Annotated in this window: 42 protein-coding genes and 1 pseudogene; 24 read left to right on the forward strand and 19 right to left on the reverse strand. The window is 72.7% G+C overall.

Annotated features, from left to right (window positions below; all coding sequences use genetic code 11):
• The 3 genes from moaC to MNZ39_RS12230 form a co-directional block, all read right to left on the reverse strand.
• The coding region (gene moaC / locus MNZ39_RS12220; RefSeq protein WP_242338797.1) for a cyclic pyranopterin monophosphate synthase MoaC at positions 1 to 480 on the reverse strand (480 nt) is incomplete at its 3' end.
• Positions 481 to 484: 4 nt separating this feature from the next.
• Positions 485 to 1,429 carry a thioredoxin-disulfide reductase gene (gene trxB, locus MNZ39_RS12225; protein WP_242338799.1) on the reverse strand — a complete coding sequence of 315 codons (945 nt, stop codon included), beginning with the start codon at positions 1,427 to 1,429 and terminating at the stop codon, positions 485 to 487.
• Positions 1,430 to 1,521: 92 nt separating this feature from the next.
• The gene (locus MNZ39_RS12230) at positions 1,522 to 2,334 is read right to left on the reverse strand and encodes a methyltransferase domain-containing protein (protein ID WP_242338801.1); all 813 of its coding nucleotides are present in this window, start codon (positions 2,332 to 2,334) and stop codon (positions 1,522 to 1,524) included.
• A 64-nt stretch (positions 2,335 to 2,398) separates the two neighbouring features.
• Here MNZ39_RS12230 and MNZ39_RS12235 point away from each other — a divergent pair, with 64 nt between their 5' ends.
• The 14 genes from MNZ39_RS12235 (at position 2,399) to MNZ39_RS12300 (ending at position 16,209) form a co-directional block, all read left to right on the forward strand.
• Positions 2,399 to 3,466, forward strand: a complete 1,068-nt coding sequence (locus MNZ39_RS12235; RefSeq protein WP_242338802.1) for a thioredoxin domain-containing protein — start codon at positions 2,399 to 2,401, stop codon at positions 3,464 to 3,466.
• Between the two features lie 104 nt (positions 3,467 to 3,570).
• Positions 3,571 to 4,680 carry a flavodoxin-dependent (E)-4-hydroxy-3-methylbut-2-enyl-diphosphate synthase gene (gene ispG, locus MNZ39_RS12240; RefSeq protein ID WP_242338804.1) on the forward strand — a complete coding sequence of 370 codons (1,110 nt, stop codon included), beginning with the start codon at positions 3,571 to 3,573 and terminating at the stop codon, positions 4,678 to 4,680.
• Between the two features lie 112 nt (positions 4,681 to 4,792).
• A complete protein-coding gene (locus MNZ39_RS12245) occupies positions 4,793 to 6,520 on the forward strand; it encodes a proline--tRNA ligase (protein WP_242338806.1) in 1,728 nt (575 codons plus the stop codon).
• 7 nt (positions 6,521 to 6,527) lie between these two features.
• Positions 6,528 to 7,643, forward strand: coding sequence for a DUF4388 domain-containing protein (locus MNZ39_RS12250; protein ID WP_242338808.1), 1,116 nt, complete (start codon positions 6,528 to 6,530; stop codon positions 7,641 to 7,643).
• A 137-nt stretch (positions 7,644 to 7,780) separates the two neighbouring features.
• Entirely contained in the window at positions 7,781 to 8,464 is a 684-nt protein-coding gene (pyrF, locus tag MNZ39_RS12255; RefSeq protein ID WP_242338810.1) for an orotidine-5'-phosphate decarboxylase, read from the forward strand.
• Between the two features lie 240 nt (positions 8,465 to 8,704).
• The gene (locus tag MNZ39_RS12260; protein ID WP_242338812.1) at positions 8,705 to 8,980 is read left to right on the forward strand and encodes a hypothetical protein; all 276 of its coding nucleotides are present in this window, start codon (positions 8,705 to 8,707) and stop codon (positions 8,978 to 8,980) included.
• Between the two features lie 140 nt (positions 8,981 to 9,120).
• Positions 9,121 to 9,297 (forward strand): hypothetical protein, encoded by a 177-nt coding sequence (locus tag MNZ39_RS12265; protein ID WP_242338814.1) that lies wholly within the window; start codon positions 9,121 to 9,123, stop codon positions 9,295 to 9,297.
• 229 nt (positions 9,298 to 9,526) lie between these two features.
• Positions 9,527 to 11,296: an amidohydrolase family protein gene (locus MNZ39_RS12270; protein WP_242338816.1), complete on the forward strand. Its 1,770-nt coding sequence runs from the start codon at positions 9,527 to 9,529 to the stop codon at positions 11,294 to 11,296.
• A gap of 201 nt (positions 11,297 to 11,497) precedes the next feature.
• Positions 11,498 to 12,037, forward strand: coding sequence for a DUF1697 domain-containing protein (locus MNZ39_RS12275; protein WP_242338818.1), 540 nt, complete (start codon positions 11,498 to 11,500; stop codon positions 12,035 to 12,037).
• A gap of 201 nt (positions 12,038 to 12,238) precedes the next feature.
• The gene (locus MNZ39_RS12280; RefSeq protein ID WP_242338820.1) at positions 12,239 to 12,751 is read left to right on the forward strand and encodes a GNAT family N-acetyltransferase; all 513 of its coding nucleotides are present in this window, start codon (positions 12,239 to 12,241) and stop codon (positions 12,749 to 12,751) included.
• A 105-nt stretch (positions 12,752 to 12,856) separates the two neighbouring features.
• Positions 12,857 to 13,354, forward strand: a complete 498-nt coding sequence (locus tag MNZ39_RS12285; protein WP_242338822.1) for a ferritin — start codon at positions 12,857 to 12,859, stop codon at positions 13,352 to 13,354.
• 208 nt (positions 13,355 to 13,562) lie between these two features.
• Positions 13,563 to 14,606, forward strand: a complete 1,044-nt coding sequence (locus tag MNZ39_RS12290) for a sigma-54-dependent Fis family transcriptional regulator (protein WP_277957283.1) — start codon at positions 13,563 to 13,565, stop codon at positions 14,604 to 14,606.
• Positions 14,607 to 14,869: 263 nt separating this feature from the next.
• Entirely contained in the window at positions 14,870 to 15,547 is a 678-nt protein-coding gene (locus MNZ39_RS12295; RefSeq protein WP_242338824.1) for an RNA polymerase sigma factor, read from the forward strand.
• The gene (locus MNZ39_RS12300; RefSeq protein ID WP_242338826.1) at positions 15,544 to 16,209 is read left to right on the forward strand and encodes an NrsF family protein; all 666 of its coding nucleotides are present in this window, start codon (positions 15,544 to 15,546) and stop codon (positions 16,207 to 16,209) included. The genes MNZ39_RS12295 and MNZ39_RS12300 overlap by 4 nt, the downstream gene beginning before the upstream one ends.
• A 58-nt stretch (positions 16,210 to 16,267) precedes the next feature.
• On the opposite strand, the gene MNZ39_RS12305 is transcribed toward MNZ39_RS12300, so the two are convergent.
• The 4 genes from MNZ39_RS12305 to MNZ39_RS12320 form a co-directional block, all read right to left on the reverse strand.
• Positions 16,268 to 16,672, reverse strand: a complete 405-nt coding sequence (locus MNZ39_RS12305) for an SRPBCC domain-containing protein (protein ID WP_242338828.1) — start codon at positions 16,670 to 16,672, stop codon at positions 16,268 to 16,270.
• Positions 16,669 to 16,986 (reverse strand): helix-turn-helix transcriptional regulator, encoded by a 318-nt coding sequence (locus MNZ39_RS12310; protein WP_242338830.1) that lies wholly within the window; start codon positions 16,984 to 16,986, stop codon positions 16,669 to 16,671. The genes MNZ39_RS12305 and MNZ39_RS12310 overlap by 4 nt, the downstream gene beginning before the upstream one ends.
• 82 nt (positions 16,987 to 17,068) lie before the next feature.
• Positions 17,069 to 17,266, reverse strand: a complete 198-nt coding sequence (locus tag MNZ39_RS12315) for a hypothetical protein (RefSeq protein ID WP_242338832.1) — start codon at positions 17,264 to 17,266, stop codon at positions 17,069 to 17,071.
• On the reverse strand, positions 17,224 to 17,517 hold the full coding sequence (locus tag MNZ39_RS12320) for a DUF6789 family protein (protein WP_242338834.1): 294 nt from the start codon (positions 17,515 to 17,517) through the stop codon (positions 17,224 to 17,226). Before MNZ39_RS12320 ends, MNZ39_RS12315 begins: the two co-directional genes overlap by 43 nt.
• Before the next feature lie 253 nt (positions 17,518 to 17,770).
• On the opposite strand from MNZ39_RS12320, the gene MNZ39_RS12325 reads away from it, so the two are divergent.
• Genes MNZ39_RS12325 through MNZ39_RS12335 form a run of 3 tightly spaced genes read left to right on the forward strand, consistent with a single transcriptional unit; the run spans position 17,771 to position 18,905 of the window.
• Complete coding sequence (locus tag MNZ39_RS12325; RefSeq protein ID WP_242338836.1) at positions 17,771 to 18,439, forward strand: RNA polymerase sigma factor; 669 nt, start codon at positions 17,771 to 17,773, stop codon at positions 18,437 to 18,439.
• Positions 18,433 to 18,675, forward strand: coding sequence for an anti-sigma factor (locus MNZ39_RS12330; protein WP_242338838.1), 243 nt, complete (start codon positions 18,433 to 18,435; stop codon positions 18,673 to 18,675). Before MNZ39_RS12325 ends, MNZ39_RS12330 begins: the two co-directional genes overlap by 7 nt.
• Positions 18,675 to 18,905 (forward strand): thioredoxin family protein, encoded by a 231-nt coding sequence (locus MNZ39_RS12335; RefSeq protein ID WP_242338840.1) that lies wholly within the window; start codon positions 18,675 to 18,677, stop codon positions 18,903 to 18,905. Before MNZ39_RS12330 ends, MNZ39_RS12335 begins: the two co-directional genes overlap by 1 nt.
• An 83-nt stretch (positions 18,906 to 18,988) precedes the next feature.
• Here the strand turns inward: MNZ39_RS12335 and MNZ39_RS12340 are convergent, their stop codons facing one another.
• From MNZ39_RS12340 to MNZ39_RS12365, 6 genes are all read right to left on the reverse strand, one after another.
• Positions 18,989 to 19,375, reverse strand: coding sequence for a hypothetical protein (locus MNZ39_RS12340; protein WP_242338842.1), 387 nt, complete (start codon positions 19,373 to 19,375; stop codon positions 18,989 to 18,991).
• 186 nt (positions 19,376 to 19,561) lie between these two features.
• Positions 19,562 to 21,793 carry a transglycosylase SLT domain-containing protein gene (locus MNZ39_RS12345; protein WP_242338844.1) on the reverse strand — a complete coding sequence of 744 codons (2,232 nt, stop codon included), beginning with the start codon at positions 21,791 to 21,793 and terminating at the stop codon, positions 19,562 to 19,564.
• A gap of 208 nt (positions 21,794 to 22,001) precedes the next feature.
• Positions 22,002 to 22,259, reverse strand: a complete 258-nt coding sequence (locus MNZ39_RS12350; protein WP_242338846.1) for a hypothetical protein — start codon at positions 22,257 to 22,259, stop codon at positions 22,002 to 22,004.
• A 190-nt stretch (positions 22,260 to 22,449) separates the two neighbouring features.
• The gene (locus tag MNZ39_RS12355) at positions 22,450 to 24,744 is read right to left on the reverse strand and encodes a hypothetical protein (protein WP_242338848.1); all 2,295 of its coding nucleotides are present in this window, start codon (positions 24,742 to 24,744) and stop codon (positions 22,450 to 22,452) included.
• Between the two features lie 288 nt (positions 24,745 to 25,032).
• Positions 25,033 to 25,467, reverse strand: a complete 435-nt coding sequence (locus MNZ39_RS12360) for a hypothetical protein (RefSeq protein WP_242338850.1) — start codon at positions 25,465 to 25,467, stop codon at positions 25,033 to 25,035.
• Positions 25,468 to 25,566: 99 nt separating this feature from the next.
• On the reverse strand, positions 25,567 to 26,226 hold the full coding sequence (locus tag MNZ39_RS12365) for a Smr/MutS family protein (RefSeq protein WP_242338852.1): 660 nt from the start codon (positions 26,224 to 26,226) through the stop codon (positions 25,567 to 25,569).
• A gap of 24 nt (positions 26,227 to 26,250) precedes the next feature.
• Here MNZ39_RS12365 and MNZ39_RS12370 point away from each other — a divergent pair, with 24 nt between their 5' ends.
• From MNZ39_RS12370 to MNZ39_RS12395, 6 genes are all read left to right on the forward strand, one after another.
• Entirely contained in the window at positions 26,251 to 26,433 is a 183-nt protein-coding gene (locus tag MNZ39_RS12370; protein ID WP_242338854.1) for a CPXCG motif-containing cysteine-rich protein, read from the forward strand.
• Between the two features lie 106 nt (positions 26,434 to 26,539).
• Positions 26,540 to 27,253, forward strand: a complete 714-nt coding sequence (locus MNZ39_RS12375) for an ABC transporter ATP-binding protein (protein ID WP_242338856.1) — start codon at positions 26,540 to 26,542, stop codon at positions 27,251 to 27,253.
• Positions 27,253 to 29,394 carry an ABC transporter permease gene (locus MNZ39_RS12380; protein WP_242338857.1) on the forward strand — a complete coding sequence of 714 codons (2,142 nt, stop codon included), beginning with the start codon at positions 27,253 to 27,255 and terminating at the stop codon, positions 29,392 to 29,394. Before MNZ39_RS12375 ends, MNZ39_RS12380 begins: the two co-directional genes overlap by 1 nt.
• Position 29,395: 1 nt before the next feature.
• Entirely contained in the window at positions 29,396 to 30,703 is a 1,308-nt protein-coding gene (locus tag MNZ39_RS12385) for an ABC transporter permease (RefSeq protein WP_242338859.1), read from the forward strand.
• A gap of 8 nt (positions 30,704 to 30,711) precedes the next feature.
• Positions 30,712 to 31,485 (forward strand): outer membrane lipoprotein-sorting protein, encoded by a 774-nt coding sequence (locus MNZ39_RS12390; protein ID WP_242338860.1) that lies wholly within the window; start codon positions 30,712 to 30,714, stop codon positions 31,483 to 31,485.
• Positions 31,486 to 31,594: 109 nt separating this feature from the next.
• Positions 31,595 to 33,181 carry a hypothetical protein gene (locus MNZ39_RS12395; protein ID WP_242338862.1) on the forward strand — a complete coding sequence of 529 codons (1,587 nt, stop codon included), beginning with the start codon at positions 31,595 to 31,597 and terminating at the stop codon, positions 33,179 to 33,181.
• A gap of 39 nt (positions 33,182 to 33,220) precedes the next feature.
• Here MNZ39_RS12395 and MNZ39_RS12400 read toward each other — a convergent pair whose 3' ends face one another.
• Positions 33,221 to 34,381: an NAD(P)/FAD-dependent oxidoreductase gene (locus MNZ39_RS12400; RefSeq protein ID WP_242338865.1), complete on the reverse strand. Its 1,161-nt coding sequence runs from the start codon at positions 34,379 to 34,381 to the stop codon at positions 33,221 to 33,223.
• A 126-nt stretch (positions 34,382 to 34,507) separates the two neighbouring features.
• Here MNZ39_RS12400 and MNZ39_RS12405 point away from each other — a divergent pair, with 126 nt between their 5' ends.
• Positions 34,508 to 34,897: a DUF302 domain-containing protein gene (locus tag MNZ39_RS12405; RefSeq protein WP_242338867.1), complete on the forward strand. Its 390-nt coding sequence runs from the start codon at positions 34,508 to 34,510 to the stop codon at positions 34,895 to 34,897.
• Between the two features lie 395 nt (positions 34,898 to 35,292).
• On the opposite strand, the gene MNZ39_RS25105 is transcribed toward MNZ39_RS12405, so the two are convergent.
• From MNZ39_RS25105 to MNZ39_RS12425, 5 genes and pseudogenes are all read right to left on the reverse strand, one after another.
• Entirely contained in the window at positions 35,293 to 36,297 is a 1,005-nt protein-coding gene (locus MNZ39_RS25105) for a phosphate acyltransferase (protein WP_374109407.1), read from the reverse strand.
• Positions 36,295 to 37,548 (reverse strand): annotated as a pseudogene (locus MNZ39_RS25110) (malic enzyme-like NAD(P)-binding protein); the annotation flags it as partial. The pseudogene MNZ39_RS25110 and the gene MNZ39_RS25105, both read right to left, overlap by 3 nt.
• Positions 37,549 to 37,846: 298 nt before the next feature.
• Complete coding sequence (locus tag MNZ39_RS12415; protein WP_242338872.1) at positions 37,847 to 39,679, reverse strand: DUF4091 domain-containing protein; 1,833 nt, start codon at positions 39,677 to 39,679, stop codon at positions 37,847 to 37,849.
• 498 nt (positions 39,680 to 40,177) lie between these two features.
• Entirely contained in the window at positions 40,178 to 41,125 is a 948-nt protein-coding gene (locus MNZ39_RS12420) for an Fpg/Nei family DNA glycosylase (protein WP_242338875.1), read from the reverse strand.
• A 31-nt stretch (positions 41,126 to 41,156) separates the two neighbouring features.
• Positions 41,157 to 42,542, reverse strand: coding sequence for a sigma-54-dependent Fis family transcriptional regulator (locus MNZ39_RS12425; protein WP_242338877.1), 1,386 nt, complete (start codon positions 42,540 to 42,542; stop codon positions 41,157 to 41,159).
• Positions 42,543 to 42,792: the final 250 nt, after the last annotated feature.

Below are 42,792 nucleotides of genomic sequence, written 5' to 3' on the forward strand. Positions count from 1 at the left end.
GCGGCCGCGGCTTGCCGGCGTGGGCGCAGGGGCAGCGGCGGCGCCGGCGTCGCGGCGCCAGTGGCCGCTCCGGCCGCCCTTCTTCTCGACGAGCTCCAGCCCCTCGATGCGCATGCCCTTCTCGTACCGCTTCAGCATGTCGTAGATGGTGAGGCACGCGGCGGCGACGGCCGCGAGCGCCTCCATCTCGACCCCGGTGCGGTCCACCGTGCGCACGGTCGCCGAGACGGCGACGCCGCGCGGCCCCGGCTCCGCCTCGACGTCCACGGCGGAGAGGGCGATCGGGTGGCAGAGCGGCACGAGCTCCGGCGTCTTCTTCGCGGCCATGACGCCGGCGAGCCGCGCCGCGGCGAGCACGTCGCCCTTCTCGACGTCGCCGCGCTCGACGCGCGCGACCGTCTCGGCGGACATCGCCACGAACCCGCGCGCGACCGCGACGCGCTCCGTCTTCGGCTTCGCGCCGACGTCGATCATCTTCATCGGTTCAGTCCCAGTTCTCCGTCGCGTGCTCGCCGAGGAACCGCTCCGCGTCGATGGCGGCCATGCAGCCCGACCCGGCCGCGCTGATCGCCTGGCGGTAGCTCGGATCGGCGACGTCGCCGGCCGCGAACACGCCCTTCACGCTCGTCGCCGTCGAGGGGCTCTTCACCTCGAGGTAGCCGACGTCGTTCATGGCGAGCTGGCCGCGGAAGATCTGGGTGTTCGGCTCGTGCCCGATCCCCATGAAGACGCCCTTCAGCGGCAGCTCGCGCGTCGAGCCGTCCTTCGTGGAGCGCAGGCGGACGCCCGTGACCGCCTTGGCGTCGCCCAGGATCTCGTCGATGACGGTGTCGAGCACGAGCTCGATCTTCGGGTTCTTCAGCGCGCGGTCCTGCATGATCTTGGAGGCGCGCAGCTCGCCGCGGCGGTGGATCACGTGGACCTTCGTCGCGTACTTCGTGAGGAAGATGGCCTCCTCCATGGCGGTGTCGCCGCCGCCGACGACCGCGACCTCCACGCCGCGGAAGAAGAAGCCGTCGCAGGTCGCGCACGCCGAGACGCCGCGGCCCTGGTACGCCTTCTCGGAGGGGATCTGCAGCCACTTCGCGGTCGCGCCGGTGGCGATCACCACCGCGTCCGCGGTGAAGAGCCGGTCGTCCTGCCAGAGCTGGAACGGGCGCCGCGAGAGGTCCACGCGCGTCACCTCGCCCATCTCGAAGCGCGTGCCGAAGCGCTCCGCCTGCTTCTTCAGGAGCTCCATGAGCTCGGGCCCGAGGATGCCCTCGGGGAACCCGGGGAAGTTCTCGACCTCGCTCGTGATGGTGAGCTGCCCGCCAGGCTGCATCCCCTCGAAGAGGAGCGGGTTCAGGTTGGCGCGCGCGGCGTAGAGGGCGGCCGTGTAGCCGGCCGGTCCGCTGCCGATGATGACGAGCCTCTCGTGCTGAGCCATGGGTTCCCTCGCTTGGGCGGACGGTTGTTTATCCCCTGAGAGCCCGGGTGTCATGGGGAAGGTTCTGTGCGCGGGGCGGCCCGCGCCACGCGTCAGGGCGCGGCCGAGCGCCGCGCCCAGAGGAAGACGCGCCGGTACGTGTAGAGGAAGGGCCGCGCGTCGCCGAGCGCCTCGAGGAGGCGCGCCCGGTAGCGCTCGAGGAAGCGCGCGTACGCCTCGGGTGGGAGGCGCCGCTCGTAGTCGGTGAGCAGCGTCCCGCGCACCCAGTCGACCACCGCGCCCGGCTCGGGCAGCGGGTGGCCGTAGATCTCCACCCGCACGCGCCGGGCCTCGAGCCCGAGCCGCCAGAGGAGCTGCGCGTAGGCCTCGGGCGCGAGCACCGGGCTCTCGCGCACGAAACCGCCGAGCGACGCGGCGAGGTCCGGCTCGCGCGCGACCGCGCGGGCGATCGCGTGCGACGGGTGCTCCTCGTTCGCGGGGATCTGCAGCGCGAGCTGCCCGCCGGGCGCGAGCAGCGCCGCGAGCCGGGGGAGGAGCGCCTCGTGGTCCGGGGTCCAGTGGAGCGCCGCGTTCGAGAGGACGAGGTCGTACGGCCCGTCGTCCACCGCAGCGAGATCTCCCTGCCGGAAGGCGAGGCCGCCGCCCGCGTGCGTCGCCGCGCGGGCGAGCATCGCGGCGGACGCGTCCACGCCCACCGTCTCGCGCGCGCGGAGCCGCTCGTGCGCGAGGCGCGTGAGCTCGCCCGTGCCGCAGCCGAGATCGACCACGCGCATGGCGGGGCGCGGCTCGACGAGCGCGAGCAGATCGAGGAACGGCGCGCGCCGCTCGTCGGCGAAGCGCGCGTAGCGATCGGGGTCCCAGACGTCGCGCTCGGCGGCGGGCAAATGCGTTGACCTCCTCGGCATTTTGACCGAATCTCCCCGGTTCAAGAGTACCCCCGAAAGCCTATCTCCTCCGGAGCTCCGCCCCATGAAGAGCCGTCACCTCGTCGTCGCCGCGCTCGCGCTCGCGCTCGCGGCGTGCCAGTCACCCCGCCCGGCGCAGCAGGCGTCGAACGGTCAGGCGCAGAAGCAGGACCCGAGCGCGCCCGTCGCCAAGATCGGCAGCCAGACGATCACCGCCGGCGAGCTCGACGAGCTCGTGAAGCGTGACCTCTCCCAGCTCGAGCAGCAGTACCAGGAGCAGAAGTACCAGCTCCGCCGCCAGGCGCTCGAGGCGATGATCCGCAAGCGCATCGTCGAGGAGAAGGCGAAGGCCCAGAACGTCACGCCGGAGGAGATGGTCCAGAAGGAGATCGGCGCGAAGGTGGCCGAGCCCTCCGACGAGGAGGCCCGCGCGCTGTACGACCGCGCCAAGGCCGGCGGCCAGCAGCTCCCGCCGTTCGACCAGGTGAAGCCGGAGATCGTGCGCTTCATCAAGAACCAGAAGGCGCAGGGGCTCCTCGCCGACTACTACGAGCAGCTCAAGAAGGACGCGAAGGTGGAGGTGCTCCTGCCGGCCTACGAGCCGCCGAAGGTCCAGGTGGCGGCGACCGGCCCGGCGAAGGGGCCGCAGGCGGCGCCGGTCACGATCGTGGAGTTCTCCGACTTCGAGTGCCCGTTCTGCGTGCGCGCCGAGGGCACCGTGAAGCAGGTGCTCGACGCCTACCCGGACAAGATCCGGCTCGTGTACCGCGACTTCCCGCTCCCGATGCACGCGCGCGCGCCCAAGGCGGCCGAGGCGGCCCACTGCGCCGAGGACCAGGGGAAGTACTGGGACATGCACGAGAAGCTGTTCGGCTCGGGCAACAAGATCGACGTCCCCGATCTGAAGCGCTACGCGGGCGAGCTGAAGCTCGACCAGGCCAAGTTCGACAAGTGCCTCGACTCCGGCGAGAAGGCGAGCATCGTCGAGGGTCACAAGAAGGCGGGCGAGGAGGCGGGCGTCTCCGGCACGCCGGCGTTCTTCATCAACGGCCGCATGCTGAGCGGCGCCCAGCCGATGGACGCGTTCAAGAAGATCATCGACGAGGAGCTGGCGAGCGCGGGCAAGAAGTAGCCCCCCGTCGAGCCGACGGCTCGGTTTGCACCGCAGGCGGCCGTGCCCTAGATAGAGGGCCGGCCGCCTCGCCTTTTCGGGGCGGAGAGAGAGGACCTCCAGGCATGGGCGGATACGGGCAGGGTGCGGCGGCGACGCTCGGCGAGCGGCGGAGGACGCGGGGCATCCGGGTGGGCAACGTGGCCATCGGCGGCGGCGCCCCCATCGCCGTCCAGTCGATGACGACCACCCAGACCGCCGACGCCGCGGCGACGCTCGCCCAGATCCGCGCGCTCGCCGAGGCGGGCGCGGACGTGGTCCGCCTCGCCGTGCCGGACAAGGACGCGGCGGGGTCGCTCGCCGCGATCGTGCGCGCCTCGCCGGTGCCGCTCGTCGCCGACATCCACTTCGACTACCGCCTCGCCCTCGCCGCGATCGAGGCGGGCATGCACGGCATCCGCCTCAACCCCGGCAACATCGGCGCGCGCGAGCGCGTGCGCGAGGTGGTGAAGGCTGCGCGCGAGCGGCTCGTGCCCATCCGCATCGGCGTGAACGCGGGCTCGCTCGAGAAGGACATCGTCGAGAAGCACGGCTGGCCCACCGCGGAGGGCATGGTCGAGAGCGCCGAGCGGCACATCCGCTTCCTCGAGGACGAGGGCTACCGGGAGATCAAGGTCTCGCTGAAGGCGCACGACGTCGCCATGACGGTGCAGGCGAACCGGCTCTTCTCGCAGCGCTTCGAGTACCCGCTCCACCTCGGCGTGACCGAGGCGGGGACGCTCCTCGCCGGCACGGTGAAGAGCGCCGCCGGGCTCGGCATCCTGCTCGGCGAGGGGATCGGCGACACCATCCGCGTCTCGCTCACCGCCGATCCGGTCGAGGAGGTGCGCGTCGCGCGCATGCTGCTCAAGTCGCTCGGCCTCAAGTTCGGCGGCGCGACGATGACCTCCTGCCCGACCTGCGGCCGCTGCTCGGTCGACATGATCCCCATCGCCGAGCGCGTCGAGAAGCGGCTCGGCACCTTGAAGGGCGAGGTGGCGGTCGCGGTGATGGGCTGCGAGGTGAACGGGCCGGGCGAGGCGGCCGCCGCCGACGTCGGCGTCGCCTACGGCCACAACGGCGTCGGGCTCCTCTTCCGCGAGGGCAAGATCGTGAAGCGGATGAAGGCGGAGGAGCTGGAGGACGCGGTGGTCGCCGAGGCGATCGCGATCGCCTCGAGCCGGACTCAGGGCTGACGGGGGCTGCGCCCCACGCCAAGCCGGCCGCGCGCGCCCCGTGATCATGCCGCCCGGTGATGGCCGCGAGGCGCTGCGAGGCCAGCGCCGAGCGGTGTATAACCCCCGGACCATGCCCGTCGTCAGACTCAGCCAGGCGTTCGTCCCCACCCTGAAGGAAGCGCCCGCCGACGCCCAGGTGGCGAGCCACAAGCTCCTCGTCCGCGCCGGCTTCATCCGCCAGCTCGGGGCCGGCATCTACGACTACCTCCCGCTCGCGAAGCGCACGCTCACCAAGATCGAGGCCATCGTCCGCGAGGAGATGGACGCGATCGGCGGCCAGGAGTTCTTCCTGCCGGCGCTCCACCCCGCCGAGATCTGGAAGGAGTCGGGCCGCTGGGAGGTCATGGGCGACAACATGTTCCGGCTCAAGGACCGGAAGGGCGGCGACTACTGCCTCGGCATGACGCACGAGGAGATCTTCACCGCCATCGCCCGCGACGAGCTGCGCTCGTACCGCCAGCTCCCGCAGGTCTGGTACCAGATCCAGACCAAGTTCCGTGACGAGCCGCGCCCGAAGTCCGGGCTGCTCCGCGTCCGCCAGTTCACCATGAAGGATGCCTACTCGTTCGACGTGGACCGCGCCGGGCTCGACAAGAGCTACGAGGACCAGCGGCGCGCGTACGAGCGGATCTTCACCCGCTGCGGCCTCGACTTCGTGGCGGTGCAGGCGCACTCCGGCGCGATGGGCGGCAGCGAGTCCTCCGAGTTCATGGTCCGCACCGAGGCCGGCGAGGACCTCGTCGCCGCCTGCCCCAAGTGCCGCTACGCGGCCAACACCGAGACCGCCACCTCGCGCCTCCCGGCCGAGCAGGACGGCGCCGGGCTCCCGAAGCCGGAGAAGTTCGCGACGCCGGGCGTGGTGACGATCGAGTCGCTCGCGGCGCCGCCGTACGGCGTGGCGGCGACCCGCCAGCTCAAGACGCTCGTGTACGTCGGCGACGAGAAGCTCGTCGTGGCGGTGGTGCGCGGCGACCAGGAGCTCAACGAGGCGAAGCTCCAGACCGCCACCGGCGCGCAGGTGCTCCGCCCGGCGCACGCCGAGGAGATCCCGCCGCTCATGGGCGCCCGCGCCGGCTCGCTCGGCGCGGTCGGCTTCTCGAAGGTCCACGTGTTCGTGGATCCCTCGCTCGCCGACCGCAGGGACATGGTCACCGGCGCGAACGAGGACGGCTTCCACCTGCGCGGCGTGGACGTGCGCCGCGACGTGCTGACCGGCCCGCACGCGAAGCTCGCGGAGCTCCGCACGGTGCGCGCGGGCGAGGGCTGTCCCCGCTGCGACGGCACGCTCGACGTGTTCAAGGCGCTCGAGATCGGCCACATCTTCAAGCTCGGCACCAAGTACTCCGAGTCGATGAAGGCGACCGTGCTCGACGCGGACGGCAAGGCGGTGCCCATCGTGATGGGCAGCTACGGCATCGGCGTGGAGCGGATCATGGCCGCGGCGATCGAGCTGCACCACGACGAGAACGGCATCCGCTGGCCGCTCTCCATCGCGCCCTTCCAGGCGACGGTGCTCACCCTCGGGCCGGAGCCGGAGCTGAAGCAGGCCGCGGACGAGATCGTGAAGGCGCTCTCGGACGCGGGCCTCGAGGTGCTCCACGACGACCGCGAGGAGCGCGCCGGCGTGAAGTTCAAGGACGCCGACCTCGTCGGCATCCCGCTCCGGATCGCGGTGGGCAAGAAGGGCCTCGCCGAGGGCAAGGTCGAGTGGAAGCTCCGCGGCGACAAGGCCGTGGAGCTCGTGCCCGTGGGCGAGGTGGCGCGCCGCGCCGTGGAGCGCGTGCGGGCCGGGGGCTAGGCCGGTCATGCGCGCGCGGCTCACGGTCGGGCGCGAAGGCGAGGTCCTCGTGCCTCCGCGCGAGGCGGAGGCGCTCGGGCTCGGCGGCGGCGGGGAGGTGGACCTCGTCTCCGCGCGCGGGGCGTTCGCGCTGCTCGTGCCGGCCCGCGCGGACGCGCCGCGCGCCTGGTTCGCGGGCTCGCTCGGCGCGCTCACCGTGCCCGAGGTGATCCAGTTCGTGTTCACCTCGCTCAAGACGGGCGTGCTCCTCCTCGCGTTCGGCGAGGACGCGTCGCGCGCCGCCCCCGACGCCCCCGACCGGCTGCGCCGCAAGAGCATCTACTTCCGCGACGGGCAGGTGGTGTTCGCGTCGTCGAGCGATCCCGCCGATCGCCTCGGCGCGGTGCTCAGGCGCGAAGGGCTCGTCCCGGACGAGGAGCTCGAGCGCTGCGCGCGGCTCGCGCGCGGCGGGCGCCCGCTCGGGCAGGTGCTCGTGGACGAGGGCGCGCTCGGCGCGGGGCAGCTCTACGAGGGCGTGACGCGCCAGGTCCGCGAGATCGTCCTCGGCGCGTTCGTGGAGACGACCGGCGAGTTCGCCTTCCTGGAGGGCCCGGTGGACGACGCCACCGCGGTGAAGCTCCCGGAGCGCACGCGCGAGCTCCTCCTCGCCGGCATGAAGCGGCTCGAGGAGGTCGAGGCGGCGCGCGCGGCCACGACGCCCGGGCCGGGCGAGCCGGAGGTCACGATCGAGATCGCGCCTCCCGAGCCCGCCGCGCCCGCGCGCGCGAGCGGTCCCTTCGAGACGTACCGGCGCATCTTCCTGCGCGTGCACGCCGCGCTCGTCGCGGCCACGCCCGACGCCACCGCCCGGCTCAACGGCTACCTCGAGCAGCTCCCCGAGAAGCGCCGCGCGCCGTTCGAGGGCGTGCGCGTCGCCGAGGACGGCGGCGTGGACGTCGGCCAGGTGCTCGGCAACGTGAGCGCCGCCGGCGCGTTCCGCGGCGCGGCGGCGCGGGCGCGCGCGCTCGAGGCGCTCGACGAGCTGCTCGCGTTCGCGCTGTTCGAGGCGAAGAGCCGGCTGCCGCGCGAGCGGGCCGAGGCGCTCTTGCGCGAGGTGGGGCGGATGCAGGTGGGGAAGGGGTAGCGCCGGTTCGGAGGGGTGGGCCCTCGCCGCTCGTCCCTCGGCGGGCGCTCGGCGAGCGGACTGCACGCCGCTCGAGCCACGAGTGGGCACGGCTCGAGGAGCCGTCGGGAACGTTCGCACAGGGAGGAGCCAACAGCATGCAGCCGAAGGATCGCATCTGCGCCGCCGTCGACTTCCCGTCCTGGTCCGCCGCCGAGCCGTTCGCACGCGCGGTCGCGCCGGAGGTCGGCATGCTCAAGGTCGGCCTCGAGCTGTTCGTCGCCGAGGGCCCGCCGGTCGTGCGCGCCGCGGCGGCGCTCGGGAAGCCGGTGTTCCTCGACCTGAAGCTCCACGACATCCCGAACACCGTCGAGGGCGCCGCGCGCTCCGCGGCGGCGAGCGGCGCGTCGCTCCTCACCGTGCACGCCTCCGGCGGCGCCGAGATGGTCCGCGCCGCGGTGCGCGGCGCCGGCCCGGGCGTGCGCGTGCTCGCAGTGACCGTGCTCACGAGCCTCGACGCGGCGGCGCTCGCCGCCATCGGCCTCGCCGGCCCGCCCGAGGACGCGGTGGTGCGGCTCGCGAAGCTCGCGGTGGGCGCGGGCGCGGGCGGCCTCGTCTGCTCGCCGCACGAGGTGGCCGCGGTGCGCGCCGCCGTCGGGCCTGGCCCGCTCCTCGTCATCCCCGGCGTCCGTCCCGCGGGCGCGGCGAGGGGCGATCAGGCTCGCGTCGCGACGCCCGCGGAGGCCGTGCGCGCCGGCGCGGACGTGCTCGTCATCGGGCGCCCGCTGCGCGAGGGCGGCGATCCGGCCGCGGCGGCGCGGGCGATCGCGGGGACGCTCTAGCGCGGTTCGAGCCGTGGCCGACGGCGGACCGATCTCCCAGGTCAACGTTCCGACGCCGCGGCGTAACTCGGGGCGGAACCGAGCTCAGCGGACTAGGTTTGACGACGTGACTCGTGCGCGGCCATGCCCGCGAGGCAGGCAACGGCTCGGCGTCCCGGCGTACGGCGGTGCGCCCGCAACATCTGCGAACGCGTCCCCGCGCACGGGCGAGCGCACGAAGATGGGCAGAGGGAGGACGCCATGAGGCAGAGGATCGTCTCGGTACCGGACATGATCTTGATCGCTGGAACGCGCGTCGTGCTGGGCGCCGGGATCGGGCTTCTCCTGTCCAGGAGGCTCAGAGGAGGCGTGCGCGAGGGCGCGGGCTGGGCGCTCCTCGCGGTCGGAGCCCTGACGACCATCCCGCTGATGATGAAGCTCCGGACCGCGGCGCTCGATGGGGAGCGGGGCCGAACCGCCGGCGAGTGGGCGCCGGGCGAGACCTCCGCCGCGACCGCGGTGCACTCGCCGTCTTAGGGCTCCCTGACGCGCCGTTTCGGCTCGGGAAGCCGGCCCATTGCTCAGGTGAGTCGGAAGCCGTTGCTCGTGCGATGGCGGCGGAGGTCTCGACCCCCCGTCGGCATCGCCTGCGCCCGAGCCGCGTGTATGATTCGCGCATGCCCACCGCGCCCGAGCTGCTCACCGCCTCCAAGATCGCCGTCCAGCTGAAGGTCTCCGACGCGAAGGTCAAGAACGCCATCGTGGCGCTGAAGCTGAAGCCGGCCGCGAAGAAGGGGCCGTGCAACTACTACGCGGCGTCCGACGTCGCGAAGATCAAGAAGGCGCTCGGGTAGACGGCATCGCCCGTACACTCCGAGGGAGCCGCGTAATCCGGAGGGTGAGGCGGAAGCGTCGAAGCGCCTGTCCGTGAGGACGCGCGCGCACGTGCTCGACCTCGCGCGGCGAGCCGGCAACCCAGGAGATCAGCGCGCCGACGAGGTCGTCGGCGCCGGTTCCGTGTCCGCCGATCGGCGGAACCCCACCGTCGTTGCGCGCGTCCGGTCGCCCCGTAAGGAATGCGGCATGCGCTTCGTTCGGGCCCGGCGCAGACTCCTCCTCCTCGCGCTCCTCGCGCTCGCCGCCTGTCGCTCGGCCCGGCCGTCGGCCGGGGCCGGCGCGAAGGCCACGGAGTCGGCCGCGCCGGGACGCGATCACGCGCTGGTCGTGCGCGGCCACGTCATCCTCCCCGACGGGACGGCGATCGACGACGGCGTCGTCGTGATCGAGGGGAACCGGATCGTGCGCGTCGGTTCGGCATCGGACGTGGCGGCGCCCCCGCACGCCGAGGTGGTCGGCGGGCCTGATCGGTGGGTCATCCCTGGCCTCATCGACGCGCACGTCCACTTCTTCCAGTCGGGCAGCATCTACACACGGCCCGACGGCGTCGACCTCACGGCCCGGATGCCGTACGCGCAGGAGCGGGCCGCGATCCGGGCGAAGATCGACGATGTGTTCCGCCGGTACCTGCGGAGCGGCGTGACGGCGGTCGTGGACATGGGGGGGCCGGAGTGGAACTTCGAGGTACGCGAGCGCGCCGCGAGGTCGCCGCTTGCCCCGCGCGTGGCGGTCGCCGGCCCGCTCCTGTCGAGCGTCGCACGCCCCCAGCTCGCGCTGGACGATCCGCCAATGGTCCAGGTGACGGATCCGGATGGCGCACGACGCGCGGTCCGGGCGCAGCTCCGACGTCAGCCGGACCTCGTGAAGCTGTGGTGGCTCGTGCCGAAGGGCGCCACGCCCGAAACGTGGCGCGCCGTCGCGCAGGCGGCCATCGACGAGGCCCACGCGGCGGGTGCGCGCGTCGCGGTCCACGCGACCGAGCTGGAGACGGCGCGCCTGGCGCTCCTCGCCGGCGCCGACGTCCTCGTGCACGGCGTACGCGACGCGCCGCTCGACGACGCGATCCTGGCGCTCGCGCGCGACCGACGCGTGCCGTGGGTGACGACCGCCGTCGTCGGCGAGGGATACTACGAGTTCCTCACGCGCGCGCCTCGCCTCTCACGCGCCGAGGTGGAGATCGCCGATCCGTTCATCGTCGCGACACTCCTCGACCCCGTCGAGCTTCCCCCCGACCTCGTGGCGCGCGCCCGTGAGCGCGGGCCGTTCGGGCCGTACCAGCTCGAGAACATCCGGCGCGAGCGCGACGCCGGTGTCCTGGTCGTCGCCGGCAGCGACGCCGGGAACCCCGGGACGTTCCACGGTCCGGCGATCCACCGGGAGCTCGAGCTGCTCGTCCAGGCAGGGCTCACGCCGGCGGAGGCGCTCGCGGCCTGCACGGGGAGCGCCGCGCGCGTCGTGAGCCGGTTCGCGGACCTCGGCGCCATCGAGCCCGGCAAGCTCGCCGACCTCGTCGTGCTCGAGGCGAGCCCGCTCGCCGACATCCGCAACACGAGCCGCATCGCGCTGGTCGTGAAGGACGGGCGTGCCCTCCGCCCCGACGAGATCCTCCCGCGCACGGCCGTGGAGGTCGTGCAGATGCAGCTCGACGCGTACAACGCCCAGGACCTCGAGGCGTTCCTCGCGACCTATGCGGACGACGCGGCCGTGGAGAGCGCCGCCGAAGGCAGGACGCTCTCGGCGGGCAAGGCGTCGCTGCGCGAGCGCTACCGCGACCTCTTCGCGAAGCACCCGCAGAACAGGGCTCGCGTCGTGGAGCGGAAGACCGAGGGAGACCGGATCGTCCTCGACCACGAGATCATCACGGGTCGCGCCCCCGACAAGCCCGATCCGTGGGACGTGGGGTGGGTGCGCTACGAGGTCGAGGGCGGGCTCATCCGCAAGGTCATGCTGCCCTGACCTCGCCCCGCAGGTGATCGCTGCGCCTCCGCCCGAGAGCGCCGCGCATCATTCGGCGGGAAGAACTCGAGATCGTCCCCGGAGCGGGCGACCCACGGCAGATGCGGGCGCGGAGCGGGGCGACCCCGTCATCTCGCTGCCGGATGAGCCTTCGACAAGTGGAAAGTGGAAGGTCTTGACCCCTCTCTTTATGACCTTTCGATGGCGCTGGTCGTCTTCCTTCGAGGGGTCAATGTCGGCGGCTACAGGACGTTCCGCCCGAGCCTCCTCGCGAGAGCGCTGAGCAAGTACGACGTCGTGAACGTGGGCGCGGCGGGCACGTTCGTCGTTCGCAAGCCCGGCTCCCGCGCCAGGTTCCGCGCCGACCTGCTCCGGAAGCTGCCCTTCGAGGCGGAGGTCGTCCTCTGCGACGGGCGCGAGCTCATCCGCTTCGAGACGGAGAATCCGTTCGAAGCCGAGCCGGCACGCGCCGACGTCGTACGATTCGTGAGCATCCTCTCGAAACCTCGCCGCGTCCGGGCCTCGATTCCGTTCGCTCTTCCGGCGGACGGCGAGTGGTCGTTGCGCGTGATCGCGTCGAGGAAACGCTTCGTCTTCGGGCTCTACCGCCGTCACATGAAGACGATCGGCTATCTCGGCCAGCTCGACAGGCTGCTCGGGGCGACGGTGACGACGCGGAACTGGAACACCATCACGGCCGTGGTGGGGATCCTGAAGGGCCAGGCGAGGAACTTCCGCTGACGAGCGGGCCCGTCGCCGATCACGCACAGGCGACCGCTTCGTCCTGCGCCGAACGAGCGTCGGACAAAGTGGAAGGTCTCGACCCCCCCGCCGACAGGAGGGCGGCGGCGTGCGAAGCGGCCGACATGATGACAAGCCGCGAGCGGTCTGCGATGAGTTTGAGAGCGGGGAACAGCGGCCGCCCGCCGGCGAGGTGCAAGCATGGACATTCCGACGCTCACGACGGAGCGCCTCATCCTGCGGCCGTTTCGCGAAGGCGACCTCGACGCGCACGCCGCGATGAACGCGGACGCCACGGTCATGCGGTACATCGGCGAGGTCCAGGATCGCGCCGCGGCGTTCCGCACACTGTGCGCCTTCATGGGCCACTGGTATCTCCGCGGCTACGGTCCGTGGGCCGTGGAGGAGCGCGCCACGGGCGCGTTCGTCGGTCGCGCCGGCCTCACGCGGTTCGAGCCCTGGACGGACGTCGAGGTGGGGTACGCGCTCGTCCCCTCCGCGTGGGGGAAGGGCTACGCCAGCGAAGTGGCCGCGCGGTCGCTGCGCTACGCGCACGAGGTCGTCGGCGCTCGAGGCGTCACGAGCCATATCCTCGCCGGGAACGCGGCCGCGGTGCGCGTGGCCGAGCGGCTCGGGGCGAAGTACGCGTACGACGCCGACCAGCGGGTGAAGGACACGCTCGTACGGGTGTACGTCTATCCAGACGCGCGGTGATGCATCCCACCCCTTTCGCGCGCGCCCAGCCGGCCAGCGAATTCTCGCGCATGTCCTCCCGCCGCGCGGCGGTTATGGGTACCCCCTCTGCGGAGGAGGCTCGTGATGATCGGCCCGAAGATGCAGGAAGCCTTGAACCGGCACGTCCACGCGGAAATGTACTCGGCGTACCTCTACCTCGCGATGTCCGCCTGGTGCGAAGCGAACACGTGGAAGGGGTTCGCGAGATGGCTCCGCGTCCAGCACGACGAGGAGCTGTCGCACGCGCGCAGGAGCCTCGACTTCCTCCTGCTGCGCGGGGGCGAGGCACGGCTGGCCGCCCTCGACGCCCCCCCTCCTGCGTGGACGACCGTGAACGACGTGTTCGAGAAGGTCCTCGAGCACGAGCGGAAGATCTCGGCGTTGGTGCACGAGCTCCACGCCACCGCGAGCCAGGAGCGGGACACCTCCGCGCAGGTCTTCCTGCAGTGGTTCGTCTCGGAGCAGGTCGAGGAGGAGGCGCGAGCCGAGGAGATCGTCGAGAAGCTCCGCATGGTCGGCGACCGGCCCGGCGCTGCGCTCTATCTGGACAAGGAGTACGGCAAGCGCGGCAGGACCCCATGAACGGCCGCGGGACATGAGGGCGCACTGGAGGTGAGCCCGCCTCCGTCGCAGTCGACGCGCCCGGCGGCGTTCTCGAACCAGGTCGTGGGGCCTCCGCCGTCGAGGTGCTCACGCCTGCCCGCCGCGGCAGCGGGCGCCCGATCGCTTCCCTCGCGGAGCGGCTGTAACCAGAGCGAGCCCGGTCCGTAACGCGCGTAGCGAGGACCGAATGCAAGTCTTCATGGACCAGGCCGACCCCAGGGTGGAGATCACGGACGCGAACGACGCCATCGTGGGGCGGAGCCCCGCGCTCAGGCGCGCGCTGCAGAGCGTGGCGCAGGTCGCGGCCACCGACGCGACGGTGCTCCTCCTGGGCGAGACCGGCACCGGGAAGGAGCTCTTCGCGCGGGCGATCCACGATCGGAGTCGCCGCCGGGATCGGCCGCTCGTCAAGGTGAACTGCGCGGCGATGCCGGCCACGCTCATCGAGAGTGAGCTCTTCGGGCACGAGCGCGGGGCGTTCACCGGGGCGACGCAGCGGCGCGAGGGCCGGTTTGCCCTGGCCGACGGGGGGACGATCTTCCTCGACGAGATCGGCGAGCTGCCGCTCGAGCTCCAGGGGAAGCTCCTGCGCGTCCTGCAGGAGGGTGAGTTCGAGCCCGTCGGTGGATCTCGAACGCGGAAGGTCGACGTGCGCGTGATCGCCGCGACGAACCGTGACGTGCAGCAGGGGGTGCGCCGCGGCGAGTTCCGCGAGGACCTGTTCTACCGCCTGAGCGTGTTCCCGCTCAGGCTCCCGCCGCTGCGCGAGCGCGGCGATGACGTCGTGCTGCTCGCCACGGCCATGGCGGAGAGCCTCGCCCACCGCCTCGGCAGGGAGGTTGCGCCCCCCGGTCCCGCCGACGCTGCGGCGCTGCGGGGATACTCGTGGCCCGGGAACGTCCGCGAGCTGCGGAACGCGGTCGAGCGCGCGATCATCACCTCATCGGACGGGTTGCTGCACCTCGACCGCGTGCTCCCCACGCCCGCCCTCCCGTTCGCGACGGTGTCCGTGGGACCGCTCGCGGCCCGGCGCGTCGACGGTGAGATCCTCACGGCGCGGCGTCTGCGCCAGCTCGAGCGGGAGAACATGATCGCGGCGCTGGAGCGGGCCGGATGGCGGGTGGGCGGGGTGGGTGGCGCCGCCGCGCTCCTCGACGTGAGCCCGTCGACGTTCAAGTCGCGGATGAAGGCGCTCGAGATCAGCCGCCCGGTCCTGGGTGAAGCCGCGTGAACGGAAGGCAACACGGCGACGAGGTACACGCCGGGCCATAGTCGAGCGCCCGGCGCCACGGGCGGGACCTGCTGATTTCAGCCGGTCGGCCGCCGGTTCGATTCCGCTGATGGCGCCCGTTCGCACGGCGGGGTCGCCCGCGTCCCCGGCCGTGCCGTCTACTGCTGCTACCGCAGCCCGAACGGATGGCGGGTGCCCCTCCGCCTCGCGTCACGCCTGTAACCGGGGGAGCCTGTGTGCGTATTGCGTGCGACGAGGCGTCCATGCAGGCAGTGATGGGACAGGTCGCGCTCATGATGGACGGTAGAAGCGACGTCGGCGCCGCGGGCGCGTCGCGCGCCGACCGCGCCATGGAGCGGTATGCCTGTGGTGAGGACGCGGCGTTCGGCGACGTCTACGACGAGCTGGCGCCACGCCTTCACCGCTTCGCCCTGCGATGGACCCGCAGCCGCAGCGCGGCGGAGGACGCGGTGCAGCAGACGCTCCTCCAGATCCACGCTGCCCGCCATCGCTTCGCTCGCGGCGCCGCGGTCGTTCCCTGGGCCTACGCCATCGCGCGCCGCCTGCTCATCGACCTCGGCCGCCGCGGGGTGCGTGAGGTGCTGCGGGCTGACGACGTCCGCGATCCCGAGGAGCCGTCGGCGGCCCCGTCACCGGAGGAGGCTCTCCACCACAGGCGCGTCGCGGCCGAGGCGCGGCGCAACCTCGCCTCCCTGCCGTCAGGCTGGCGCGAGGCCTTCGAGCTCGTGAAGTTCGAGGGGCTCTCGGTGGCAGAGACGGCCGAGGTGCTCGGGATCACCCGCGGAATGGTGAAGATCCGCGCGCACCGCGCCACCGCGGCGCTCCGCGAGGAGGCCCGGCGGCTCCATGGCTCCTCGGAGTCGACGACTCGCCCGGCTCTCCGGTCGCCGCGCGACATCGAGGGAGGAACGCCGACATGATGCCCCCCGAGTCCCTGAAGATGCGCGTCCTGGAGGCGGTCCGGCAGCACCCCGTGCCGCGCCGGACGGATCCGCTCCCGTTCACCATCGGGCTCGCCGCCTTCGCCGCCGTGGCCATGTCCGGCGTGTTGCTGTGGGTCCCGCCCCTCTTCGGCGAGGTCGCGGGGCTGGCGCACGCCGCTGGACGGCCGGCTTCGAGCGGAGCCTGGATCCTGGCCGGCACCGTCGCCCTGGCCCTCGCCTCCACGTGGCTCGTCCTCCCTTCGCGGCGCTCGATGCTCTCGCCGCCGCGCGGACTGCTGCTGGCCGTCGCCATCGGCGTGCCGCTGCTGGTCGGGGCGTGGCTGGTGCTCTGGCACGGCACCTATGCCGATCCGTTCACCCGCGTCGGTTGGCGCTGCTTCGCGCTCACCGCCCTGACCGCTCCCTGGCCCTTCGCGACCCTGGCCTACGCCAGCCGGCGCGTGGAGCCGCGGCACCCCGGGACGGCCGGCGCCGCCCTCGGGTCCGTGGCCGGCGCCTGGGCGGCGGTGATGGTCGAGCTCTGGTGCCCGCTGGCGACGGGGTCGCACGTCCTCCTGGGACACGTCCTGCCCCTCCTGGTTCTCGCGCTGGCGGGCTCGGCCTTCGGAGTGCGGCTGTTCCGCCTGCCCAGGGTGTAGGCAACGAGACCGACGGGCGCGCCGAGCAGGATCCCCGCGGGGACGTGGCGAGCTCCTGCTAGGCGCCCAGCGCCGACCCGAGGCGCTCGAGGACCGCGGGCCAGCCGCCCTTCATTCCTTCCCACGCTGCGCGGCCCATGGGCGAGTCGAGATCGAACCCCTCGTGCGTGAGGGAGAGGCGCGTGCCCCCCGCCTCGGCGGAGAGCCGCCACGTGATGGTCGTGTCGAGTGAGCCCGTCGCGAACCGGTAGCTGAAGAGCCGCTCGGGCTCGACCGCGATCACCTCGCACGGCTGCTTCCCGAACTGCCCCATGTCGAGCGTGAAGCGGTGTCCGACCACCGGGCGGACGTCGCCGGCGGCCCACCACCGCGCGTGGAGCTCGGGGTCGGTGAGCGCGCGCCAGACCGCAGACGGCGGATGCGGGTAGCGCTGCTCGAGGTGGATGATTCCAGGGGTGCTCATCTCGTCTTCTCCTTGTCGAGGACTTCGCCGAGGGCCGCCAGCCGCCGATCCCAGTAGCGCGTGAACGCCTCGAGCCAGGCGTCGACCTCGGAGAGGGGACGCGGATCGAGGTGGTAGTACCGCTCGCGGCCGCGCGGCTCCTCGCGGACGAGCCGGGCCTTGCGGAGCACCTGGAGGTGCTCCGAGATGGCCGGCCGGCCCACGTCGAAGCCGCGCGCGAGCTCCTTCACGGCGCGGGGGCCCTTCCGGAGCTGCATCAGGATGTTCCGGCGGACGGGGTTCGCGAGCGCCGAGAAGACGTCGGTCTGCGGCATGGACGCAACATAGGTCGGAATATCCCGACGCGTCAACGACTCCCGACGCATCACGTCGCGGCGGCCGGAAGCGTCTCCCCGCTCACGCGTGCGCCTGCACGGGGTGACCCACGGCGTGGGTCTCCCGCGCCGTGCCGTAGACGCCGCCGAGGACCGCGCCGTAGACGAGGTGGCCCATGAGGCTGCCGAATCCGGCACCGAACGAGCCGCCGAACAGCCCCGCGCCCATCATCGGCATCACCACGAGCTGCGCCACGATCCAGGGGACGAGCCCGTACACGCGCCGCGGATCCACGCGGGGCCCGGCAGGCGGTGCACGAAGCCGGCGGCGTAGATCACGGCGAGCACCGTCCCGATCACGAAGTGCGCGAGCCAGCCCAGGACGAGGCTCCCGCCCAGGAACGATCCGAGCATCGCGCCGATGTTCATCGGCGGCAGCCCCATGGCCGGGGCCATCAGAATGAGGGCGGTCATCGCGGCGGTGGCGCCGAGGCCGCCGACGATGGCGCGCGTCCAGTTCAGTCGAGTCATGGAAACCTCCCCGAGGCGACCGTGCGGGAGAATCCCGCGATCGGCGTCCCTGACGATCCGTCCTCGAGCGCGGCTCGAGATTACGGCGCTGCGTCGCCGAGCGGGGCCCGCCAGGTTTCGCGGTGGTGCCGTAATGTTCGAGCGTCTCGCGGGACCCTCCTGCATGAGCGGCGCGGAGCGGGGGACTCACGATGGTTCGGGGTCGTTTCCCGTGGCGGTCCCTCGCGAAAGCCGACAACATCGAGCGCCTCCGATGCGGAGCGCGACCACCACGGGCGATGATGCTGCCGAAGGGCGTGCAGCGGAGCTCGACGATTCCGAGCTGGTACGGCGCATCCGAGCCGGAGACCGGGGCGCGTTCGCCGCGCTCGTGCGGCGGCACGGTGGAGGGCTGCTCCGCCTCGCCCGCCTCTTCACCCGCGAGAGCTCGATGGCGGAGGAGGTCGTCCAGGAGACCTGGATGGCCGTCCTCGAGGGCCTCGACGGGTTCGAGGAGCGCGCGTCGTTCAAGACCTGGCTCTACCGGATCCTCGCGAACCGCGCCCGGAGCCGGGCGGTCCGGGAAGGCCGGAGCGTCCCGTTCTCGGCGCTCGCCGACGCGGGTCCCGAGGAGCGCGTGGACCCCGAGCGCTTCGACGCCGCCGGGCGCTGGCGCGACCCCCCGGTCGGCTGGACCGACCAGACCCCGGAGCGGCTGGCGCTCGAGGCCGAGACCCGCCGCGTGATGGAGGTCGCAGTGGCGGCGCTGCCGGCCACGCAGCGCGCCGTGCTCGTCCTCCGCGACGAGGAGGGTCTCGAGACGGAGGAGATCTGTAATCTCCTCGGGCTCACCGTGACGAACCAGCGAGTGCTCCTCCACCGCGCGCGGACGCGCGTGAGGCAAGCGCTCGAGGCGTACATGCGAGGCGGACGCCCATGCTGACCTGCAAGGAGCTCACGGAGCTCGTCACCGACTACGCGGAGGGGAACCTCTCGTTCGTGGATCGCCTCCGGTTCCGCGTGCACATCGGCATGTGCCGCGACTGCCGCCGGTACGTCCGGCAGGTGAAGGCGACCGCGGCCGCGCTCGGCGCGCTGCCCGTGCCCGAGCTGTCGCCCGACCTGGAGCAGGAGCTGCTCCGGCGCTTCGACGACTGGAAGCAGACGAGGAGGTCGTGATGGCAATCACCATCCAGGTCCAGATGAGCCCCGGCTGCGGTCACGGCGAGCAGACGATCGCGCTGCTGCAGGACGTGGTCGCCGCCCTCGCGCTGGAGGCGTCGATCGAGATCGTCCACGTGCGGACCCTCGAGGACGCGGAGCGCCTCGGGTTCCGCGGCTCACCCACGGTGCTCGTGGACGGCGTGGACGTCGATCTCCAAACACCCCCGGGCGCCGGCGTCGGTTGACGCCTCTACGGCCTCGCGGGCGTGCCCCCGCGATCTCTCCTCGAGGTTGCCCTGCGGTCCGCGGCGTCGCGCGACCGTGCGGGCTAGCTTCCAACCTTCTTCCGCATGTGATCGATCACGTGCGTGTGCTCGCGCTGCGGGCTGAACATGATGAGCTCGGCGTCGGCCGTGACCTTCACGTTGTGTCCTGCGGGCCAGTAGAACAGGTCGTTCTCGCGCACCGTCTCCTGCTTTCCAGCCGCGTCGGTGGTGGTCAGCTCGCCGCGCAGCACGTACCCCCAGTGCGGGCACTGGCAGAGGTTGCCCTCGAGCCCCTGGAAGAGGGCCGTCGTGTCCACCCCCGCCGCGAGCGAGAAGTACTCCCCGCTGATCCTGCCCAGCCCCGTCGCGTCGCCCATGTCCGTCCTCTGGCGGAGAACGGCACCGGGGACCTGCAGCTTCACCTCCACGTCATCCTTGGCCACGCGCATGGTTTCGAGACCTCCGAGAAAGAAGTGCGGCTCGGCAGGTAGGGAACGTGCGCGCGAGGAGTCCACGCGGCCATTCAATCGCGTCGGAAAGCGTTCGCTCACCGGCTGCCGCGCACCGGCATGACTCTGGACTGGCCCTGACCGGGGTCGCCCTCACGGACGGGCTCCCCCGCGAGCCGAGCGCCTTCAGTGCGGCGGCGCTGCCGCGCGATCGTTCTGGGGGCCGCGCGACCTGCCATAGACGAGGCGGTACGCCCCGTAGCTCCCGAGGACACGCTTCACGTAGTCGCGCGTCTCCGAGATGGGAATCCGCTCGACCCACGCGTCGAGCTCCTCGTCGGGGCTCGCCCGCACCCACCGCCACACCGCGACCGGGCCGGCGTTGTACGCCGCCACCGCCCGCGCGGTCGAGCCCTCGAACTCCGCGAGCAGCTCCGCGAGGTACGCGGCCCCGAGCCGGATGTTGAGTCCAGGACGGTGGAGCATGCGCGGGTTCACGCGGCCGAGCTTCAGCCCCCGCGCGACGTCCCGGGCGGTTCGCGGCATGAGCTGCGTGAGGCCGAGCGCCCCCGTCGTCGAGCGAGCCGAGGGATTGAAGCGGCTCTCCTCGCGCATCAAGGCCTGCAGCAGGTCCGGATCGAGGCTCGAGGCCTTCGCCCACTGCTCGACCATGTCCCGGAACGGCAGCGGATACGTCGCGCGCCAGACGTCCGCGGTGCGGTCGTCCACCCCGCCTTTCAGCGCGGGCCCGAGCGTGGTGCGAGCCACGAGGGCTGCGGCGTTCGCGCTCCCGCTTCGCTGCAAGGCCTCCACGAGGAGGCGCGCCGCGTCCTCGGGCAGGTTGCGTCGATCGAGGGCGAGCAGCTCGGCCGTGGCCTCCGGCAGCTGCATCCGCAGGAGCTCGACGCCGGCGAGGAACCTCGGGTCGTCGCCGAGAGGACCGGCCTCCAGCGGCCAGAGGGGAGCCGCCCCGCCGGACGAGGCGGCGGAGAAGGAGGCCGTCTGCACCACGTCCTGGGGGAGTCGCCCGCGGGCGAGCAGCCCGTACCACTCCGTCGGATGATCCGAGGCGAGCGCGGCGAAGGCTCGCGCGGCCGAGGCGTCGCCCTTCTCCGCGAGCGTCCGGGCCCGCCAGTAGCGAGAGCGGAGCCGCTGGTCGCGTCCGAGGCCGGGCAGGCGATCCAGCCGGTCGAGCGCGGCCAGCGCCTCGGCGTGGGCGCCGGCGGTGCGGTGTTGCCACGCGAGCTGGAAGAGCGCCTCGGCGGCGAAGTTGCCGGTGGGGTACCGAACGGCGACCTGCTCGAGCCGCGCCAGGGCGGCAGCGCGCCTCCCGCCGCGCAGCTCGAGCTCGGCGGCGAAGAACAGCGCGTCGTCGGCGAACGGGTGATCGGGGTACTCGCGCGCCAGCGCCTCGTAGGTGCGCACCGCGTCCTGCCCGCACACCGACTGCGAGTAGCCCAGCACGTACATCGCCTGGGGGCGGAGCTCGGAGCCCTTGCACGCCTCGACCATCGGTGCGAGCGCGGCGGCGGCCTTGCGGTGCTGCCGCTCCTTCCGGAGCGCGTTGCCGATCACGAACGACGCGCTGCAGGCGTCCTCGTCCGGCAGCGGGGCCTTCACCTGCCGCGCCAGCCGCAGGGCCTCGACGTTGTCGTGGAACGCGAGGAACGACTCGGCGCGCCGCAGCCGCCACCGGTTCGGGACGGGGAGCTCCTTCAGGCGCTCCCAGACGACCTTCGCCTCGGGCGAGAGGGGGCTCGTCGCCCAGAGCTCGAGCATGGCGCGGTGCTCGCAGCGGTAGTCGCCCTTCTTCTGGCACAACCGCGCCGAGGCGAGCAGCGCCTTCCGCCGGACGCCGTCGTGGCGAGGGATGGCCGGCAGCTCGCGCAGCGGGAGCAGCGCCTCGAGCGCTCCGTCGAGCTCCAGCCCACGCTCGAGCACGCGCGACCGGCCCAGCCGCGCCTCGGCGAAGAGCGTCGAGCCGGGGCTCACCTGCGCGTAGACGTCGGCCGCGGCGCGGCGCTTCCGCAGCCGCTCCAGGGCGCGCGCCGCGTGGAAGAGGCAGTGGTCCCGCATCCGCGGGTAGTCGTCGGCGAGCGCGCGAAGCTCCGCCGCCGCCGCGGCGGGATCGTCGGCCAGCGCGGCCAGCGCGCGCAGGTAGCGCACCGGCGGCTGCTCTCCGCGCAGCATCGCCCGCGCTCGCGCGTAGCGGCCCCGGTCGAAGAGCGCCTTGGCCTCGGCGAGCTCGCCTGAGCCGAAGTAGGGCGCCAGATCCGCGTCCGTGTAACGGTGCGTCGGCGACGGCTGCGACCGCGAGGTGCTCTCCAGCAAATCCTCGAGCTGGCTCTCCGCGACGGGAGCATCCCCTTCGGCCTCCTGCGCGGACGCCGCCGCCGCCCACATCGCGGCGCCGAGCAAGGCCAGCCAGCGACGCCCGGATCGCAGGGTGAGCCGATGCGAGCCGGTATGCCTCGTCACTCCTTGCACGGATGAGGATCAGTGTACCGATCGATCCGCGCGCGTCACTCCCACAGCCCGCGCGCAGGGCCGCGAGGTGCTTACATCGGCGACCGTTCGGCGCGGGCGGTGCGGCGTCGAGCCGCCACCGCCCGCGAGTCACGAACGGTCACGGAGATGGATACGCGGCGCCGAGCGTCCGGGCCGCCGGGGTCGCTCCGTCCGCCGCGCGCTCGCGCCCGCCCTGGGCGCGAAGCGCGGCCGCGGCATCGACGACCGTGCGGCCGATGGCGCCGAGCAGCACGCCTGGAATCATCAGGATGCCCGCGATGGGCACGATGATCGCGAGGGCGACGAGGATGCCGATCGTCGCGAAGACCTGACCCGAAGAGTACGACCCCTGCCCGACCGTGTTCGGCTGATGCACCGTGTCCTCCCTGCGTTGGGGAGGAATCGTGCGCCCGAACGGCCGGCGAGCGGGACACGCAAGAACGGATGCTTCATCAGCGGAGGTTATGACTCGGGACCACGGAAGCAACCGAACGTGATCACCTCCGGGGGGACCGCGTCGCAGCAGTTCACCCGGAGCGAGGCTCTCCTGGCCCGGCCGCCGAGCGCTACGGAGGCGTCGGCAGCGTCTGGAAGCGCACCTCGCCCGGCGTGAAGTAGCCTCCGAGGCCGACGAGCGTCACGAGCCGTGTCCCGTCGGCGGAGGCCGCGAGCCCCCGGCCGAGCAGTGCGCGATAGCTCGTCTTCGACGACGAGCTCCGCCTCGCCAGCTCCCTGCCGGTCGGCCCGTCGTAGATCCAGACGTCCGTCGCGTCGTAGTAGGAGTCCGTGCCTCCGATGACCATGCCGTTCCAGAGGCAGATGACCGAGTTCGGGTAGGCAGTGCCCGGGAGCACCTGGGTCTGCGTGTGCGTCACCACGCTCACGCCGGGGAACTGGTAGATGCCGCCGCTCGCGAAGTAGGCCATCTGGCCGTCTCCGCTGATGCAGGCCTGGCCGTCGGCGCCGGAGACCGGGCCGTTGAACGCGTCGCTCACGACGAGGCCGCCCCCGGCGAGCGCGGTGCGCTTCACCTTGTCGACGCTCCCGAAGTCGGCCGCGACGTAGGCGCTGTCGGGGGAGGTCGCGAGGCTCTGGGCCCAGATCGCCGCGCTGAACCGGGCCGTGTGCTCGACGCCCGTCGCGAGGTCGTACATGCGGGAGGACGGCGTGACGAGCGTGGGCGAGCCGCCCGGCTGGAACCACGCAACTCCACCGCCGTACGGCGTGGTCCCGGACAGGGGCGTGGACACGTACTGCTTCAGGATGGAGCCGGTGACGGAGTCCACCGCGGTGACCCTGAAGTTCGTCTTGTCGTACACGAAGAGCGTCTTGCCGTCACCGCTCACCGTCATCGCGCCGGCCGCTGCGACGACGCCGGTGAACGTCCGCACCGCCGTCGCAGCGTAGACGTCATAGCCCGTGACGTCCGCGCCGCCGTTGTTGAGGAACACGATCGGCTCGACGGGGCTCGCCGCGGCGTGAACCGCCGCGATGGAGAGGCTCGTGTCCACCGGTGACGCGCTCAGGACGGTCAGGCCGACCCGGATCGTCTGCGTGTTCTCGACGGACGGATCCGACGAGACGACCGTGACCGTGGCGAAGTGCGTCCCGGCGGCGAGGCCCGTCGGATCGGCCGAGAGCGTGACGGCCTGCCCCGTGACGCCCGACGAGGTCACGGTGAGCCACGCCTGGTCGGAGGTCGCGTCCCACGGGACGTCGGTACGGCCGGTCGGGCTCACCACCGGGACGGCGCGCGAGAGCACCGAGCGCGAGGGCGAGGAGGACAGCCCCACGCCGGCCGCGCCGACGACGAGGAGGTTCGCCTCCCGGTTGAACGTGACCGGCAGCGTCTTCGTGAGCACGAGCTCGCCCACGGTGACGGTGACCTTGACCTGGCCGGTGTAGGTCCCGCCGATCATCCCCGCGTCGTTCGCGGTGAGCTGGAGCGTGACCCCGGCCGCGTCGACCGTGCCGCTCGTGGAGCTCGACACGAGCCAGGACCCGCCGGAGGCCGTCGTCGGCTCCACCGTGAACGGGTGGCCGGCCGAGCCGGCGCCGAGCGTGAACGTGAGGGGCTGCGGCGCGCTCGACAGGCCATCGGCGCCGCCGAGGACGATCGCGGTCTGCGTGACGGAGAGGACGGGAGCGGTCACCTCGACCGAGAACGCGAGGCTCGCCGTGTCCTGGGCGTTCGCCGTGCTCGTGACGGAGACGCGGCCCTGGTACTTGCCCGGCGCGAGGCCGGACACGTCCACGCTCACGGCGAGCGTCGCGTCCGCGCTCTGCACGCCGGTCGGCACGCGGAGCCAGCTCGCGTCGGTGGACACCGTCCAGTCGCGCCCGGGAGCGCGCACGGCGAGCGAGACGGAGTCCTGCGTCCGGGTCCCGCCGTAGGTGAACGTGGACGCGTAGGCGGTCCCGGTGATGGCGATCCGGGGCGCCACCGTCAAGGTGACGGTCACGTCCTGCGACGCGAGCACGTTTCCGTTCGCGTCGGCGGTGCCGACCGCGAACGTGCTCGAGTACTGCCCGGGCGCGATGGACGTGGTCAGGATCGAGACGACGACGCTGCACGACCGGCCCTGGCACGGGATGGTGATGCCGAGCCAGCTCGGCTGGGTCTGGCCGTTGCGGTAGCCAGCGCCGACGTAGGTCACCCCGTCACCGGTGACCTGCAGGCTCAAGCTGACGCTCGAGGGCGGGGTCGTTCCCTGGAGCACGGAGAAGGACGCCGAGTTCGCGCTCAGCGTGAAGGCGCCCGGCGCTCCGGGACGCGGACCCGAGCCGGACGACGAGCCGCTGCTGCATCCCGCCGCCACGACCGCCAGCACGACGCACGACCACTTTGCCGCAATGCGCATGGATCCCCCTCGACGATGGGGTACGCCGCGGAGGCGCGACCCGCAGGGTCGGAGGACTGGTAGCAGATGGCGCGCTGCTTCGCCAACACCGTGCGTGCAGCGACCGGGGGTGAAGCGGAGCCATCGTGTCCGCGCGTGCGATGCGCTGCGGAGATGTGGGAGATCCGGCGAAGACGCCGGCCGCCCCCCTGCCCGCAATTGAAGGCCTGCGCCCAAGGGCAGACGTGCCAGGACGGCGCCTGCAGGACCTGATCGCGGCGCACCGCCCGAAGCGGCGAAGGCGAGCTACTACGTGGGCGCCCCCGCCCTCCGCACGATCGGCGGCTTCGCCTTCACGACGCGCTCCGCTTTCGCCGGCTCGGCGGTCGCCTGCGCGAGCTTCACGTGGGGGAGCGGCTTGCCCTTCGCGAAGGCGGCGTTCTCGCCGTAGCGCGCGACGATCTTCTTCTTCGTGTCGAGCCCGGTCGCCTCGATGACGAAGGTCGGGACGCGCCGGGCGCGGTGATCCGCGACCCAGCGCGTGATCGCGCCGGCTCGCGGGACCGCGACCGCGACGTTCCGGCGAGCGGCGCGCCTCGGGGCGGCGGGAGCCTGGGTGTGCGCGCGCGCCGCCACGGCGGCGTCGATGGCCCGCCGGAGGGATGGGAGCGCGCGGGTGATCGCTGCCTCCACCGCCGCCTCGATCGCCTCGTCGATGGTCCGCCTCGTCGTTCTCGCCGCCATGTCGCTCCTTCGCGCAGCCGAAGAGGCGTGCGGTCATCGAGCAATATGCCGATCGATGCGGGATGACAACGGACTTGCGGCGAAGGCGGCGCAGCGCGGTCAGCGCCCGGCGCGGCGGAGGAGCACGTAGATGGCCCCCGCCCCGCCGTCCACGGGGCGGGCGCTCGCGAACGCGAGCACGTGGCGCGCGAAGCGGCCGGTGGCGAGCCAGGTCTTGAGCGCGTCCTTGAGGACGGGGAGCTGGTCCTTCGAGTGGAGGCCGCGGCCGTGCACGATGAGCACGCAGCGCTTCCCCGCCTGGCGCGAGCGGCGGAGGAAGTCCTCGACCGTGCCCTTCGCCTCGTCCCGCGTCATGCCGTGGAGGTCGACGTGCCCCTGGACGGCGAACTCGCCGCGGCGGAGCTTGCGCGCGAGGTTCGCGTCCAGGCCGGACATCCGGCCCTCGATGAACTCGTCGGTGTCGGCGAGATCGAACGGCGCGTCGCCCGAGACGAGCGCGCGCAGCTCGTCGATGGCCTCGAGGTCGGGGTGCCAGAACGTGCCGGCCGCGGGCGGCGGGGGCGGGGGGGCCGCGACGCCGTGCCCGGGGTCGAGCGGGCGCACGCCCGAGAGCGCGACCTCCCACAGCTCCTCCTCGGTCGGCTCGGGCGCGAGGCGCGGCGGCGGAGGTGGGGGCGGCGGCGCACGCGGCGCGGGGGGCGCCGCCTTCGCGAGGTCCTTCAGCTTGCCGAAAGGATTGTTGAACGGCTTCTTCCCCACCGTCCGACTATAACTGCGCGTAGCGTGGACATCGAGGTTCAGTGCCCCTATTGCGGCGAGTGGGTCGTCGTGTTCGTCGATCCCGGCGGCGGCGAGGAGCAGACGTACGTGGAGGATTGCCCGGTCTGCTGCCGGCCGTGGACCGTGCACGCGCGCGAGGAGGAGCCCGGCGGGTTCGCGGTCGGCCTCGCGCGGGTGGACGACTGACCCCCGACGTGGCATGGAAGCGCGGGAAGTTCACACTCGCGCAACACGCACCTGCCACAATGGCGGGCCGCGCGGCTCCCGCCCCGCCGAATCGGAAGGCGCCATCATGTCCATCGTCTCCGTCGAGCACGTCTCCAAGGACTACATGCTGGGGAAGACCGTCGTGCCGGCGCTGCGCGACGTGTCGCTCGCGGTCGGCAAGGGCGAGTTCCTCTCCATCGCCGGCCCGTCCGGCAGCGGCAAGACGACGCTCCTCAACCTCGTCGGCTGCGTGGACACGCCGAGCGCGGGGCGCGTCATCGTCGCCGGGCAGGACACGGCCCGGCTCTCCGAGCGCGCCCTCACCGAGCTCCGGCTCCGCACCATCGGCTTCATCTTCCAGAGCTTCAACCTCGTCTCGGTCCTCTCGGTCTTCCAGAACGTCGAGTTCCCGCTGCTCCTGCAGGGCGGCCAGACGCGCAAGGAGCGGGCGGAGCGGGTGCTGGCCCTGCTCGACGCGGTCGGGATCGCGGAGCACGCGCGCCACCGCCCGAGCGAGCTCTCCGGCGGCCAGCGGCAGCGCGTCGCCATCGCGCGCGCGCTCGTGACGCGCCCCGCGCTCGTGCTCGCCGACGAGCCGACCGCGAACCTCGACTCCGAGACCGGCGGCAACATCATCGACCTCATGAAGGAGATGAACCGCCGCGACGGCACCACGTTCATCTTCTCGACGCACGATCCCAAGGTGATGGCGCACGCGAGCGCGCTCGTCAGGATCGAGGACGGGCGCATCTCGAGCCGCGAGGACCTCGACGCCGCCCGGCGCGCGGGAGGGCGCTGATGGCCCCCCGGCGCGACGCGGCGCGGGTGCTCCTGCGCATCGCCTTCCGGAACCTCCTCGCGAGCCCGGTGCGCACCGGGATCCTGGGCGCGATCGTGCTCGTCGGCGCGCTCATCGTGGTGGTGGGCTCGTCGGTGCTCGACTCGATCGACCGCGGGATGCGCACCTCCATCCAGGGGAGCCTGGGCGGCCACCTGCAGGTGTACGACGCGCGCTCGGAGGGCGCGCTCGAGCTGTACGGCGGGCTGCGCGGCGAGTCGCTGCTCGAGCCCATCGAGGACTTCTCGCGGGTGAAGGCGGTGCTCGGCCAGGTGCCGAACGTGAAGCAGGTCGTGCCCATGGGCATCGACCAGGCGTTGGTCGCGACCGGCAACGCGTTCGACCTCGCCCTCGAGCGGCTGCGGGGCGACGTGCGGCGGCTGGAGGGGGGCGAGGACGGGCCGGAGCTCCGTCGCGACTACGCCGCCCACGCGGCGCACGTGCGCCGCATGGTCCAGCTCCTGCGCGACGAGATCGCGCAGGCGCGCGAGATCTCGGATCCGGAGGGGCGCGAGGCGGCCGAGCGGAAGAGCGAGTGGGAGGCGCTGCAGCGCGCCGCCACCGACGCGTTCTGGCGCGACCTCGACCGCGATCGCTACGGCAGCCTGGAGTTCCTCGAGAACCGCGTGGCGCCGCTCGCGATGGACACCGCGTTCACGTTCCTGCGCTACGTGGGGACCGACGTGGACGCGTTCTTCCGCGCCTTCCCGCTCGCGGAGGTGGTGAAGGGGGAGCGGATCCCCACCGGCCAGCGCGGCGTGCTCGTCGGCAAGCAGTACGCCGAGGAGTGGCTGAAGCTCAAGAACGCGCGGCGGCTCGACCAGATCAAGGACGCGCGCGACCTGCGCGGGCGGCGGATCGCCGGCGACGAGGAGCTGCAGCGCTGGGTGCGCGAGAACCGGAGCGGCATCCGGGAGATCCTGCTGCAGCTCGATCCCCTCCGCGCGGACGCGCTCGCGCAGGAGCTCCGCCCGGCGCTCGGCGCGCCCGCGGCCGAGCCGCTCGACGCGCTCCTCGGGCGGCTGTTCGCGGCCACCGACGAGAGCTTCGACCGGCAGTACCGGATCTTCTACGACGTCGTGGCGCCGAAGCTGCGCCTCTACCAGATCGACGTCGGCGACACGATCACCATCAAGGCGCCCTCGAAGAGCGGCTACTTCAGCTCGGTGAACGTGAAGGTCTACGGGTTCCTGCAGTTCAAGGGGATCGAGCGCTCGGGCATCGCCGGCATGATGAGCGTCCTCGACCTCATGAGCTTCCGCGACCTGTACGGCTACCTCACCGCCGAGAAGGCGGCGGAGATCCGGGCGCTGCAGAAGTCGATGGGGACGCGCGAGATCGACCGCGAGCGGGCGGAGGCGGAGCTGTTCGGCGCCGCCGACGGCGGGCTCGTCGGCGAGGCGCACGTCGCCGAGATCGACGAGGGCGCGCTCGTGAAGCGGCGCGAGGAGGAGCGGGCGAGCGCGGCGAACCTCGCGGCGCACGTGTACTCGCAGGAGGAGCTCGAGCACGGGGTGGCGCTCAACGCGGCGCTGATCCTCGACGACCCGCGCCTGCTCCGCCGCACCGAGAAGGACGTGCGCAAGGCGATCGCGGACGCCGGGCTGGGGCTCAAGGTCGTGGACTGGCAGGAGGCGGCCGGCCTCGTGGGGCAGTTCGTGACGCTCCTGCGGGTCGTGCTCTTCACCGCGGTCGTCATCTTCTTCGCCATCGCGCTCGTCATCATCAACAACGCGATGGTCATGGCGACGCTGCAGCGGGTGAAGGAGATCGGGACGATGCGGGCGATCGGGACGCAGCGCCGCTTCGTCGTGACGATGCTCCTCGTGGAGATCGCGACGGTCGGGCTCGTCTTCGGGCTCGCCGGCGCGGCGCTGGGCGGCGCGGTGGTGTGGGGCATCCGCGCGGCGGGCGGGATCCCCGCGGTGACCGACCTCCTCTACTTCGTCTTCTCGGGGCCCGCGCTGTTCCCGCGCCTCGGGGCGCTCGCGGTCGGGGGCTCGCTCGCGGTGGTGCTCCTCGTGGCGATCCTCTCCGCGCTCTACCCGGCGCTCATCGCGATGCGCGTCACGCCCGTCGAGGCGATGGCCACGGAGGACTAGCGTGCTCGGCGTCGACCTCATGATCGCGGGCCGGAACCTCGCCCGCCACACCCGGCGGAACCTGTTCCTCGGCGGCGCGCTCGCGGCCGTCACGGCGCTGCTCGTCCTCCTCGGCGCGCTCACCGCCGGCATGGAGTCGGCGATGATGCAGTCCGCCACGACCCTCATGACCGGCCACGTGAACGTGGGCGGGTTCTTCAAGATCACGAGCGGCAGCGCGGCGCCGCTCGTGTCGCAGTACCCGCGCGTCCTCGAGGCGGTGCGCGCGAAGGTGCCGGAGCTGGACTACGCCACCGTGCGCGGCCGCGGCTGGGCGAAGGCGGTCTCGGAGCACGTCTCCATGGACCTCGTGCTCGCCGGCGTGGACGTCGCGCACGAGCCGACGTTCCGCAAGGTGCTGCACGTCGTGGACGGGGACCTCGAGGCGCTCGCGCAGCCGGGGACGGTGCTCCTCTTCGAGGGCCAGGCCGAGCGGCTCAAGTTGAAGGTGAACGACGTCCTGACGCTCTCGGCGCCCACGGCGCGCGGGGTGAACAACACCGCCGACGTGCGCGTCGCCGCGATCGCGCGGAACGTGGGGCTCCTCTCCGCGTTCTCGGCGTTCATCCAGGCCGACACCCTCCGCGAGCTGTACGGGCTCTCGCCCGCGACGACCGGCGCGATCCACCTGTACCTGCGCGATCCCAGGGACGCGGCGCGCGTCGCCGCGCGGCTCAGGACGGCGCTCGCCGAGGCGGGCTACCGCGTGATGGAGCCGGAGGCGCAGCCCTACTGGATGAAGCTCATGCAGACGGTGCCGAGCGAGGACTGGACCGGCCAGAAGCTCGACGTCACCACCGCGGACGACGAGATGGGCCAGTTCAAGCAGTTCATCCTGGCGCTGCGCGTCGTCACCGGGCTCCTCGTCGTGATCCTCATGGTGGTGGTCGTGATCGGCATCCTCAACACGCTCGCCATCGCCATCCGCGAGCGGACCCGCGAGATCGGGGCGCTCCGCGCCATCGGCATGCAGCGGCGGAAGGTGCTCTGGCTCTTCGTCCTCGAGACCGCGCTCCTCGGCCTGCTCGGCACGGCCGCCGGCGTCGCGGTCGCCCTCGCCGTCGCGGGCGCCGTGAACGCCGCCGGCATCGCGCTCCCCGAGGCGGTGCAGGTGTTCCTCGCGCAGGAGCGGCTCCGCTTCCTGCTCGATCCGGGCGCCATCGCGGCGGACGCCCTCGTCCTCGCCGCGATCGCCGTCGCCGCCTCCGTGTTCCCTGCGCGCCGCGCCGCGCGCCTGAAGCCCGTCACCGCCATGCACCACGTCGGGTGAGCCCTCCCATGCACCGTGCCCTCGCGTTCCTGGCGCTCGCCGCCGCCCTCGCCGCCGGCCCCGCCGCGGCGCTCACCCCGCAGGAGCTCGCCAAGGTCGTCGCGACCATCGACGAGCGGCAGCGCAACTCCGGCGACTGGAAGGCCCTCTGCTACATGGAGGCCAAGGAGAAGGGGAAGACCGACGTCGTCTACGAGCTCGTCGTCTACCGGCGCGACGAGGACGACAAGCAGATGTTCCTCTTCACGAAGCCGCGGGCGGAGGCGGGGAAGGGCTACCTCCGCATCGACAAGAACCTCTGGCTCTACGACCCCGCGGTGGGGCGCTGGGAGCGGCGCACCGAGCGCGAGCGGATCGGCGGCACCGACACGCGCCGCGGCGACCTCGACGAGTCGCGGCTCGTCGAGGAGTACGACGCGAAGTTCGAGGCGGACGAGAAGCTCGGCGTGTACGGCGTCCACCGGATCCTGCTCGTCGCGAAGCCCGGGGTGGACGTGGCCTTCCCCCAGGTGCGGCTGTGGGTGGACCAGGCGACCCTCAACGTGCTGAAACGCCAGGAGCTCGCGCTCTCCGGCCGGCTGATGCGCACGGCCTACTACCCGCGCTGGAAGAAGGTGTTCTCGCCGTCGAAGGGCGCGGACGTCTGGTACCCCGAGGAGATGCGGCTCTTCGACGAGATCGAGAAGGGCAACTCGACGCTCATCCTCATCAAGGAGATCGACCTCCGCCCGCTCGCCGCGAACCTGTTCACGAAGGCGTGGCTGGAGTCGAAGAGCCGGTGAGGGCCGCCACCCGACCGCCGGCCGCCGGCGGCGGGGGCGGGGGCGGGGGCGGGCTGGCGCGGTCGAGACGAACCCGCGTCGCCGGCGTCGCGATGGAATGGAGAGGCCGATGAGGATCGCAGCTGCGCTCGTCGCGCTCGCCGCCGCCACCGCGGCGCTCGGGCAGGATCGACCCACGGAGGACGAGCTCTTCGGGAAGCCGCCCGCGGAGTCGCCGCCGGCGGCCGCGCAGCAGGAGCCGAAGGAGCCCGCGCCGCGCCCCGGGGAGCCCGCCGCGCCCGCGCGGCCCGAGGAGGCCGAGCTGTTCGGCGGGACCGGCTCCCCGAACGCGGCGCCGCCGCCGGCGGGCCGGCTCGTGGACCGCGCCGAGGCGGAGACGCTGCGCATCGGCGGCCAGCTCTACCTGCGCGCGCAGGCGCTCTGGCAGGAGGACGTTCCGCCCGCGGACTGGGCGCTCTCCTCGCCGAACCTGCTCGACCTGTGGCTCGACGCGCGGCCGAACGACCGGGTCCGGGCGTTCGTGCTCGGGCGCATGCGCTACGATCCGACGGCGCCCGTGACCTCCGGGGCGCCCTCCCTCTCCGCGGCGGAGCAGGGGATCCTCGGCTACGGCACCTCCACGGGCGGGATCGCCGCGGGCGTGCGCGGCCCGCGCGCGGTCCTCGATCAGCTGTGGGTGAACTTCGACGTCGCCCGGCGCGTCTTCGTGACGGCCGGCCGGCAGCACGTGAAGTGGGGCGTCGGGAAGTTCTGGAACCCGACCGACTACCTCCACCCGGTCCGCCGCGATCCCCTCGCCGTGTTCGACGAGCGGACCGGCACGACGATGGTGAAGGTCCACGTCCCCTGGGAGCGGCGCGGCTGGAACGCCTACGGCGTGGCGCTGCTCGACGACGCCGCGGGGGTGGACACGCCCACGAACAGGCTCGGCCGGGTGGGGGTGGGCGGCCGCACGGAGGTGGTGCTCGGCACCGTCGAGCTCGGCGCGGACGCGCTCACGCAGGACGGGCACCGGCCGCGCTTCGGGATCGACGCCTCCGCCGGCGTGTGGGACCTCGACGTCTACGCCGAGGCGGCGCTCCGCACGAGCCGCGACGCGCCCCGCTGGCGCGAGGTGAGCCCCGGCGCGCCGCTCGTCACCCGCTTCGGGCGCGTCGATCCGCAGGGCTTCACGCCCGCCGCGGTCGTCGGCGGGAGCTGGTCCGCGAAGTACAGCGACGAGGACACGGTCACGCTCGGCGCGGAGTACTCCTTCGACGACGCCGGCTACGACTCGAAGGACGTCTACCCGTTCCTGCTCGCCGGGGCGCCCGAGCTCACCGGCGATCCCTCCGCCCCGCTCCGCCAGCGCGACCCCACCGCGTTCCGCCCCTTCTACCTGGGCCGCCACTACGCGGGCGCGTTCGTGCTGCTGCCCTCGCCCGGCACCTGGAACGACACGACCTTCACGGTCTCCGTCCTGGGGAACCTGTCCGACCGGAGCTTCGTCGCCCGGCTCGACCACGCGCTGCTCGCGCTCACCTACCTGCGCGTCGAGTCCTTCGTCGCCGCGTCCTTCGGGGCGCGCGGGGGTGAGTTCCGGCTCGGCGTGGACGTGCCGCTCTCCGACGTGGCGCCGGGCCTTCCGCCGGACGTCACCATCTCGGTCCCGCCGCCCGTCGTCCAGCTCGGCGTCGCGCTGCGCGTGAGCCTCTGACGCCGTGACGGGGCCGCAGCCCCGCGCGGCGCGCCGGGCTCACACGAGGCGCGGCACGCGCCCGCGCTTCTGCGCCTTGAAGTACGCGGCCCAGCGCTTCTTCGCCCAGTGGCCCACGACCGGCAGCGGCACGAGCCGCTCCTTCGCGTCGTCGCGGTAGACGAACGCGCCGCCGTCGCCCGTGTCCATGAGGCACACGATCGCCATGTGCGCGAGGTACGAGGCGCGCGCCGGCCGTCCGCCGTCCACCGCCGCAGCGTTCGCGGCGGCGGTGCGCGCCATGACCTCGGCGAGGTGGCCCTGCTTGGCCCGCCACGCGGGCCCTTCGAGCGCCGCGACGTCTCCCACGGCCCAGACGCCGGGCAGCCCGGGCACGGCGCAGCCCGCGTCGACGGTGACGAAGCCCGCCTCGTTGCGCGGCAGGGCGGAGGCCTTCGCGACGGGGTGCCCGTCTCCGGCGGGGATGAAGGCGACGAGGTCGGCGTCGATGCGCGCCCCGTCCTCGAGCGACACGCCCTCGGCCGTGAACGCCGCGATCTTCTTCCCGTAGCGGCTCTCGATGCCGCGCCTCGCGAACATGCGCGCCACGGCCTCGACCGCCCGCGCGCCCATCCGCTCCCCGGGCCGCGGCATCGGCGCGAAGAACGTGAGCGCGAAGCGGTCGCGGAGGCCGCGCCGGCGGAGCAGCGTGTCCACGTTGAAGATCATCTCGAAGGCCGGGCCGCCGCGGACCGCCGAGCCGTCCTTGGGGTTCCCGCCGAAGCCGATGGCGATGCGGCCGGCGCCGCGCGCGACGAGCGCCTGCAGCGCGTCCTTGAACCGGCGCGTGCCCTCCGGATCCCCGCCGAGCGTCTGCGTGTGCTCGATGCCGGGAGGACGCAGCCGGGAGGCCCCGAGCGCGAGCACGAGGTGGTCGGCGGTGTACGTCTGCGTCCCGACCGTCGCGCGCTTCGCCGCGCCGTCGACGGCGTCCACGCGTCCGACGACGAGCCGGAACCCGCGCTCGCGGGCGACGGTCTCGAGGTCGAGACACGCGTCCTCGAACCGTGATTCGCCGGTGGGGATCCAGATCGACGTGGGGTAGATGAAGAGGTACGGACGCTCCGTCACGAGCGTGACGTCGTAGCCGCGGCGCCGGAACTGGATGGCGCTCTCCAGGCCGGCGAAGCCGCCGCCCAGCACGAGGACGCTCCTGGACATCGCGAGGACTCCTTCCGGGGGCGGCGACGCGCCGCTGACGCGTGGGAGCCACGGGGCGCAAGTTCGTTTCGGCGAGGAACCGTTCCGAGCGCGGGTGGCTCGGACCACGCCTGAACGGGAGGGGCCATGGCGAGCATCGGAATGGAGAAGGTGAGCAGCTGGGGGTTCGATCAGGCGCTCGAGCGCGTCCCCGAGCTGCTGAAGGGCGAGGGATTCGGGGTGCTGACGCAGATCGACGTCCAGGCGACGCTGAAGGAGAAGCTGGGCGTCGACTGGCGCAGGTACCGCATCCTGGGCGCCTGCAACCCGTCGCTGGCGCACCGGGCGCTCTCGGCGGTCCCCGAGGTCGGGGTCCTGCTGCCGTGCAACGTGGCGGTCTACGAGCGCGACGACGGCAAGGTCGTGGTGCGCGCGGTCGATCCCATGCAGACCATCGCCGCGGCGGAGCCCGCGCTGGGCGAGATCGCGGGCGAGGTCCGGGCGCGTCTCGAGCGGGTGCTCGAGAAGATCGGATAGGCGTGAAGTGAACGATCTCCTGCTGTTCGTCCTGTTCTTCGCCGGCTGGATCCTCCTGCAGCGGGTGCTGTTCCCGCGGCTCGGCGTACCCACTTGAGGAATGCCCCCTCGCCCCCGTGACGGGGCGAACGAGAACGGCAACGACGCCGACGGCTGCTAGAAGCCTGCGGCTTCACCGTGGGTGAGCGAGAGCGGTTCGTTCGGCCCCAAGGGCCCATCCGCCGCGGGAGGGCCCCGCGCGAAGCGCGGGAGGGGCGAAGCCCCTCCGGCGGGGAACCTGCGCGCACCCGCGAACGCGGGCGCGCAGGTTCACGGGCCCCGCCGAGCGGGGGTGGGGCCCCGCCGACGGCGGTCAGCCGTCGGCGGGGCGGGGACGCAGTCCCCGTTAGATCAGCTCAAAACAAGAACTTCTCGCCCTGCGCCCGGAGCGCCGTGATCGCCGCGAGGTTCACGATCGACTGCACCGAGCAGCCCATCTGCAGCACGTTCACCGGCTTCTGCATGCCGATGAGCACCGGGCCGATCACCTCGGCGCCCGCGACGTTCGCGAGCATCTGGTAGCAGATGTTCGCGGCGTCGAGGTTCGGGAACACGAACACGTTCGCGTTGTCCTTGAGCGTCGAGAAGGGGAACTCCGGGACGCGGACCTCGGTGTTCGTCGCGATGTCGACCTGGATCTCGCCGTCGACCTCGAGGTCGGGGCTGTGCTGCCGCACGAGGTCCGTGGCGATCGCCATCTTGCGCGGGCTGTCGCCCGCGGCGGAGCCGAAGCTCGAGTACGAGAGCATCGCCACGCGCGGCACGACGTCGAAGTAGCGGGCGAGGTCGCTCGTGGTGAGCGCGATCTCGGCGAGCTCGGCGGCGGACGGGTCCACGTTCACCGTGCAGTCGGCGAAGAACTTGAAGTCGTTCTTCGTGACCACGATGTAGACGCCGGCGGCGCGCTGCCCCGGCCGCGTGCGGACCACCTCGAGCGCCGGCCGCACCGCGGCCGCGTAGCCGGAGGTGAGGCCGGTGACGAGCCCGTCCGCCGCGCCCTGCTCGACCATCACGGCCGCGTAGTAGTTCCGCATGCGGACCCGCCGCTGCGCCTCCTCGAAGGTCACGCCCCGGCGGCGGCGGATCTCCCAGTAGCGGGCGACGTAGCGGCTGAACTGGTCGCTCGTCATCGGGTCGATGACGGTGACGCCGTCGAGGTCGTCGAGCCGCTGGTCGGCGATGGAGCGCTGGATGGCGTCCACCGGGCCGAGGAGCACGGGCTCGCAGATCGCCTCCTCGCGCAGGATCTCCGCAGCCTGCTGGATCTTCGGGTGGTGGCCCTCCGGGAAGACGATGCGCGTGAGCTTCTTCTTCGCCTTGGAGGTGATGGAGCCCATCACCTGGTTCGCGCGGCTCTGCATCTTGCGCAGGCGGTCGCGGTACTCGCCGAGGTCGATCTTCTGCCGGGCGACGCCGGTGTCCATCGCGGCCTTCGCCACCGCCGGGGCGACCCAGAGCAGCACGCGCGGGTCGAGCGGCTTCGGGATGATGTAGTCGCGGCCGAAGCGGAACTTCTCACCGCCGTAGGCGCGCGAGACGGAGTCGGGCACGTCCTCCTTGGCGAGGGCGGCGAGCGCGCGGGCCGCCGCCATCTTCATGTCCTCCGTGATCCCCTTCGCGCGGACGTCGAGCGCGCCGCGGAAGATGTAGGGGAAGCCGAGGACGTTGTTCACCTGGTTCGGGTAGTCGGAGCGCCCGGTGGCCATGATGACGTCGAGGCGCGCCTCCTTCGCCTCGGGGTAGCTGATCTCGGGGTCGGGGTTCGCGAGGGCGAACACGATGGCGTCCTTCGCCATCGAGCGGACCATGTCCTGGTCCACCATGCCCTTGGCGGAGCAGCCGAGCAGGACGTCCGCGCCCTTCATCGCGTCGGCGAGGGTGCGCGCCTTGGTCTCGGCGGCGAACTCCGCCTTCCACTCGTTCATCCCCTCGGTGCGGCCGCGGTAGATGACGCCCTTCGTGTCCACCATCACCACGTTCTCGCGGCGCACGCCGAGCGAGAGGTAGAACTTGGTGCAGGCGATGGCGGACGCGCCGGCGCCGGACACGACCACCTTCACCTTGGCGATGTCCTTGCCGGCGAGCTCGAGCGCGTTGAGGAGCGCGGCGCCGGAGATGATGGCGGTCCCGTGCTGGTCGTCGTGGAAGACCGGGATCTGCATCTCCCGCTTGAGCCGCTCCTCGATGATGAAGCACTCCGGCGCCTTGATGTCCTCGAGGTTCACGCCGCCGAAGGTGGGCTCGAGCGCCTTCACCACCTTGCAGAAGGCGTCGACGTCCTTCTGGTCGACCTCGATGTCGAAAACGTCGATGTCGGCGAAGCGCTTGAAGAGGACGCCCTTGCCCTCCATGACGGGCTTGCCCGCCGCGGCGCCGATGTCGCCGAGGCCGAGGACGGCGGTGCCGTTGGAGATGACGCCGACGAGGTTGCCGCGCGCCGTGTACAGGTAGGAGAGATCCTGGTCCTTCTCGATCTCGAGGCACGGCTCGGCGACGCCGGGGCTGTAGGCGAGCGCGAGATCGCGCGCGGTCGCCATGGGCTTCGTGGCGACGACCTCGATCTTCCCCTTCCGGCCGGACGAGTGGTACGCGAGCGCGTCCTCCCGCCGGATCTTCTTCTTCGGGATGGGTGCGGACGGCGGGTTTTTCGGCGGGGTGAAGTCCGTGGCCATGGTCCTTCCTTCGCGCTTTGCGTAAGGGTGGTGCGCGAACACAACGCACATGGCCCGGTAGTGTCAAGGCGACGACCCCGGCACCGCACCGCAACCGCACCTGAGCGCTCCACATTTGACGCGACGTGGCGCAGCGACGCGCTGCGGCTTTCGGGGGGCACGAGAGGACGAGCGGGCGTGCCGGAGACGCCCGGCACGCCCGCATTCACCCAGCGTGAGTGTGTCTCCTCGCGCGCGCTCAGCGCGCCCGCCGGCGGCGGAAGCGCAGCGTGCCGACCAGGCCGACGAGGGCGAGGAGCCCGGAGCTGCCGCCGGCGGCGCAGCCGCCGCGGACGAGGGTGCCCGCGGCACCGGCCTGGAGCGGGGGCGACGAGGACGGCGGCGAGGGGGGCAGCGGCGCCGGATCGCCCGGCGGCGTGGGGGCCGTCGCGCCGAGCGACACGATCCGCCTGGCGAGCTGCTCGCGCGCGGTCATGAGCGCCGCGGGCGCGACCTCCGTGGAGTACGCGTTCGGGAAGAGCGAGTCCGCGATCTGCCGCGCGAACGCGTCGTCGCCGGCGTCGGAGAGGAGCTTCAGGTACTCGTAGTCCTCCATCCCCTCGCGGATCATCTTGAGCCGGATCGAGGCGACCGGGATGTGCGTCGTGCCGCCGATCTTCGCCGGCGTGCCCGGGTAGAAGAGCGTCCCGTCGCCGTTCCCGTTGAAGTCCCACTGGTTCGTCCAGGCGTCGTGGGTGAACGCGTACGCCGTCTCCCAGTAGAGCTCGCCGGAGAGCCGGTAGCGGAACGAGAGCCACTCCATCGCCCGGTTCCGGACCGCGGAGGCGTCGATCATGTAGCTCGGCCAGCCGGTGAAGTAGCGATCGGACGAGGACGGCGAGCCGAAGTTCACCGTGCCGCCGCAGCCGTGGCTCATGCAGCTCTGGTAGCCCCAGATCTCGCGGCGCGGCGAGGCGGCGAGGAAGGCGTCGTACTTCGAGCGTTGGTTGCCCGCGAACGTCCCCTCCCGATCGTCGAGGTAGTTGATCACCGGCACGATCACGTCGATGGAGCTCGTCACGCCGTTCGCGTCGGCCTCCTGGATCGACGTCGTCACGAGCGTGCGGACGTTCGCCGCGTGCGCGGCGGCGGCGCGTCCGGGGATGTCGGACCAGGCGCAGGTGAGGGGCGGCTCGTCACAGGTGTACTGGAAGAGCCGGTCGAGCCAGCCCTTCCCGTCGAAGAAGGAGGACCAGCTCTTCGGGTCGTAGAGGAGCTCGTAGGCGGTCATGCGCGCGCCGCGCAGCGACGTCGGCGCCGTCCCGTCGAGCGTGGGGCCGTAGAGCGCGTCGGCGTGGTCGAGGGCGGAGCTGCCGTCGTCGACGTGGGACAGGGTGATGCGGTGATCGAGCGCGAGCTGCCCGTAGCGCGCTCGGATCGCCGCGAACGCGTCGGCGGCGGAGACGCCGTGGCCGCTCGGGATGGCGCCGTAGGTGAAGCCGAAGGCGGTCTTGAGCGACGCGGTGGAGGGCAGGGTGAACGGCCAGACCGTGAGCGTCACCGGCACCGTCGCGGAGCCGCCGTCCCAGGACACGGTCACGCTGCCGGTGTAGTCGCCGGCGGGCGCCTCGGGCGGGACGAAGACCTCCACCCAGATCGCCCGGCTCTCGCTCGCCGGCACGCTGAACGGGAAGGCGTTCCGCCGCTCGTTGGCGACCTCGTCGACGTCGGGCACGAGCGCGTCCGGCCAGGGTCCGGTCGCGCCGTCGAGCGCCGAGGCGGTCTGCACCTGGATGATCGCCTCCCGGTACAGACGGACGCCGCCGATCGTGCCGGGGCCCGTCAGCTCGCTCGCCGTGGCGCGCACGTTCGTGGCCGCGCCGGTGACGACCACCTGGAAGGCCTCGAACTCGTTCCGCGCGGCGGAGATCCGCGCGCTCGAGTCGGACCTCGCGGTCGAGCCGGGGCGGATCTTCTCCGCGGCGAGCGCGGTCCAGACCTGCGCGGCGGCTGCAGGGAGCGGTGCGGCGACGGCTGCGGCGAGGAGGAGAAGGGCGGTTCGGCGGATGGGGCGCTGCGTCGGCTCGGGCACGTGCTCGCCTCGTCGTTGCGGCAGGCCCTTGGGGGCACCCGCCTCGGTGTGCGTGCCTGGAGGCACCTTGGAGCCGCTTGCACACCAGGCGAGGCAGCGAGCGGCCCAACGCGAACCGAACGTGAGGGGGGCCGATCGTTATTCCCAGGAGGGGGCACGATCGACGAGGCGGGCGAAAAAGAGGCTGCAGAGGAGCCGTGAGCGCGCCGTCCAGCACGCAGATCCTACCAGCGAGCTAGCACTCCGGAGGCAGCAGGACGGGCGGGCGCTCGGTAGAACGTTGGAGCACCGATGAGTCGGGGACTGTTGCGCGGTAGGGGGGCCCGTCGTGGCCGGGCGGCCCGACAGATCGAGATCGCGGTGATGGCCGCCCGAGTCGGCGAGTGCTGTGGAGCGGCGCGCTGCGGGCGGGGGCCGCGGCCGGGCGGTCAGGTCGGGGTCGGGGTCGCGGTCGAGTTCAGACGCGCTCTCGCCGCCGCACTCCGCCCCTCCCTCTCCTCAGCGCTTCTTCCCTCTCCGCGCCGCCACGGGCGGCGGGCGCGTGGCGCCGAGCGCGGGGTTCCGCTCGAGCTCCTCGATCGTGCGAGGCCAGTCCTCCTTGAGGAGCCGCGCGAGCGATCGGTCCGACAGGATCTGCCCGCCGGTCTGGCACCGCGGACAGTAGTTCACCTCGTTCTCCGCCCGCACGATGCGCTGCACCGCGGTCCCGCACACCGGGCACGGCTGGCGGTGCCGGCCGTGGACGGCCATCTCCGGACGGAACGCGGTCACGCCCTCCGGGAAGCCGCCGGCCGCCTCGCGGCGCAGGCGCTCGGTCCACTCGGAGAGCACCGCCTGCGTCGCCGCGTGCAGCCGCGCGATCTCCTCGTCGCCGAGCCGAGAGGTGAGGGTCACCGGCGAGAGCCGGGCGCGGTGCAGGATCTCGTCCGAGTAGGCGTTGCCGATCCCCGAGAAGAGCCGGGGGTCGGTGAGGGCGCGCTTCAGGGTGTGGTTCTCGCGCGTGAGCGCCGCGCGGAACGCGCCGGGATCCACGCCCAGGGGCTCGAGGCCCCCGCGGTCGAGCGCCGCGAGCGCCTCCGCCCCGCGCACGAGGTGGATCGAGGCGCGGCGCTTCGTGCCCGCCTCGGTGAGCACGAGCGAGCCGCCGGGGAAGTCGAGCGCCGCGAGCCCCACGCGGCCGGGGAGCTTCGCCCCCTCGTCGCGCCAGTGGAGCCGGCCCGCGATCATGAGGTGGATCGCGAGGAACAGCTCGCCCTCGAGCGCGAGCACGACGCGCTTGCCCACGCGCCGCACCGCCTCGACGCGCTTGCCGCGGGCCTCCTCCAGCGGCGGGTCCACGGAGCGCAGCACGAACGGGCTCCCGAGCCGGACGCCGAGGAGCGGCTTCCCCTGCACGCGCGCAGCGACGGCCTCGACGTACACCTCGATGTCCGGCAGCTCGGGCACGGGGGAATCCTGCCCGAGCGGCGCGCCGCCGTCAGCGCTCGCCCGGGTCGGCGATGCCGAGCCGGCGCATCCGCTTCCAGAGCGTGACCCGCGAGACGCCGAGCAGCTCCGCCGCCTGCGTGCGGTTCCAGCCCGTCCGCTCGAGCGCCTCGACGAGCGCGCGCCGCGCCTCGGCCTCCGGGTCGGGCGCGGCGCCCGGCGCGGACCGGCGCTCCGCGCGGAACCCCAGCACGTCCCGCGGGAGGTGCTCCGGCCGGAGCTCGCCCGGCCCGGCGCGCAGCGCGGCGTACTCGAGCGCGTTCCGGAGCTCGCGGACGTTGCCGGGCCAGGGGTACGCGCGCAGGAGGCGCAGCGCGTCCTTCGACAGGCCGCGCCCCGAGCCGAGCTCCGAGAGGAAGCGCTCCGCGAGCAGCGGCACGTCCTCGGCGTGCTCCCGCAAGGGCGGGACGCGGAGCGGGAACGCGGCCAGCCGGAAGTAGAGGTCTGCGCGGAGGCGCCCGTCCTTCACGAAGGGGCGCAGGTCCCGGTGCGTCGTGCAGAGGAGGCGCACGTCCACCGCGAGGGGGCGCTCCTCGCCAGCACGGCCGGACGCGCGCTCCTCGACGACGCGCAGGAGCTTCGCCTGCACCGCGGGGGGCGCGTCGCCGACCTCGTCGAGGACGAGCGTTCCGCCGTCCGCCTCCGCGATCTTGCCGCGGCGCCGGCCGTCGGCGTCGCCGAACAGCTCGACGTCGAGCGCGGCCGGGCCGAGCGCAGCGCACGACACGCGCACGAGCGGCCGCTGGGCGCGATCTCCCAGGCGGTGGATCGCCTCGGCGACGCGATCCTTTCCGGTGCCGCTCTCGCCCGTGATCATCACGGTCGTGCGGGTGCGGGCGACGAGCGCGATCATCCGGAAGAGCTCGCGCATCACCTCGTGACCACCGACGAGGCCGCACAGCTCCCCGGCGGGTGCTCCGTCGTCCCGGAGCGCCGCGGGCTCGGCGGGTCCGGCGGGCGGCGCGGTGGCGATCGGTGCGCTCGCCACGTCCGTGAACGTCTCGAGCGTCCCCGCCGGCAGGCCGTCCGCCGCGAAGAGCGGGACCGCGTTCTTCACGATGAGCTGCGGTGCTCCGTCTCGCTTGCGGATCGTGCAGCAGAGCGAGGAGCGGGATCGCTCGGCGACCCCGCACTTCAGGAGCCCGGCGCCGCAGGGGCAGCCGTTCACCGAGTCTCCGGCCAGGATCGAGCAGCGCTGGCCGATCGCCTCGCTCCGGGGCCAGCCGGTGATCCGCTCCGCGGCGCGGTTCCAGAACGTGACCGTCCCCTCGCGATCCGTGAGGAACAGCCCGTCCGGGAGCGCGTCCGCCATCCGGCGGAGGGTCTCCACCGAGTCGAGGCCGAGGAAGGGCAGGGGGATCGGCGCGAGCTCGGGCACGCAGGCGAGATGTTAGCACCTGTCCCGGCGGAGGCGGCGGCGGGCGGCGCCCCGCTGTGCTAGGAACGCGGCATGGACGACAGCCAACCGGCCGTGACCGCGACACCTCGCCGCGACTTCCTGCGGATCATGGCGCTCGCCCCCGCGCTCGCCGCGGGCTGCGCGGGCGTGCACGCCGCCGCGCCCGGCGCCCCGAGCCAGGGAGCGGACCCCTCCGGCGCGCCGCCCGCCCCGGCGCCCGCCCGCGCCG

The sequence above is a fragment of the Anaeromyxobacter sp. SG66 genome, from assembly GCF_022690805.1.
Lineage (GTDB): Bacteria > Myxococcota > Myxococcia > Myxococcales > Anaeromyxobacteraceae > Anaeromyxobacter > Anaeromyxobacter soli.

Excerpts from the sequence above, each read along its gene's own strand:
- trxB (WP_242338799.1), bottom strand. The coding sequence starts at position 1,429 with ATGGCTCAGCACGAGAGGCTCGTCATCATCGGCAGCGGACCGGCCGGC.
- MNZ39_RS12230 (WP_242338801.1), bottom strand. The coding sequence starts at position 2,334 with ATGCCGAGGAGGTCAACGCATTTGCCCGCCGCCGAGCGCGACGTCTGG.
- MNZ39_RS12235 (WP_242338802.1), top strand. The coding sequence starts at position 2,399 with ATGAAGAGCCGTCACCTCGTCGTCGCCGCGCTCGCGCTCGCGCTCGCG.
- ispG (WP_242338804.1), top strand. The coding sequence starts at position 3,571 with ATGGGCGGATACGGGCAGGGTGCGGCGGCGACGCTCGGCGAGCGGCGG.
- MNZ39_RS12245 (WP_242338806.1), top strand. The coding sequence starts at position 4,793 with ATGCCCGTCGTCAGACTCAGCCAGGCGTTCGTCCCCACCCTGAAGGAA.
- MNZ39_RS12250 (WP_242338808.1), top strand. The coding sequence starts at position 6,528 with ATGCGCGCGCGGCTCACGGTCGGGCGCGAAGGCGAGGTCCTCGTGCCT.
- pyrF (WP_242338810.1), top strand. The coding sequence starts at position 7,781 with ATGCAGCCGAAGGATCGCATCTGCGCCGCCGTCGACTTCCCGTCCTGG.
- MNZ39_RS12260 (WP_242338812.1), top strand. The coding sequence starts at position 8,705 with ATGAGGCAGAGGATCGTCTCGGTACCGGACATGATCTTGATCGCTGGA.
- MNZ39_RS12265 (WP_242338814.1), top strand. The coding sequence starts at position 9,121 with ATGCCCACCGCGCCCGAGCTGCTCACCGCCTCCAAGATCGCCGTCCAG.
- MNZ39_RS12270 (WP_242338816.1), top strand. The coding sequence starts at position 9,527 with ATGCGCTTCGTTCGGGCCCGGCGCAGACTCCTCCTCCTCGCGCTCCTC.
- MNZ39_RS12275 (WP_242338818.1), top strand. The coding sequence starts at position 11,498 with ATGGCGCTGGTCGTCTTCCTTCGAGGGGTCAATGTCGGCGGCTACAGG.
- MNZ39_RS12280 (WP_242338820.1), top strand. The coding sequence starts at position 12,239 with ATGGACATTCCGACGCTCACGACGGAGCGCCTCATCCTGCGGCCGTTT.
- MNZ39_RS12285 (WP_242338822.1), top strand. The coding sequence starts at position 12,857 with ATGATCGGCCCGAAGATGCAGGAAGCCTTGAACCGGCACGTCCACGCG.
- MNZ39_RS12290 (WP_277957283.1), top strand. The coding sequence starts at position 13,563 with ATGCAAGTCTTCATGGACCAGGCCGACCCCAGGGTGGAGATCACGGAC.
- MNZ39_RS12295 (WP_242338824.1), top strand. The coding sequence starts at position 14,870 with ATGCAGGCAGTGATGGGACAGGTCGCGCTCATGATGGACGGTAGAAGC.
- MNZ39_RS12300 (WP_242338826.1), top strand. The coding sequence starts at position 15,544 with ATGATGCCCCCCGAGTCCCTGAAGATGCGCGTCCTGGAGGCGGTCCGG.
- MNZ39_RS12305 (WP_242338828.1), bottom strand. The coding sequence starts at position 16,672 with ATGAGCACCCCTGGAATCATCCACCTCGAGCAGCGCTACCCGCATCCG.
- MNZ39_RS12310 (WP_242338830.1), bottom strand. The coding sequence starts at position 16,986 with ATGCCGCAGACCGACGTCTTCTCGGCGCTCGCGAACCCCGTCCGCCGG.
- MNZ39_RS12320 (WP_242338834.1), bottom strand. The coding sequence starts at position 17,517 with ATGACTCGACTGAACTGGACGCGCGCCATCGTCGGCGGCCTCGGCGCC.
- MNZ39_RS12325 (WP_242338836.1), top strand. The coding sequence starts at position 17,771 with ATGCGGAGCGCGACCACCACGGGCGATGATGCTGCCGAAGGGCGTGCA.
- MNZ39_RS12330 (WP_242338838.1), top strand. The coding sequence starts at position 18,433 with ATGCTGACCTGCAAGGAGCTCACGGAGCTCGTCACCGACTACGCGGAG.
- MNZ39_RS12335 (WP_242338840.1), top strand. The coding sequence starts at position 18,675 with ATGGCAATCACCATCCAGGTCCAGATGAGCCCCGGCTGCGGTCACGGC.
- MNZ39_RS12340 (WP_242338842.1), bottom strand. The coding sequence starts at position 19,375 with ATGCGCGTGGCCAAGGATGACGTGGAGGTGAAGCTGCAGGTCCCCGGT.
- MNZ39_RS12355 (WP_242338848.1), bottom strand. The coding sequence starts at position 24,744 with ATGCGCATTGCGGCAAAGTGGTCGTGCGTCGTGCTGGCGGTCGTGGCG.
- MNZ39_RS12360 (WP_242338850.1), bottom strand. The coding sequence starts at position 25,467 with ATGGCGGCGAGAACGACGAGGCGGACCATCGACGAGGCGATCGAGGCG.
- MNZ39_RS12375 (WP_242338856.1), top strand. The coding sequence starts at position 26,540 with ATGTCCATCGTCTCCGTCGAGCACGTCTCCAAGGACTACATGCTGGGG.
- MNZ39_RS12380 (WP_242338857.1), top strand. The coding sequence starts at position 27,253 with ATGGCCCCCCGGCGCGACGCGGCGCGGGTGCTCCTGCGCATCGCCTTC.
- MNZ39_RS12390 (WP_242338860.1), top strand. The coding sequence starts at position 30,712 with ATGCACCGTGCCCTCGCGTTCCTGGCGCTCGCCGCCGCCCTCGCCGCC.
- MNZ39_RS12395 (WP_242338862.1), top strand. The coding sequence starts at position 31,595 with ATGAGGATCGCAGCTGCGCTCGTCGCGCTCGCCGCCGCCACCGCGGCG.
- MNZ39_RS12400 (WP_242338865.1), bottom strand. The coding sequence starts at position 34,381 with ATGTCCAGGAGCGTCCTCGTGCTGGGCGGCGGCTTCGCCGGCCTGGAG.
- MNZ39_RS12405 (WP_242338867.1), top strand. The coding sequence starts at position 34,508 with ATGGCGAGCATCGGAATGGAGAAGGTGAGCAGCTGGGGGTTCGATCAG.
- MNZ39_RS25105 (WP_374109407.1), bottom strand. The coding sequence starts at position 36,297 with ATGCAGAGCCGCGCGAACCAGGTGATGGGCTCCATCACCTCCAAGGCG.